At 59.8% G+C, this 56,259-nt stretch carries 57 protein-coding genes (2 of these 57 only partly in view); 48 read left to right on the top strand and 9 right to left on the bottom strand.

What is annotated here, in order from left to right:
- Positions 1-90, top strand: partial view of a cytochrome c oxidase subunit I gene (gene ctaD, locus GOQ25_RS00820; RefSeq protein ID WP_160348530.1) — the 3' end only. It extends 2,415 nt beyond the left edge of the window; 90 of the gene's 2,505 nt are visible here — the last part of the coding sequence; the start codon falls outside the window, past its left edge; it ends in the stop codon at positions 88-90.
- Complete coding sequence (locus GOQ25_RS00815) at positions 87-485, top strand: hypothetical protein (protein ID WP_160348529.1); 399 nt, start codon at positions 87-89, stop codon at positions 483-485. The genes ctaD and GOQ25_RS00815 overlap by 4 nt, the downstream gene beginning before the upstream one ends.
- Before the next feature lie 144 nt (positions 486-629).
- On the opposite strand, the gene GOQ25_RS00810 is transcribed toward GOQ25_RS00815, so the two are convergent.
- Complete coding sequence (locus GOQ25_RS00810) at positions 630-899, bottom strand: DUF1127 domain-containing protein (RefSeq protein WP_160348528.1); 270 nt, start codon at positions 897-899, stop codon at positions 630-632.
- 89 nt (positions 900-988) lie between these two features.
- On the opposite strand from GOQ25_RS00810, the gene GOQ25_RS00805 reads away from it, so the two are divergent.
- From GOQ25_RS00805 to GOQ25_RS00785, 5 genes are all read left to right on the top strand, one after another.
- Positions 989-1,969, top strand: coding sequence for a LysR substrate-binding domain-containing protein (locus GOQ25_RS00805; protein WP_160348527.1), 981 nt, complete (start codon positions 989-991; stop codon positions 1,967-1,969).
- 179 nt (positions 1,970-2,148) lie between these two features.
- A complete protein-coding gene (locus GOQ25_RS00800; protein WP_160348526.1) occupies positions 2,149-2,910 on the top strand; it encodes an ankyrin repeat domain-containing protein in 762 nt (253 codons plus the stop codon).
- Positions 2,911-3,241: 331 nt separating this feature from the next.
- On the top strand, positions 3,242-3,559 hold the full coding sequence (locus GOQ25_RS00795) for a DUF4148 domain-containing protein (protein WP_160348525.1): 318 nt from the start codon (positions 3,242-3,244) through the stop codon (positions 3,557-3,559).
- 59 nt (positions 3,560-3,618) lie between these two features.
- Positions 3,619-3,957: a DUF4148 domain-containing protein gene (locus GOQ25_RS00790; protein ID WP_160348524.1), complete on the top strand. Its 339-nt coding sequence runs from the start codon at positions 3,619-3,621 to the stop codon at positions 3,955-3,957.
- 23 nt (positions 3,958-3,980) lie between these two features.
- Positions 3,981-4,538, top strand: coding sequence for a TetR/AcrR family transcriptional regulator (locus GOQ25_RS00785; RefSeq protein WP_160348523.1), 558 nt, complete (start codon positions 3,981-3,983; stop codon positions 4,536-4,538).
- Here the strand turns inward: GOQ25_RS00785 and GOQ25_RS00780 are convergent.
- Positions 4,515-5,135 (bottom strand): TetR/AcrR family transcriptional regulator, encoded by a 621-nt coding sequence (locus tag GOQ25_RS00780; protein WP_160348522.1) that lies wholly within the window; start codon positions 5,133-5,135, stop codon positions 4,515-4,517. The two genes, GOQ25_RS00785 and GOQ25_RS00780, sit on opposite strands and share 24 nt — an antisense overlap.
- Positions 5,136-5,338: 203 nt before the next feature.
- On the opposite strand from GOQ25_RS00780, the gene GOQ25_RS00775 reads away from it, so the two are divergent.
- The 5 genes from GOQ25_RS00775 (at position 5,339) to GOQ25_RS00755 (ending at position 12,667) form a co-directional block, all read left to right on the top strand.
- On the top strand, positions 5,339-6,109 hold the full coding sequence (locus GOQ25_RS00775) for an IclR family transcriptional regulator (RefSeq protein WP_160348521.1): 771 nt from the start codon (positions 5,339-5,341) through the stop codon (positions 6,107-6,109).
- 101 nt (positions 6,110-6,210) lie between these two features.
- Positions 6,211-8,316, top strand: coding sequence for a hydantoinase/oxoprolinase family protein (locus tag GOQ25_RS00770; RefSeq protein WP_236844432.1), 2,106 nt, complete (start codon positions 6,211-6,213; stop codon positions 8,314-8,316).
- A gap of 26 nt (positions 8,317-8,342) precedes the next feature.
- Positions 8,343-10,046, top strand: coding sequence for a hydantoinase B/oxoprolinase family protein (locus tag GOQ25_RS00765; RefSeq protein ID WP_160348520.1), 1,704 nt, complete (start codon positions 8,343-8,345; stop codon positions 10,044-10,046).
- 32 nt (positions 10,047-10,078) lie between these two features.
- Positions 10,079-11,083, top strand: a complete 1,005-nt coding sequence (locus GOQ25_RS00760; RefSeq protein ID WP_160348519.1) for a tripartite tricarboxylate transporter substrate binding protein — start codon at positions 10,079-10,081, stop codon at positions 11,081-11,083.
- Between the two features lie 45 nt (positions 11,084-11,128).
- Positions 11,129-12,667, top strand: coding sequence for an acetolactate synthase large subunit (locus tag GOQ25_RS00755; RefSeq protein WP_160348518.1), 1,539 nt, complete (start codon positions 11,129-11,131; stop codon positions 12,665-12,667).
- 45 nt (positions 12,668-12,712) lie between these two features.
- On the opposite strand, the gene GOQ25_RS19735 is transcribed toward GOQ25_RS00755, so the two are convergent.
- Positions 12,713-12,925, bottom strand: a complete 213-nt coding sequence (locus tag GOQ25_RS19735; protein ID WP_336603740.1) for a hypothetical protein — start codon at positions 12,923-12,925, stop codon at positions 12,713-12,715.
- Here GOQ25_RS19735 and GOQ25_RS00750 point away from each other — a divergent pair.
- The 7 genes from GOQ25_RS00750 to GOQ25_RS00720 all read left to right on the top strand — a co-directional run bounded on the left by GOQ25_RS00750 (position 12,839) and on the right by GOQ25_RS00720 (position 19,357).
- The gene (locus GOQ25_RS00750) at positions 12,839-13,075 is read left to right on the top strand and encodes a 2Fe-2S iron-sulfur cluster-binding protein (RefSeq protein ID WP_336603739.1); all 237 of its coding nucleotides are present in this window, start codon (positions 12,839-12,841) and stop codon (positions 13,073-13,075) included. The two genes, GOQ25_RS19735 and GOQ25_RS00750, sit on opposite strands and share 87 nt — an antisense overlap.
- On the top strand, positions 13,072-14,508 hold the full coding sequence (locus GOQ25_RS00745) for an NAD(P)/FAD-dependent oxidoreductase (protein WP_160348517.1): 1,437 nt from the start codon (positions 13,072-13,074) through the stop codon (positions 14,506-14,508). The genes GOQ25_RS00750 and GOQ25_RS00745 overlap by 4 nt, the downstream gene beginning before the upstream one ends.
- Positions 14,501-15,607, top strand: coding sequence for an FAD-binding oxidoreductase (locus GOQ25_RS00740; RefSeq protein WP_160348516.1), 1,107 nt, complete (start codon positions 14,501-14,503; stop codon positions 15,605-15,607). Before GOQ25_RS00745 ends, GOQ25_RS00740 begins: the two co-directional genes overlap by 8 nt.
- Before the next feature lie 10 nt (positions 15,608-15,617).
- On the top strand, positions 15,618-16,937 hold the full coding sequence (locus GOQ25_RS00735) for an MmgE/PrpD family protein (protein ID WP_160348515.1): 1,320 nt from the start codon (positions 15,618-15,620) through the stop codon (positions 16,935-16,937).
- 178 nt (positions 16,938-17,115) lie between these two features.
- Positions 17,116-17,463 carry a CidA/LrgA family protein gene (locus tag GOQ25_RS00730; protein WP_160348514.1) on the top strand — a complete coding sequence of 116 codons (348 nt, stop codon included), beginning with the start codon at positions 17,116-17,118 and terminating at the stop codon, positions 17,461-17,463.
- Positions 17,456-18,184, top strand: coding sequence for an LrgB family protein (locus GOQ25_RS00725; protein ID WP_160348513.1), 729 nt, complete (start codon positions 17,456-17,458; stop codon positions 18,182-18,184). Before GOQ25_RS00730 ends, GOQ25_RS00725 begins: the two co-directional genes overlap by 8 nt.
- 162 nt (positions 18,185-18,346) lie before the next feature.
- Complete coding sequence (locus tag GOQ25_RS00720; RefSeq protein ID WP_236844232.1) at positions 18,347-19,357, top strand: tripartite tricarboxylate transporter substrate binding protein; 1,011 nt, start codon at positions 18,347-18,349, stop codon at positions 19,355-19,357.
- 33 nt (positions 19,358-19,390) lie between these two features.
- Here the strand turns inward: GOQ25_RS00720 and GOQ25_RS00715 are convergent, their stop codons facing one another.
- The gene (locus tag GOQ25_RS00715; RefSeq protein WP_236844431.1) at positions 19,391-20,380 is read right to left on the bottom strand and encodes a LysR family transcriptional regulator; all 990 of its coding nucleotides are present in this window, start codon (positions 20,378-20,380) and stop codon (positions 19,391-19,393) included.
- 81 nt (positions 20,381-20,461) lie between these two features.
- Here GOQ25_RS00715 and GOQ25_RS00710 point away from each other — a divergent pair, with 81 nt between their 5' ends.
- From GOQ25_RS00710 to GOQ25_RS00685, 6 genes are all read left to right on the top strand, one after another.
- A complete protein-coding gene (locus GOQ25_RS00710) occupies positions 20,462-21,250 on the top strand; it encodes a class II aldolase/adducin family protein (RefSeq protein WP_160348512.1) in 789 nt (262 codons plus the stop codon).
- Between the two features lie 14 nt (positions 21,251-21,264).
- Entirely contained in the window at positions 21,265-22,257 is a 993-nt protein-coding gene (locus GOQ25_RS00705) for a D-2-hydroxyacid dehydrogenase (RefSeq protein ID WP_160348511.1), read from the top strand.
- 27 nt (positions 22,258-22,284) lie between these two features.
- The gene (locus GOQ25_RS00700) at positions 22,285-23,487 is read left to right on the top strand and encodes an aminotransferase class I/II-fold pyridoxal phosphate-dependent enzyme (RefSeq protein WP_160348510.1); all 1,203 of its coding nucleotides are present in this window, start codon (positions 22,285-22,287) and stop codon (positions 23,485-23,487) included.
- A 255-nt stretch (positions 23,488-23,742) separates the two neighbouring features.
- Positions 23,743-25,704: a methyl-accepting chemotaxis protein gene (locus GOQ25_RS00695; RefSeq protein ID WP_160348509.1), complete on the top strand. Its 1,962-nt coding sequence runs from the start codon at positions 23,743-23,745 to the stop codon at positions 25,702-25,704.
- Positions 25,705-25,896: 192 nt separating this feature from the next.
- Positions 25,897-26,193, top strand: coding sequence for a DUF3303 domain-containing protein (locus GOQ25_RS00690; RefSeq protein WP_160348508.1), 297 nt, complete (start codon positions 25,897-25,899; stop codon positions 26,191-26,193).
- Positions 26,190-27,182 (top strand): Bug family tripartite tricarboxylate transporter substrate binding protein, encoded by a 993-nt coding sequence (locus GOQ25_RS00685; protein ID WP_370519847.1) that lies wholly within the window; start codon positions 26,190-26,192, stop codon positions 27,180-27,182. The genes GOQ25_RS00690 and GOQ25_RS00685 overlap by 4 nt, the downstream gene beginning before the upstream one ends.
- On the opposite strand, the gene gcvA is transcribed toward GOQ25_RS00685, so the two are convergent.
- Entirely contained in the window at positions 27,151-28,059 is a 909-nt protein-coding gene (gene gcvA / locus GOQ25_RS00680; RefSeq protein ID WP_160348507.1) for a transcriptional regulator GcvA, read from the bottom strand. The genes GOQ25_RS00685 and gcvA overlap by 32 nt on opposite strands.
- Before the next feature lie 48 nt (positions 28,060-28,107).
- Between gcvA and GOQ25_RS00675 the strand changes: the two genes are divergently transcribed.
- The 3 genes from GOQ25_RS00675 to GOQ25_RS00665 are packed head-to-tail and all read left to right on the top strand — an operon-like array spanning position 28,108 to position 30,797.
- Complete coding sequence (locus GOQ25_RS00675) at positions 28,108-28,902, top strand: class II aldolase/adducin family protein (RefSeq protein ID WP_370519846.1); 795 nt, start codon at positions 28,108-28,110, stop codon at positions 28,900-28,902.
- A 21-nt stretch (positions 28,903-28,923) separates the two neighbouring features.
- Complete coding sequence (locus GOQ25_RS00670) at positions 28,924-29,787, top strand: amidohydrolase family protein (protein WP_160348506.1); 864 nt, start codon at positions 28,924-28,926, stop codon at positions 29,785-29,787.
- Between the two features lie 35 nt (positions 29,788-29,822).
- A complete protein-coding gene (locus GOQ25_RS00665; RefSeq protein WP_160348505.1) occupies positions 29,823-30,797 on the top strand; it encodes a tripartite tricarboxylate transporter substrate binding protein in 975 nt (324 codons plus the stop codon).
- A 166-nt stretch (positions 30,798-30,963) separates the two neighbouring features.
- Here the strand turns inward: GOQ25_RS00665 and GOQ25_RS00660 are convergent, their stop codons facing one another.
- On the bottom strand, positions 30,964-32,454 hold the full coding sequence (locus tag GOQ25_RS00660; protein ID WP_160348504.1) for a PLP-dependent aminotransferase family protein: 1,491 nt from the start codon (positions 32,452-32,454) through the stop codon (positions 30,964-30,966).
- Between the two features lie 93 nt (positions 32,455-32,547).
- Between GOQ25_RS00660 and gabT the strand changes: the two genes are divergently transcribed.
- Entirely contained in the window at positions 32,548-33,858 is a 1,311-nt protein-coding gene (gene gabT / locus GOQ25_RS00655) for a 4-aminobutyrate--2-oxoglutarate transaminase (protein WP_370519845.1), read from the top strand.
- A 146-nt stretch (positions 33,859-34,004) separates the two neighbouring features.
- On the opposite strand, the gene GOQ25_RS00650 is transcribed toward gabT, so the two are convergent.
- Complete coding sequence (locus tag GOQ25_RS00650) at positions 34,005-34,454, bottom strand: hypothetical protein (RefSeq protein WP_160348503.1); 450 nt, start codon at positions 34,452-34,454, stop codon at positions 34,005-34,007.
- A gap of 424 nt (positions 34,455-34,878) precedes the next feature.
- On the opposite strand from GOQ25_RS00650, the gene flhD reads away from it, so the two are divergent.
- The 3 genes from flhD to GOQ25_RS00635 all read left to right on the top strand — a co-directional run bounded on the left by flhD (position 34,879) and on the right by GOQ25_RS00635 (position 37,641).
- Positions 34,879-35,223 (top strand): flagellar transcriptional regulator FlhD, encoded by a 345-nt coding sequence (gene flhD, locus GOQ25_RS00645; protein ID WP_160348502.1) that lies wholly within the window; start codon positions 34,879-34,881, stop codon positions 35,221-35,223.
- Positions 35,224-35,233: 10 nt separating this feature from the next.
- Positions 35,234-35,866, top strand: coding sequence for a flagellar transcriptional regulator FlhC (gene flhC / locus GOQ25_RS00640; RefSeq protein WP_160348501.1), 633 nt, complete (start codon positions 35,234-35,236; stop codon positions 35,864-35,866).
- A gap of 191 nt (positions 35,867-36,057) precedes the next feature.
- Positions 36,058-37,641 carry a PAS domain-containing methyl-accepting chemotaxis protein gene (locus GOQ25_RS00635; protein WP_160348500.1) on the top strand — a complete coding sequence of 528 codons (1,584 nt, stop codon included), beginning with the start codon at positions 36,058-36,060 and terminating at the stop codon, positions 37,639-37,641.
- Positions 37,642-37,780: 139 nt separating this feature from the next.
- Here GOQ25_RS00635 and GOQ25_RS00630 read toward each other — a convergent pair whose 3' ends face one another.
- On the bottom strand, positions 37,781-38,701 hold the full coding sequence (locus GOQ25_RS00630) for an ankyrin repeat domain-containing protein (RefSeq protein WP_160348499.1): 921 nt from the start codon (positions 38,699-38,701) through the stop codon (positions 37,781-37,783).
- A 318-nt stretch (positions 38,702-39,019) separates the two neighbouring features.
- Here GOQ25_RS00630 and motA point away from each other — a divergent pair, with 318 nt between their 5' ends.
- The 10 genes from motA (at position 39,020) to flhA (ending at position 49,811) form a co-directional block, all read left to right on the top strand.
- On the top strand, positions 39,020-39,889 hold the full coding sequence (gene motA / locus GOQ25_RS00625; protein ID WP_160348498.1) for a flagellar motor stator protein MotA: 870 nt from the start codon (positions 39,020-39,022) through the stop codon (positions 39,887-39,889).
- A gap of 5 nt (positions 39,890-39,894) precedes the next feature.
- Positions 39,895-40,884 (top strand): flagellar motor protein MotB, encoded by a 990-nt coding sequence (gene motB, locus GOQ25_RS00620; protein WP_236844430.1) that lies wholly within the window; start codon positions 39,895-39,897, stop codon positions 40,882-40,884.
- Complete coding sequence (locus tag GOQ25_RS00615; protein ID WP_236844429.1) at positions 40,881-42,893, top strand: chemotaxis protein CheW; 2,013 nt, start codon at positions 40,881-40,883, stop codon at positions 42,891-42,893. Before motB ends, GOQ25_RS00615 begins: the two co-directional genes overlap by 4 nt.
- A 12-nt stretch (positions 42,894-42,905) precedes the next feature.
- The gene (locus GOQ25_RS00610) at positions 42,906-43,376 is read left to right on the top strand and encodes a chemotaxis protein CheW (protein WP_160348497.1); all 471 of its coding nucleotides are present in this window, start codon (positions 42,906-42,908) and stop codon (positions 43,374-43,376) included.
- 5 nt (positions 43,377-43,381) lie between these two features.
- Positions 43,382-44,212: a CheR family methyltransferase gene (locus GOQ25_RS00605; protein ID WP_160348496.1), complete on the top strand. Its 831-nt coding sequence runs from the start codon at positions 43,382-43,384 to the stop codon at positions 44,210-44,212.
- Between the two features lie 4 nt (positions 44,213-44,216).
- Positions 44,217-45,302, top strand: a complete 1,086-nt coding sequence (locus tag GOQ25_RS00600; protein ID WP_160348495.1) for a chemotaxis response regulator protein-glutamate methylesterase — start codon at positions 44,217-44,219, stop codon at positions 45,300-45,302.
- Between the two features lie 30 nt (positions 45,303-45,332).
- A complete protein-coding gene (gene cheY / locus GOQ25_RS00595) occupies positions 45,333-45,719 on the top strand; it encodes a chemotaxis response regulator CheY (RefSeq protein ID WP_160348494.1) in 387 nt (128 codons plus the stop codon).
- 1 nt (position 45,720) lies between these two features.
- Positions 45,721-46,317: a protein phosphatase CheZ gene (locus GOQ25_RS00590; protein ID WP_160348493.1), complete on the top strand. Its 597-nt coding sequence runs from the start codon at positions 45,721-45,723 to the stop codon at positions 46,315-46,317.
- Positions 46,318-46,521: 204 nt separating this feature from the next.
- Entirely contained in the window at positions 46,522-47,685 is a 1,164-nt protein-coding gene (gene flhB / locus GOQ25_RS00585; RefSeq protein ID WP_160348492.1) for a flagellar biosynthesis protein FlhB, read from the top strand.
- 5 nt (positions 47,686-47,690) lie between these two features.
- Complete coding sequence (gene flhA / locus GOQ25_RS00580) at positions 47,691-49,811, top strand: flagellar biosynthesis protein FlhA (protein WP_160348491.1); 2,121 nt, start codon at positions 47,691-47,693, stop codon at positions 49,809-49,811.
- Positions 49,812-49,857: 46 nt separating this feature from the next.
- Here flhA and GOQ25_RS00575 read toward each other — a convergent pair whose 3' ends face one another.
- Positions 49,858-51,066, bottom strand: coding sequence for an NAD(P)/FAD-dependent oxidoreductase (locus GOQ25_RS00575; RefSeq protein ID WP_160348490.1), 1,209 nt, complete (start codon positions 51,064-51,066; stop codon positions 49,858-49,860).
- Positions 51,067-51,296: 230 nt separating this feature from the next.
- On the opposite strand from GOQ25_RS00575, the gene GOQ25_RS00570 reads away from it, so the two are divergent.
- The 6 genes in view from GOQ25_RS00570 to GOQ25_RS00545 are tightly spaced (at most 21 nt apart) and all read left to right on the top strand, a layout consistent with a single transcriptional unit that may run on beyond the window.
- Entirely contained in the window at positions 51,297-52,445 is a 1,149-nt protein-coding gene (locus tag GOQ25_RS00570) for an ABC transporter substrate-binding protein (RefSeq protein WP_160348489.1), read from the top strand.
- A gap of 21 nt (positions 52,446-52,466) precedes the next feature.
- Positions 52,467-53,339 (top strand): branched-chain amino acid ABC transporter permease, encoded by an 873-nt coding sequence (locus GOQ25_RS00565; RefSeq protein WP_160348488.1) that lies wholly within the window; start codon positions 52,467-52,469, stop codon positions 53,337-53,339.
- Positions 53,336-54,289 carry a branched-chain amino acid ABC transporter permease gene (locus tag GOQ25_RS00560; protein WP_160348487.1) on the top strand — a complete coding sequence of 318 codons (954 nt, stop codon included), beginning with the start codon at positions 53,336-53,338 and terminating at the stop codon, positions 54,287-54,289. The genes GOQ25_RS00565 and GOQ25_RS00560 overlap by 4 nt, the downstream gene beginning before the upstream one ends.
- The gene (locus GOQ25_RS00555; protein WP_160348486.1) at positions 54,286-55,077 is read left to right on the top strand and encodes an ABC transporter ATP-binding protein; all 792 of its coding nucleotides are present in this window, start codon (positions 54,286-54,288) and stop codon (positions 55,075-55,077) included. Before GOQ25_RS00560 ends, GOQ25_RS00555 begins: the two co-directional genes overlap by 4 nt.
- Positions 55,064-55,783: an ABC transporter ATP-binding protein gene (locus GOQ25_RS00550; RefSeq protein ID WP_160348485.1), complete on the top strand. Its 720-nt coding sequence runs from the start codon at positions 55,064-55,066 to the stop codon at positions 55,781-55,783. Before GOQ25_RS00555 ends, GOQ25_RS00550 begins: the two co-directional genes overlap by 14 nt.
- Positions 55,776-56,259: the 5' portion of an SDR family NAD(P)-dependent oxidoreductase gene (locus GOQ25_RS00545; RefSeq protein WP_160348484.1), read on the top strand. It continues 287 nt past the right edge of the window; the window shows 484 of its 771 coding nt (coding positions 1-484); the start codon lies at positions 55,776-55,778; its stop codon lies beyond the right edge, outside the window. Before GOQ25_RS00550 ends, GOQ25_RS00545 begins: the two co-directional genes overlap by 8 nt.

Genomic DNA, 56,259 nt, shown 5'->3' with positions numbered 1-56,259 from the left:
GTGGTGAGATTGTGGCAAATCTACACCGCCTTGGCGGCGGTGGTGGCCTCGGCCACGCTGTTTTTCATCCCGCTGGGACTGCCATCATGATGAGAACCCACAAGCGTGACATGGTCGGCACAACGAATCGGTCCGGACTCTGGCGAGCGGTGGCGGGGTGGGCGGTATGGGCGACCGGCTTTACGGCGTTATATGTCGCGCATTCCTTGGCCTGCCGCTACGTCGGCGGGGCGGGCATCGCGCCGTTGCCAGCCTCTGGAGTTGGAGCGTCGCTGCTCTGGCTTTGGGCCGCTTTCGTCGCTGCCAATGGAGTATTGGTCGCATTGAGTTATCGTCGCTGGCGCAAATCGCGTGCAGCGTCGTCAACCGAACCGGAAGCTGGACACTTCATCGCGAAGCTGGTCTTCGGTTTGGACTTCAGCGCCATGTGCGCGATGCTTGTGACCGGAATACCCGTATTCATACTGCCAGCATGTCTGCCGTAGACCCTGGAATCCATCGCGCTAAACAGCAATGCTCCTTATTTTTGCGCAGGCATAGCACCGTGTGACGTGACGTCGAGACTCGTCGCCCCAATGTTTCAGTTGGGTCGATCTAATGACGCACATCAGACCTACGCTCCTCCGTCCTCATACACTCAGCCAACGCGCGCGACGGCTATGCGCAATCTCTCGCACGACTTGGACATCGCGAAGTATGGCAGGTGATGCGCCGATATCGCGCAACAGATGGTCATCGTAGCGACTCAGTTGTTCGAGCGTGTGCTCATACGCACGGCGCGCAACGATGCCCTGCCACCAGGCAGCGCAAGCGCGCCCGATAAAGCCAGCTGCGTTGCGGACGACAGCGAAATCACTCCAGGTGCTGCGATATTCATAATTAAGCGTGTGCGAGTGCATGGCGTTCTCCAATCAAGGTTGCGTATTGGTTAGCCTAAAAGCACAGCGCGTTGCAGGGAAGCGCATTGTTCTACCCAGTTTGGTCGATTATGCTAACCAGCATGAGTCGACTTCCTTTGAACACCCTTCCGGCCTTCCGGGCGGTCGCCCAGCTACAGAATCTGCGCGCGGCGGCCGAGCGCTTGCACCTCACGCATAGCGCGATCAGTCAACAGATTCGCGGGCTCGAAGAACAATTGGGTTTTGACCTCTTCGATCGGCGTGGCAGGCGTCTCGTGTTGAACGGCGCTGGCGAAACGCTGCTGCGTCACGTGCAGTGCGCGCTGGCTCAGCTCGACGAAGGTGTGCAGGCCGCCGCCTTGGTCGCGCGCGGAGCGAGCCAGCCGTTGCGCGTATCCGTATTGCCCTCGTTCGCACAGCGCTGGCTGTTGCCACGCATGGGACGCTGGCGCCAACGGCATCCCGAGCTGGTATTGGAAATCGAAACGTCCCCTCAAGTCGCAGACCTGTATCGCGACGGTTTTCAAGCCGCATTACGAGCGGGAAGGGGGCCTTGGCCCGGCGTCGTGTCCGAGCCACTCTTTGACGCACCCATGCCGATGATTGTGCTGGCGTCGCCGGAGACGGCTCGTCAGCTGCCTGATCCGCGGCCGGAGACGCTGGCGCGCCAGCCTTTGCTAGGCGATAAAGAAATGTGGCGGCAGTGGTTCGCCGCGGCAGGACTATCCAGCAATGTGACCCCGGTTGCCAGCTTTAACGACGCGGGCCTGATGCTGCAGGCGGTGGAGCAGGGCTTGGGCTTGGGGTTGGGACGCGAATTGCTCGCGGCCGATTCGTTGTGTGATGGAAGGCTCGTAAAGCTTTCGCCCATCAGCATAGATTTTGAACCCACTGACACTTACCATCTCGTCTATCCCCCCGCCCTGCGTGACTGGCCGCCGCTGCAAGCGCTGCGTACCTGGATACGCGATGAATTGGAGCGCTCACGCGAAAACCTGACGGGTCCAGCCGCGGCTTCGGGCACTGGCGAGACGAACGCATCAATTGCAACCGTGGGCCGCAACGTTTAGGCGGTGATCCCGGATTCTCCGGAGGCGGACATCGGCTCAGTCCTATTTATTGTGGAAGACGTGTCGAGCGAAAAGAGTATGGATACGCTGGGTTCCGTCAGGTCGAAGGTTGCAACTTCGACCTGATCAAATCCGTTGCAGCACTCGCTTGCTTCCATCCTCAACTTAGGAGCTGACCCATGGGCTATTCTTCACACGCGATTTCGCTCGGACATGCCTCGCCGGCGTCCTGGTTTAATCATGCGCAGCCCCCGGAGACCCCGCAGCAGCTGCTAGATGCCTACGTCAAAGATGACAAGGTGACTGATCTCAGGGCGCTGCTCGACCATAAAAGCAATGTCGACGCCATCGTCGAGGATATGAAGGATCGGAGCTACTCGCCCGTGCATAGTGCTGCGAAGCACGGGTCATTGGAGGTCCTTTCGGTTCTTCTTGCGAAACTACCGGTCGCGGTTTGGCATATGCGTTGCAACGCGGATGGGTGTACCCCATTCATGCTTGTCGCAGAAAATGGAAAACAAGAATTTGTCGCCCAATTCGTCATGCACCTGAGCGACGTGGTGACGGCCTGCAAAGATTCGCAGGGCGAGCCAGCCCGTGCGCAGGCGAAAAAGGACTTAATGGCGGCCTTTGGTTGCGCCGAGGAAACGCCTGATGCGGAGATGCTCAACAGCGTCACGAACGCTCTGATGAATGCGCAAGACGATTGGAAAAACACCGCTGCCCATCTGGCATTCAAAAGTGGCCACTTTGATTACTGTTGGGCCCTGTGTTTTTGGGGAGCGAATCCCGACATCGAGAACAAACAGCACGAGACCTTAAGGTCTCTCGCGCGCGAGCTGCCCCACGACTCCGAACTGTACGTTCTTCTTCACGGCAAGACGGAGCAACCCAACGAGGTCGAGACCTATGCATCTAAAGGGTCCTGCACGATCTCATAGCAGCAAGATGGACGGCAAGTCGCTGATGTGTGCCATGTGCGAGCGTTCCGAAACCGACTCCGTGCCATTTTGGCTTACAGAAATAGATCAGCGAACCGTACCGGGGCGGCAATGATGGTGAACGCCGGATGGCCACCACTCTCGCTGATACACACGGTAACCATTCAGGCCTATGCAACCTACCTACAGATAGGTAAACTTTCTTCCATGGTTGCTGCTAGTTCTCTCTGGGGCCACCGCCGCGCTGGATCTCCGTCGCGGTTTTTATTTAACCATATATCTACCTTCCAGTAGATATATGCTACCCGTCCACTTCGTTACGAGAGTCATCATGAAAACCCTGCTTCCCTTCGCCTTAATTGCCGCCGCCCTTTCCTCTAACGCCGCGTTCGCGCAAGAACCCTCCGGTGAGTTGGACTATCCCCCCGCCGTCAGCACCGAAAGTCATGTCACCCGTGCTCAGGTAATTCAAGAACTGCAAGAAGCCCGTGCCGCCGGTTTGGTGACCTTCGGCGAACTTGAAGAACCGCAGGCCCAGGTCGCAGCGAGCACCAAGACGCGTGCTCAAGTCCAGGCAGAAGCCGCGCGCGCACGTACCGAGCGGTCTCAACAGTCCAGCCTCTACGGCTTTTCCTACACCGGCGCGTGATTTTTTATTTCCTCACGCCCCTACCTTCAAATAGATAGATTACTTTTCGGAGTTAAACCATGAAAACCGCTATTTCCGCCATTGCTTTGTCCTTCACCATGCTGGGAGCCGCCTACGCGACCGAACCGTCGGGTGAATTGGATTATCCGCCCGTTGTGCAGAGCCAAAGCACGGTGACGCGCGCTCAAGTGCAGGCCGAACTGCAAGCGGCCCGTGCAGCCGGGCAAGTCACCTTTGGTGAACTGGAAATGCCCGCAGCCGTGCACGGCGCAGCTTCGGTGCCTGACCGTGAGCAAGTGTCAGCCGAAGCGCATGACGCACAAGTTCAGGGGCAGTCCTCGTTCGGCGAGTTGGATTACCAGCATGCCGAATATGTGGGCGCACCCGTTCACCGTTGAGGCCACACAGCGAGGGCGTGGCGATGGATACCGAAAATACCCGCACGCACATCGTGCAGCTTGCCCAGCGCCTGATTCAGGAACGCGGTTATAACGGGTTCAGCTACCGGGACCTGGCCGCGTCGGTGGGTATCAAGACGGCGAGCATTCATTATTATTTTCCGCAAAAGGAAGATCTGCTGTTGGCCGTCATCAGCGACTATCAAACGCGTTGGCACGAGGCGATTCAGAATATCCCGTCCGGATTGAGGGCGGATGAAAAGCTGCGTGCTTATGTGGAGATCCATCGCCGCGCATGTGCTGGCAATCAACTTATCTGCATAGGCGGCATTTTGGCCGCTGAATTGGGGTCGTTGCCGGGCTGTGCCCGAAAGGCATTGCAGTCTTTCTATGCCTGTAATGAACAATGGCTCGTCGAGCTATTGGAGCAGGGCGCGCGCGAAGGCAGTCTGCGGGTGCCGGGTGATGTGCGAGTCAGCGCACGCGCGATTTACGCCGCGCTGCAAGGCGGTTTAGTCAGCGCACGCCTGTTTGACCATCAAGAACGCGCCACGGACCTATTGCCCTGTCTGCTGGCTTAGACGGCTGCCAGATGGCGAGGAATGGCAATCGGATCCTGCGCTGAGCTGACACTGTATGGCTCGAAAGACGTCACGCAAGCGTTGCGGATCCTGAAACAGCCGCGAAGTCACAATGGCGCCCTGGATCGCCGCGAACAGCCAGCGTCCATCGGCGGCAGCATCGCCCGACGAGCTCAAGGTGCCATCCTGTACGCCCGCAGTGATCACATCGGCCAGCCAGTTCTCATGGATGCGGAAAAACGCCTGCACAGACTGGCGAGCGCGTTCTGACAAGGACGCGACATCCGCGGCCAACATGCCGCACAAACAAATTTGATCCGGCGGCGCGCTTTCGAAGAGCTCTATATAACGATTCAACCGTGCTCTGGCCGTCATCGTCGAGTCTATGCCCGTTAAAACGCCGTGCACTTTCGCCGTGTACTGATCGATCACCGCGATCAATAAATCGTCTTTGGCGGGGAAGTAATAGTGAATACTGGCCGTTTTCACGCCGACGTGCTCGGCCAGATCCCGATAGCTAAAGCCGTTATAACCCCTGCGCCGAATAAGGCACTGAGCGTGGTCTAAAAGCTGATCGCGGGTGGTGGCGCTGTTCATATAGATATTGTTACCTACGGGTAGGTTGGGGTCAACAATCGTCACCGTTTTCGCGTCGCACTTGTAATTTCCACGCAGCCACTCCGTTATTCGATTGTTCATGTATGTGAACGATCTATCGAGTTTCAGATTAGCGATTTCCCTGAGTAGACGGGGGCATTACGCACATCTAAAATGGACACATACATATACGATGTTCACATATGAGAACAAACGAACGCGCCGGTGTTAAATCGGCAGAGCGGGTCCTCGATATTCTGGAACTCTTCAGTGCCACGGCTGGTGTGATGAAGCTGTCAGACATTGCCCGCAGACTTGGAATGCCTAAAAGCAGCACTTCGGCTTTGCTGGCGACCTTGGTCGACCGGGGTTACGTGGATAGTGGTGTAGACGGTTATCAGATGGCGGCTCGCTATCGGACGACCGGATGGGTGGGAGGGCGGTTCGCCCGGTTGATCCGCATTGCCCATCCCACGATGGCTGAGCTGTCCGAATCGGTCAAAGAATCCGTGTTCCTCGGTGTGTTGAACGAGCGTGAAATGGTGCAGTACCTGACGAAGGTAGTAAGCACCGAACCCCTGCGCTATGACGTTGATCTGGCCAAAGAGCGGCATGCCTATGCCACCACCATCGGGCAAGTGATTCTGGCCGACCGCACGCAGGAACAAATTGAACACTATCTGACGCGTCAACCGCTTACGCCCTTAACGCCCAAAACCGAAGTGGATGTGCCGCGCCTGATGGAGCAAATTTCGCGCGTGCGCGAACAAGGTTATGCGGAATTGAGCGATACCCATTTGCTTGGCGTATCGGGGATCAGCGTTCCAGTACGCGATGAGAATGGGCGCGTGGTCGCGGGACTATGTACGTTCGGACCGAGTCCGCGCATGGCAGAAAACTGGGAGGCCATACGCGCAGCGGTACTGCGCGCTGGAAAACGCATTACTGCGGATCTCGCCCTGACTGCCCAGTAAGAACAACCGTGCCGATCACTCCTGCACGTCGCCCTGAATAGCGCCGTCGGCGGATTCCCGTCGGGGCGCACAGGACTCTCGATCACCGTACCCCAGCATTCATGACTTCCGGACCACAAAGCAGCGAAATGGAAATGCATCACGATTCATCAGATTCCCGGCCAACGGTATCCGTGGCGGTCGACACGGGTGGTACCCATACCGACGTTGTTCTCATCGATGGCACGCAAACCATCACCATGAAAGTGCCGACCACGCCGTCGGATATCAGCACGGGCATTATTGATGGCGTAAAGAGGATCGCCGCGCGCGCTGGGATTCCTGTCTCGCGTATTGATCGTTTCTTTTATGGCAGCACGTTCGCGACCAACCTCATCGTGGAAGGAACCGAGGCGCATATCGGCCTGATTACCACCAAGGGATTCCGCGATGTATTGCAGATCGCGCGCGCTTCGCGCAAGCCTGATGTCTACGATATTCATTGGCGTCCGAATCCGCCGCTAGTGCCCCGTCATCTGCGTCTGGAGGTCTCCGAACGCACGCTGCATACCGGCGAAATCCTGTCTGAACTGAATGACGACGATGTACACGCCGCTTTTCGCTTTTTCAGGGAAGAGGGCATCAACGCCGTGGCGGTGTGCTTGCTGCACGCTTACGCCAATCCGGCGCATGAACAACGCATCAAGGCGATCGCGGCGGCTGACTATCCGGAAATGGAAGTTTCGATATCCAGCGATGTGGTGCGAGAGTTCCGCGAGTACGAGCGCACCAGCACGACCTGTGTATCGGCCTTTATTAAAAAGCCCATCGAAAAGCATCTGGAGCGCTTGACCGAGGCGCTCAAAGCCGAGGGAGCCAACTGCATTCGCTACATCATGCGGGCCAATGGCGGCGTGTCGACGTTCGAGCGTTCGGTGTCGCATCCGGCGGCGTTGACCCATTCTGGCGTGATGGGGGGGATTGTCGGTGCGACCGCGTTGGGGCGCCGCTGCGGGATCAAGAATCTGATCACCTTTGATATGGGTGGCACGAGCACAGATATCTCGTTGATCACCGATGGCGAACTGCCCTTGACCAGCCGTAGCACGGTGGGCGGGAATCCCGTGCTGATTCCGGCCTTGGATATGGTCACGATCGGTGCCGGTGGTGGATCGCTGGGATGGATTGAAGGTGGCACGGCCATGCGCGTCGGGCCGCGTAGCGCCGGATCGGTTCCGGGGCCGGCTTGCTACGGTCAAGGTGGCGAAAGTCCTACGGTGACAGACGCGAACTTGGTGTGCGGCCGACTGAACAGCGAATACTTCCTCGCCGGCGCGCGCGAGCTGCACCCGCAGCTCTCCGAGCAGGCATTGGACAAGATGGCGCAGCAGTTGAACATCACGCGCACGCAAGCGGCGTTAGGGATGTTGGCGATCGCGGAGGCCCATATGGCGGATGCGGTACGCCTGGTGTCCATCGAGCGCGGCGTGGACCCGCGCGACTATACGCTGGTGGCCTTTGGGGGCGCAGGCGGATTGCATGCCGCGAGCCTGGCCGAGGCGTTGAATATTCGCAGCATTCTCGTCCCGCCCGCACCGGGCAATTTGTCGGCGTCGGGTCTGCTGTGTGCCGACGTTCGGCACGATTTTGCGCAGTCCATGGTGTCCGCGCTCAATGCGGAGCTGGCCAATTCTATCGGCGCGGTCCTGGAGGATCTGCGTGCGCAAGCCTACGCAGCGCTCGAGGGCGATGGGATCGCTGCCGCCGATGCCATTATCAAGTTCTCGCTGGACCTGCGCTATGTGGGCCAGAACTATGAACTGAACCTGGACCTCGAGGCCCGTGATCTCGATGACGGTTTTGTGCAGATGGCAGAACGATTCCATGTCGCGCACGAGCGCGTCTATGGCTATCGCCTCAATGCCCGCGCAATCCAGTTGGTCAACGTGCGCATCACTGCCTTTGGGCCGATCGCGGTGGATCCCTGGACCACGGAATCTTTAGAGGCAGCCACGCCTGCGCAGCCAGTGGGTGAACGGCAAGTGGTGATCAATACCGGTGACACGATCCCGTTCAGCGTGTATCGCTTTACCGATATGAAGCCCGGTCAAACCATCGCCGCGCCCGCGATCATTGAGTACCCCGGCTCGACGGTGTTCATGCCTCCCGGCTGGAGCGGTCAACTCGACACGAATCTCTGCATCCGTATGCAGCATGCCGGTAACTAAGCCGTCGCCATCCAAGGACACAGAATATGACTACCCCTTTTGTGCTCGATAACGACCGGGCCGACCCCGTCACGATGGAGATCGTGCGCAATGGTTTGCGCGCGATTGCCCAGCGCATCACCCGCCGCATGATCCGCGCCGCTAATTCCTTCATCATTAAAGAAATGGAGGATTGTTCCGCCTCGATTTTGGATGCGGACGGATCGCTGCTGGCCGAAGAAGCTGGCCCGCCGATTCAATTGAACACGGTAGGCATTTGCCTGAAGACCATTCTGGAAAGCGTGCTGCCCAAATCGGAATGGAAGCCGGGCGATGTGGTTCTGACCAATGACCCATATGCGGGCGGCGGCTCGCTGGGATCGACCCACACCAACGACTATATCGCGTATGCGCCGATCTTCTACGGGGACACGCTGGTGGCGTTTTCGGGCTTGATGGTGCACCACATGGACGTGGGCGGCATGAATATGGCCACGCGCGGCTGGGGACGTGAGATCTACCAAGAAGGGATGCGCCTGCCGCCGCTGAAGATCGTCAAGCAAGGCGTGTTCGACGAAGACCTGCTGGGCGTGATTTTGAACAATACCCGTACGCCCGAAGTGTTGCTGAACGATCTGCATGCGCAGATCTCGAGCGTGCAGGTCGCGGCCGACGATTTGCTTGGCATGATAGACCGCTACGGGTTGGGGCAAATGCTGCTGTGCTTCCGCGATCTGATGGATTACTCGGAAAGACAGACGCGCGAGCAGCTGCGCATCGTCCCCGATGGCGAGTACTCGCACGAAGAGCCCGTCCTCGATGATGGCAATCATGGCGGCCCTTATTGGCTGCGCTTGAAGATCATCAAGAAGGGCGATGACATCGTCTTTGATTTCACCGGCACCGACCCGCAAATCAAGGGCCCGATCAACAGTCCGATGGCAACGACATTGGCCGCGGTCTATTACGTTTGTCGCACGATTACCGGCAGCGCGATTCCCAGCAATGAGGGCTGCAAGCGCGCCATCGAAGTCATCGCGCCATCGGGCACGCTGGTCAATGCCAAACACCCAGCCGCGGTGTACCAACGCATGGTGGTCTGCCATTCCATCGTCGACCTGGTGATGGGTGCGTTGAGTCAGGCGGTCCCCGAACGTGTAATGGCGGACTCTTGCGGCTGTCTCTATAACTTCGCCAATGCCGAGCACCCGCAAACGGGTCGCCGCGTGACCTTTGGTGAAGTCGTGCCCGGTGGGCTGGGCGCTACCGCGTATGCCGATGGTATCGACGTGATCGCCTGCCATGTGACCAACTGCCATATTCCACCGATCGAAAGCATGGAGATCGAATCGCCCGTGCGTTATCTGGCTCGTGAACTGCGTACCGATTCGGGCGGTCCGGGCAAGTATCGCGGCGGCGTGGGTCAGCGCCTGCAGTACCAGGTGCTTGGCAAGGATCCCAACCTGAACCATACCGCTCAGAAGTCCGTGTCCTTGCCGCAAGGCATTGCGGGCGGCCTGCCGGGCGACGGCGGACGCTGGGTGATTAATGAAGGCATGCCGTCGGAGCGCCGCCTGCCGTTCGCGATCAGCGACGTCGAGCCGCTGCAAGTCGGCGACACCGTTACGCACTACACGCCGGGTGGTGGTGGATTTGGCTCGCCGCTGCAGCGCGATCCGAAAGCCGTCGCGGCCGATTTACGTGCAGGGCTGATTACGTCCGAGCACGCTAGCCGTTACTACCGTATTTGAAGCGACACATACGCACCTGAAGGGGAAAGCAAATGCTGTTTAAATCCATGTCTCTCATCATGAAGCGCAAACTCGGTTGGATTGCGGCGGGTGCCGTGATGGCGATGTCCATTGTGCCAACTGGCGCCGTGCATGCCGCTCAGTTTCCGGAGAAGCCGGTCCGGATCGTCGTGCCGTTCACGGCTGGCGGCTTTACCGATATTCTCGCGCGGCGTCTCGCCGAGCAGATGTCGGGCACGCTGGGTCAGCCCGTGATTGTCGAAAACAAGGCGGGCGCCAGCGGCATTATTGGCGGTAATTATGTCGCCAAGTCGCCGGCCGATGGCTACACCATCCTGCTCGAAACTCCGGACACCGTGGTGACCGGCCCGATGTTGATGGAGGGTGTCCAATACAAGCCCAGCGATTTGCGTCAATTGTCCTTGTTGGTCCAGCAGCCCTTGGTGTTGGTCGTGTCCGGTAAGTCGCAATACAAGTCGCTGGATGATGTGATGAAGGCGGCCAAGGCCAATCCGGGCGCCTTGACTTATGCGAGCTGGGGTAACGGCAGTTCGGCCCAGATCGCGTCCTCTATCCTCACTAAGAGCGCGGGCGTGAATATGACGCACGTACCGTACAAGGGCGTGGCCAATGCCCTGACCGACCTGCTGGGTGAGCGGGTGGATATGCTCTACGTTGGCATGTTGTCGACCGTGGACTATCTCAACGACGGCCGTCTGCGTCCGATCGCGATCAACCGTAGCGAGCGCGCCCCGATGCTGCCGCAGGTGCCGACGCTGGCCGAGGCGGGCTTTGCGATTTACCCGATCGGCCTGTGGTACGCCATGGGCGTGCCCGCGGACACCCCGACGGAGGTGGTCAACAAACTGTCGGAAGCTGCCCGCAAAGCGGTCGAGGCGCCAGAAGTCAAGAAATGGTTGACCGACATGGGCATGGACGTACCCGCCCTTGATCCCGCCGCGACCGAGGCATTTATGAAGTCGGAAATCGAAAACTGGGGCCCGGCAATCCGCAGCTCCGGTGCGTCTGGCAACTAATCAAACCATGAATAACCACACTCTCTGCTTTAGGATGGTGAACCTGTGAACGGCGCCGAAAGTCTTGTCCATACTCTGCTGAAAAGCGGCATCGATACTTGCTTTGCCAATCCCGGCACCAGCGAGATGCACTTCGTCTCGGCGCTGGACCGTATCCCCGGCATGCGCTGCGTGCTGGCGCTGGCGGAGACCGTGGTGACGGGCGCGGCCGACGGTTATGCACGTATTGCTGACCGTCCGGCCGTGACCTTATTGCATTGCGGACCGGGTCTGGCCAATGGTCTGGCCAATTTGCACAATGCGCGTCGCGCGAATTCTTCGATCGTGAACATCGTCGGGGATCAGGCCACGCACCACCGGCCGTTGGATGCGCCGTTGACAGCGGATACGGAAGGATGGGCGCGCCCCGTATCGGCCTGGACGCGCACGGCGAACTCCGCGGCCACCATAGGCCGCGATGCGGCCGCGGCGGTGCAGGCGGCGCGCATGGCTCCCGGTCAGATCGCGACACTGATCGCACCGTCGGACACTTGCTGGAATCCGGGGGGTGTCGTGGCGGAGGCCTTGGAAGTCCCCACCGCCTCCACGGTAGACGAGGGCTCCCTGAGCGCCGTCGCGAACATATTGCGCCAAGGCGAACCCGCCGTGATTTTTATCGGCAACGATGCACTGCGGGAAGGGCCGTTGTCGGTGGCGGGTCGTATCGCACAGAAAACGGGCGCACGCCTGATGGCGCCGACGTCGAATCGACGGATCGAACGTGGCGCGGGCCGTACCCCGATAGAGCGTCTGCCCTATGCGGTAGAGCCCGCCTTAGCGGCGCTTAAGGGGGTGAAGCATCTGATTTTGGTGGGTGCCAAGGCGCCGGTGGCGTTTTTCGCCTATCCCAATAAACCGGCGGTGTTGTATCCCGACGATTGCCAAATTCATGTACTAAGCCGCCCCGAGCAGGACCAGGCGGATGCGCTCGCTCGCTTGGCCGACAGACTCGGGGCCCATGAGCCCGCGCCAGCGGCGCAACGGGTGATCATGGAGCCCGCGCGCGGGGCGGTCACACCGGATGCGGCTGCTCAGACCATTGCCGCACTGCTGCCCGAGAACGCTATCGTGGTCGAAGAAGGCCTGACTTTCGGGCGCGCCTTCTACCCGACTTGTACCAATGCCGCGCCCCATGACTGGTTGCAAATCACGGGCGGTGCAATCGGCAACGGTATCCCCTTGGCCACGGGTGCGGCAATTGCCGGAGCCGGACGGCGCGTCGTGTCGTTGCAGGCCGATGGCTCCGCTATGTATTCATTGCAGGCGCTCTGGACCCAAGCGCGCGAGCAACTGGACGTCACCACCGTGATCTTTGCTAATCAGAAGTACGCGATTTTGATTGGCGAACTCGCGGGCGTAGGCGCGCAGGCAGGCACCACCGCCATGAATATGCTGGACCTCACGCGCCCCGCACTCGATTGGGTCAGTCTGGCTCGCGGTATGGGAGTCGAAGCGGCCAAAGCGCACACCATGGAAGAGCTGGCGGATCTGTTCACAGCCGCCAACAAACGCAAAGGCCCGTTCCTCATTGAATTGATGATCTGAACTCGGCGCACGCAGCCCGCAGGCGTGGCCCGCCTGCCGGGCGCGTTAAGGCAGGCCGCACGCATCATCACAAGGCAATTCATTGTGCAGAATGTACGTAACCAGCATGACGCGCAGCTCGTGCGCGTTGCCGAGACAAGCCGGGAGATAGTCCGGTTTTATCTCGACGGGGTGGAATGTTTTGGTCTCGCGGGGGACTCCGTCCTCACTGCGATTCTGACCCGACAGTCCCGCGTTCGGAATACCGAGTTCAGCCATGAACCCAGAGCCGGCTTCTGCATGATCGGTGCTTGCCAGGACTGCTGGGTCTGGTACGAGGACGGTTCGAGGTTGCGGGCCTGCACGACGCGATTGCGTGCAGACGTGCGTCTATGCACCGCTGCGCCGCTGGCGGAGGGCGTCTTATGACTGCGGCCATGCGTGTCGTCGTCGTTGGTGCGGGCCCCGCGGGTATCCGCGCCGCCGAAGTGCTTGTCAACGCGGGCCTGCGTCCGCTCGTGCTGGATGAAGGCGCTCGCTGGGGTGGCCAGATCTACCGTCAGCCGCCACAAGAGGCAGGTTTCAATCGTTCGAAGCGCGCTTTATATGGCTTTGAAGCGGCCAAGGCCGATGCCGTGCATCAAGCCATGGCGCGCATCCTGCCGCGCGTAGATTACTGTCCGGACACGTTGGCCTGGGGCGGGGGGGATGGCTATTTGGATACCTTGCAGCAGGGCCGGCAAGTTCGCGTGCCCTACACGCATCTCGTGATCGCCAGCGGCGCGACGGATCGCGTGTTTCCCATTCCAGGATGGACCCTGCCAGGGTGTTATACGCTGGGTGGCTCTCAGGTGGCCTTAAAGGCACAGGGCTGTGCGATCGGACGTCGGGTCGTGTTCGCGGGTACTGGTCCTTTGCTGTATCTCGTTGCGTATCAGTATGTGAAGGCCGGTGCGAATGTCGAGGCCGTGTTGGATACCAGTGCCTGGGCTCAGCAGGTTAAGGCGACTCCGCGACTCTTGAGGCAGCCGGGCACGTTTGCCAAGGGGGTTTATTACCTTGCTTGGCTGCGCGCGCAGGGCGTGCGCGTTGAGCACAATGTGCGTCTGGTGGGTATCGACGGCGTGCAGTCGGTGAGCGGCATACGCTGGATGCGCCACCGCTCGGGATCTCAAGCCGACGCACGCCCGCATAGCCTCGCCTGTGATGCGGTCGGGCTGGGCTACGGATTGCGTCCCGAGGCGCAGCTTGCTGATATATCGGGGTGTGAATTCGAATACAGCAACTTGAATCGGGCTTGGATACCCAGGCAGGATGGCGCAGGCAGAAGCTCACAGCCAGGAATCTATCTTGCGGGTGATGGCGCGGGCATTGCTGGTGCGGACGCGGCGGAGCTTTCCGGCAGGCGGGCGGGTCTGGCGATACTCGCCGATCTCGGCATCACGCCAGAGCTTGGGTCGCCGGACCTAGCCGAGATCAATCGCAAACTAGCGAGAATCAATACCTTCCGCGTGGGCATTGAGCAGGCGTTCTCCGTGCCCGAGAAGATCAGTGCTGCTTGGCCGGACGATATGACCGTGTGCCGGTGCGAGGAAGTCAAAGCCGGCACGCTGCGCCAATGTCTTCGTAATGGCGAGGCCTCGGAAATCAATCGCCTGAAAGCGCTAACGCGGGTTGGCATGGGGCGTTGTCAGGGGCGGATGTGCGGGGACGCCGCCATCTCGCTTATGAGCGATGAGCTGGGCATCCCGTTAAAACAAGCGGGTCGTCTGCGCGCGCAGCCGCCGATCAAGCCATTACCCATGTTTTGCAGTGCGCCGCCAGCGCACACTGCTGCGGAAGACGAGGCACGCGATGACTGATCGTATGGATGTCGATGTCCTCATCGTGGGTGGGGGGCTCGTCGGCGCGGCCTCCGCGCTCTATCTCGCTAAACGCGGCGTCAAGGCGCTCGTCATCGAGCGCGGTTATTGCGGCGCGCAGGCGAGCGGCGTGAACTATGGTGGTGTACGGTGTCAGGGCAGAACCAAAGAGCAGATGCCCCTGGCGTTACGCGCGCGCCGCATCTGGAACGGGCTGCCTGAGTTGATCGGCATCGATGGCGAGTTCACCGTGTCGGGGCATTTGCGCTTGGGACGAAATGAGGCGGATCTGGACGCGCTGGCGGCGTGGGCCAAGATGGCCGAGAGCTTTGGCTTGTCGGCGTCGATCATTGATGGCGCGCCATTTCGCGCCCGCTATCCGTGGCTGAGTCGCGCCGTCATCGGGGGTTCGCTGTGCCCTTCAGACGGGCATGCGAATCCTCGGCTGGTGTCTCCCGCATTTGCTCGCGCAGCCGTGAGCGCGGGCGCAATGGTCCTCGAACAAACCGAGCTGACCGAAATTGCTTTCGATGGTAATCACTTCCATGCGCAAGCGGGCGTCCATCGTGTTCGCGCCAAATGGTGCATCAATGCCGCCGGCGCCTGGGCCAATCAACTGGCCGAGACCTTCGGCGAAAAAACGCCACTAGAGCCGATGTATCCGAACATGTGGGTGACCGAACCGCTGCCCCGGTTCATTCCTCACAATCTTGGCATCTATGGCGGCGGGTTTTATGCGCGCCAGGTCGACCGCGGTAACTGTGTGCTGGGCGGTGGCATGGCGCGTGGCGACGATCGCTTTGCTCAACCTTCAGATGACGTGACGCTCTCCGTCATGCGAGAGGCTCAAACCATTATCCCCGCGCTCAAGCAAGCCCTCGTGATTCGATCATGGAGCGGTCTGGACGGCAAAACACCGGATCGCAATCCCGTGATCGGGCCGAGTCGCACGACGCCGCGATTGCTGCACGCTTTCGGCTTTTCAGGTGGGGGGTTCATGCTCGCACCGGGCGTGGGCGAAATCCTCGCGGAACTGGTGTGTGATGGCGAAACCGAGACGCCTATCGATGCGTTTTCAATAGACCGGTTCGCCGCCTAAAGGACAAGGTATGCATGCAATAGAAGAACTCGCCCAATTCGTCGCCCATTTGCCTGCGGGCTCGCTTCAAGGACCGGCCCGTGATAGTTGCGCCTTACTCGTGTTCGACTTGATGAGCGCGACGGTCGCGGGTGTGGGATCCGATCTGGCCATCGCGGCCCGAGGCTGCGCGAAATCGCTATATGGCGAGGGCGTGGCAGATGTTTGGCTGAGCGGCGGCTCGCTCAGTGTCGCCGGCGCAGCCATGGCGAATTCGGCCGCGGCCAGCGCGCTAGACATTGATGATGGACATCGGGGCGCGGCGGGCCATCCCGGCGCGGGCGTGATCCCAGCCGTCATGGCGGTGGCGCAAGCGCTGGGGTCCTCAGACGAGGATATATTCGATGCCATCGCGGTGGGCTACGAGGTGGGCTTGCGAACCGCTACCGCGCGTCCGATCGCACGGATTGATACCTATGCGACGGGGCGTTGGGTCAATTATGGCGTCGCGGCGGCGACGGCGCGCTTGCTGCGGCTCGATGCAAAGCAGACTGCGCATGCCCTGGCGATCGCCGGGGCGGAAGGCCCTATCGGTTTTCCTTCGGGCAGTTCTAAATATCAGGGCAGCACCGTCAAAGAGCAGATTCCCGCGGCCGTCGTAGTCGGCCTGACAGCTGCGTATCGGGCCCGCGAGGGAGCCACGGGGCCGATAGACCTGCTCGACAATGAGGACAATTATCGTCGTGAGGTGCTGACGGGCGGATTAGGGGAACATTGGTGGTTGCAGGATAGTTACATCAAACCCTATGCCTGCTGCCGCTATATGCACGCTGCAATTGACGCGATTCTGGCGATGCGACGTCCGGGCGCGCCAATCAAGAGTTTACGTATCGAGACGTTCGCGCGGGGATTGAAGCTGGTCAACGAACGTGCTCCCACGACGCTGGAAGGCGCTCAGTACAGCTACTATTTCAGCTGCGCGCTGGCCGCTGTGCATGGGGCCGCGGCGTTGCAGCCGGTGGATCCGCGCGTGTTGACGGATGCCGAGGTCCTTGCACTAGCGGCGCGGGTCGAGTTGGCAGCCCACGATGATTTCGCGCAATCGTTCCCACAGCGCACGCCATGCCGGGTCGTGATGGACCAGGGTCACGGCCCTGAAACCATGACGGTCGAATTCCCGTTGGGCGATGTCGCGAATCCGATGAGCCAGGATCAGGTCGCCCAAAAGTTCATTAATCTTGCCCGAGGCAACCTCGCGACCGCACAGCGAGATCAAATGGTGGCTGCATTGCAGGGCTTGACCACACAGGGATTCATGCCACTGTTTGAATCGTGGCGGGCTGCCTGCTAACGATCGGTGGGCATAGGCCATAGCATCGCACTGACGGGTATGCGTGGGGGGCATTGATCGGAAAGGCGTGGCCGCAGGCAAAGCCCGGGCCCGGCCACATAGAGAGAAGTAGCTCTACAATAACGATATCTCCGATCATCCGCCGCGTCGCGATCCCCATCGTTATTCGACGCTTTCTATGCAAGCCCTTCTTGGATTTACTTGGTTGCTCGCGTTTCAGACGCTGGGCGAAGCGCTCTCGCGCCTGTTTCACTTACCGTTTCCCGGCCCTGTCATTGGCATGTTGTTGCTGGTGATGGGCCTGCGCTGGTGTGCCGTCAGAGCGTCTGTGCAGATCGCGGCGCAGTATCTCTTGTCGCATCTGTCTTTGCTGTTCGTGCCAGTGGGCGTCGGAGTCATGACGCATCTGGGACTGATTAGCCAGTATGGCTTGCGAATTCTGGCCGTGATTGTGTTGTCGACCTTGATCGGTATGGTGGTCACCCTATTGGCGCTCAAGCGTGGGCGGGGAGACCAAAATGCGTGACTTCGTCGATCTGTGGGTCTATCTCTCGTCTACGCCCCTGTTCGGGTTGACCGCCACGTTGACCGTGTATTTAGCCGCACAGGCGTTTTACCTGCGATTAGGCCAGGCGCCATTGGCCAATCCCGTGTTATGGAGTGTCGTCATCCTGGCTGGAGGTTTACAGGTTTTTGGCGTCCCTTATCAGACCTATTTTTCCGGGGCGCAATTCATTCATTTCCTCTTAGGACCGGCCGTGGTAGCGCTCGCCTGGCCGTTGTGGGTGCGGCGCGCTGAATTGCGCGCGCGGTGGGCGCGTCTGTTGTGGGCGGCCTTGCTAGGGGGTGGCGCCGCCGCCGCTAGCGCCGTCTTGCTGGCCTGGCTATTTGGCCTGCCGCATGAAGTGGTGTTATCGCTGGCGCCGAAGTCCGTCACCGCGCCAGTAGCCATGGGCATATCCGAGGCGATCGGGGGTATTCCATCGTTGTCGGCGGTATTCGCGGTACTCACCGGTCTGGTGGGTGCGTTGAGCGGCAAATATCTGTTTGATCTGCTGCGTATTCCGCGTGACGAGCCCGGATGGGCTGCGCGGGGCTATGCGCTTGGGACGGTCTCGCACGGCATCGGGTCGGCGCGTGCCATTCAGGTCAACGCCGATGCGGGCGCGTATGCGGGTCTGGCGCTGGGCGTGCAGGTGATCTTGTCTTCACTACTTATACCGCTTGTTTTCAAGCTCATCCCCTGACGCCGTTTGCGCAAAGCCCATAGGTACTAGCGCGCGCGGGCCTGAGGATATATCAACGGCATTGATAAATACCCAAATTTTTTTCGTTTGCGGTGGAGTATCCGCCTTCTTATCATCGTTCCTCTAAACACAAGTAGTAGCAATCCTGCATCAGGGGAAAACATGAGTATCTTGAAGAAGGCGGGTCGTTCTGGCGCCCGCGCAATGGTCCGTTCTGCCGCCATCTTGGCCGGCGCGCTTGCAATCAGCTTTGGCTCGGCCGCTCAGGCCAGCGATTATCCGAATGGCCCAGTCACGCTGGTGATCCCGTTCTCGGCCGGTGGTTCCACCGACGTGATCGGCCGCCTGATTGGCGACCGTCTTTCGACCGCCTTAAAGCAACCCGTCGTGGTCGAGAACCGTGGCGGCGCGGGCGGTAACATCGGCGCCGCGATGGTGGCCAAGTCCGCGCCGGATGGCCGCACGCTGCTGTTTGGCACCACCGGCATTTTGTCGATGAACCACGCGCTCTACGCCAAGCCCGGCTACACCGTGGGCGAAGACCTCATCCCGGTGGTCTACACCGCATCGATTGGCAACGTGCTGATCGTCAACAATGACCTGCCGGTCAACAGCGCCGAGGAACTGCTCAAGCTCGTCAAAGAAAATCCGGGCAAGTACACCTTCGCCTCGTCGGGTGCTGGCAGCTCCACGCACATGTCGGGCGAACTCTTCAAGAACATGGGCGGCGTGGACATCATGCACGTGCCTTATCGCGGCAGTGGCCAAGCCCTGGTGGATCTGATGGGCGGGCAGGTGCACATGATCTTCGACAACGCGCCGTCTTCCGTTCCGCTGGTCAAGACCGGCAAGGTGAAAGCCCTGGCCGTCACCAGCAAGGATCGTCTGGCCGCACTGCCCGACACGCCCACCATCGCTGAGACGGTCCTGCCCGGGTACGAGTCCTTGTCCTGGACTGGCGTGGCAGTGCCCGGCGGCACGCCTCAAGAAATCGTCGATCGCTTAAACAGCGAGATCAACAAGATCCTGCAGCAACCCGATGTTCAAGCCAAGTTGGCGGATCTCGGCGCCAAGGTGACCGGTGGCACGCAGCAAGATTTCAACAACCACATCGCGGCCGAACGCGAGAAGTGGTCGAAGATCATCGCTGGCGCGAATATTCCGAAGCAGTAATGTCCGACGGGGTTAGGCAGCGCGAGGCGCCGCTTAGCCCTTGGCCAGCACCCGGACGCCATCCGGTACCGGCGTTTGGCGCAACGTACGCAGCATGTAGTCCACGAACAGCTCCGATCCGGGCGATAACGCTCGCAGCTTGCGCGTCACCAGATGGACCTGGCGAATTAGCGTGGGGCTGCTCAAGGGTCGAAATACCAGGTGTGGACCCGTGATGCGCGAGGCGGCCAGCGCCGGCAGCACGGAATAGCCCTCGGTCCATTTCAGGATCGCGCCGAGGGACGAGGTGTTCGAGACCTCGTTGCCGCTGTGGGCGAACAGATCGCTACGGTCGGCATGTTGACGCAGGTAGGCGCCGATGCCCGTATCGGCGGTAAAGCCGATATAGTCTTCGGCAGATAGTTCCGACCAGCGCATGGCGCGGCGGCCCTTGGCATAACGGTGATCATGGCGGCAGACCAGGCCAAATCGGTCCTCGAATAATGGCGTGTAGATCAGCTCTTCGCGCTGCTTGTGAGGACTGGCGAAGGCGAAATCGACCTCGCCCTGTTCGACCATGCGTTCGACCTGTTCAGAGGCGGCATCGTGTAACGATACGGTGATCTCCGGATAGTCGGCGCGCAGTGTGGCGATGGCGTTGCCAAGAAAGTAATGCGTCACCGAGGCCGCGGCGGCGATCCGGACGTGACCGCGGCGCCCCTGCGCCAGCGACTCCAGATCGGCCACGGCGCTGTCAAACTGTCGCAGGATATGTTCGGCTTGTGGCAGGAAACGTTCCGCCTCGGGCGTCATGACGACGCGGCGAGTGCTCCGGTCAAACAGTTTGAAGCCGATGTTGTCTTCGAACTGCTGGATGGTGGCCGTCAACGCGGACTGCGTCAGGAACAGTTGTTTGGCAGCGATCGTGAAGGAACCCGTGGTGGCCACGGCAACGAAGGCACGAAAGTGCCGCAGCGACATAGTGCGGTTCATGTCGGTAAACGATTTATCGATAAACACGAACAGTAGACAAATAATAATCATTTGTCGAGATTAATGGGCGCCCCTAGAATCGTCAGGCGTGATGCCCATGCAGCATCCATTCATTTATCAAGGAGATACCCAATGACTCGCCCAGGCGTATTGACCATTCCCTCCATGAAAGACCGCTGTTCGCCCGAGGAGTGGCAAGCGCGCGTGGATCTGGCCGCATGCTATCGCCTAGTCGACCTGTATGGCATGTCCGACATGATGGCGAACCATATTTCGTCGCACGTCCCGGGCGAAGAGGGCGCCTTTCTGATCAACCCGTACGGCATGATGTACGAAGAGATCACCGCCTCCAGCCTCATCAAGGTGGATCTCGACGGCACGATCCTATCCAAGCCCGATTTCGGCGAGCTCAACTACGGTATCAACAAAGCCGGCTACGTTATCCATAGCGCCGTGCATGCCGCACGCCCCGAAGTGGGCTGCGTGATTCATACGCATAGCTGGGCATCGATGGCCGTGTCGGCGCTCGAGTGCGGCTTGCTGCCGATCACGCAGACCTCGATGCGTTTCTTGCGCATCGGCTACCACGACTTCGAAGGCGTGGTGTTGAAGTCTGACGAGAAGGAATCCATCGTACGGGACCTCGGCGACAAAGAGGCCTTGCTCTTGCGTAATCACGGTGCACTGGTAGTGGGCCGAACCGTGGGCGAGGCATTTAACTGGATGCACCGGCTCGAGCTTGCGTGCCGTACGCAGCTGGCCGCCATGGCCGCCAATACGCCGCTACGCGACGTGCCGCCCGAGGTGCTGCAGGAAACCTGGAACAATTATCAGCCGGGGACTCGTCGTCCGTATGGCGTCATGGAATGGCCGGCGTTGCTACGCAAGCTCGACCGTCTCGATCCGTCCTTCCGCGACTAAGCCGGAGTCTCACTATGACCGCAGCAAAACCTGCCCGGCTGCTGATCTCGAAAGTCGCTCGGGAACGCCTGGGCGACGCGCTGGACGAGGCCATGCAAGGCTGTCCTTTCGAGGTCGTGACCCCCACGACGGACCCCGATACCGCGCCGGGCGACATTCACGTTGGCTACTGGTCGCGCGATGTGACCGGGTTGTCGACCAAGCACGATATCAAGCTGCCGCTCGAAGCGTTCTACACCAGCCTGCGCAGATCGCCCGATCTGCGATGGGTGCATGTGCATTCCGCGGGGGCGGACCGACCGTTTTTCGCCGAACTGGCAGAGCGCAAGGTGCGCGCGACCACCTCGCCAGGCGTGAACGCCGACGTGGTGGCACAGACCGCGTTGACCGGGTTATTGATGCTGGCTCGCCATTTTCCTTTGTTGCTGGAGCAACAACGCGAGCGCCGCTGGTTGTCGCTGGTGGCCACTGGCTTGCCGACTGATCTGGTGGGGCAGACCGCGCTGATCGCCGGATGGGGCCCGATCGGGCAGCGCATTGCCGCTGTGCTGCGTGTGCTTGGCGTGAAGGTGATCGTGGCGCGCAGCTCCAATACCCCGGTGGACGACCAGACCGAGACCCTGGCCTATGAGGACATCGGCCAGTACGCCGGGCGCATCGATTGGTTGATCCTGGCTTGCCCTTTGACCGAACGCACCCGCCGTTGGATCGACGGCAAGGTGCTGGGCGCGCTCAAGCCGTCGGCGCGACTTATCAATGTCGCGCGCGGCGAAGTCGTGGATCAGGCCGCGCTCATCGAAGCATTGCAGCAACGCCGTTTGGCCGGCGCCTATCTCGATGTCTTCGAGCATGAGCCGCTGGACTCGGCCTCTCCGCTGTGGTCCATGGAAAACGTGATCGTCACCCCGCATGCAGCCGGTCATTCCGATGGAAACGAGCGGCGTGTGGACCAAATCTTTCTCAAACACTTGCGTGAGTGGGCGGCTCAGTGGCCTGCCAGCGCGTGATCCCTTACTAGATTAACTGGAAACGCCATGGAATTCCTTGCATCACGGGTCAACCGAATCAAGCCGTCGCCCAGCTCGATGGCGGGCCAACGCGCGCGTGAGTTGCGCGCAGCGGGGCGCGATATCATCAGTCTGACTGCCGGCGAACCCGATTTCGATACGCCCGCAAATGTGTGCGAAGCCGTTGTCCGCGCAATGGCGCAGTCGCGCACCAAGTACACCGACGTAGGCGGTACCCCCGAACTGAAGGCCGCCATCAAGGCGAAGTTCAAGCGCGAAAACGAGCTGGACTACGAGACCAGCGAAATCATCGTGGGCACCGGTGGCAAGCAGATCATCTTCAACGCGCTGATGTGCACGGTCGAACCCGGGGTGGAAGTCATCGTTCCCGCGCCATACTGGGTGTCGTATCCCGATATCGTGCTGCTGGCCGGTGGCACGCCGGTGACGGTGCAGTGTCCCGCCGACAAAGGCTTCAAGCTGCAGCCGGAAGACCTCGAACGCGCCATCACGCCGAATACCCGCTGGGTGATCCTGAACGCACCGAATAATCCCAGCGGAGCGGTCTATAGCCGCGAAGAGCTGCTGGGCCTGGCCGCCGTGCTGGATCGTCATCCGCATGTCTGGATTCTGACCGATGACATGTACGAGCATTTGCTCTATGACAATCGCCGTTATTACACGATCGCCCAGGTGGCGCCGCAACTGAAGTCGCGCACGCTCACCATGAACGGTGTGTCCAAAGCGTATGCCATGACCGGCTGGCGCATCGGTTATGGCGCGGCGCCCGTCGCGTTGATCAAGGCGATGACCAAGCTGCAATCGCAGTCCACGTCTAACCCTTCGTCCATCAGCCAGGCCGCCGCGGTCGAGGCGCTCAATGGGCCTCAGGATTTCATTGCCGAACGTTGCGCGATCTTCCAGGAGCGCCGCGACAAGGTCGTCGCCGCGTTGAACAGGATCCCAGGCATTCACTGCCATCTGCCGGAAGGCGCGTTCTACGTGTTTCCGTCGTGCGAGAAACTGCTGGGTAAAACCACGCCGGCCGGCAAGGTCCTGGAGACCGATGAGGATTTCATTCTTTATCTGCTCGACGAAGTGAACCTGGCCGTCCTGCAGGGCGCGGCGTATGGCGTGTCGCCTTACTTCCGCATTTCGTTTGCGACCGGGATGGATGTGTTGGAGCAGGGCGTCGCGCGTATCGCGCAAGCGGTGGAGCGGTTGCGGTAAGTCCAGGCGGGCTTCAAGGCGGGCTTCAAGGGCGAATCCGTCATTGTGCCGCTGAGCAGGACGAATAAGGGCGAGGGCGCGATGGCGTTCTCGCCCTTTCTTTCTTCCGAATTAAACATTCGAAAGAATGTGTCGCTAATACTAGGGTGCTCCGCCCGTGCGGGGGGCCGCGACGGCGACGCTGGGGCGGCTTGGGGGCTAAATCGAACAGGAAACGGCCCCGAGCAGACTGCTGGGAAGGGGCCAGCAGATACTATGAAACATTCATCTAGTACCAGAGAAGCAGGCTGGTGGTCCCGAAAAAGCCTGTCTTTCAAAATGGGGGTGGTGACGAGCGCCGTCACCGTCACCGTCATGGCCATTCTCGGTGGGGTAATGACGGTAAACAGTCACCGCGCCGCGGCGGAGTCAGTTCAACGCGAAATGGCGGCCACAATGACGCTCATCGAAGAAAGCCTTCAACTGATGTACAGAAGCGCCATGAGCCGCGCCGACACGTTGTTGCCCGCGTATATCGACGCGCTAGGCGGCGTGCCGATATTAGACGGCAGTCGTGTCGAGACGGGCCAGGCAGGCTTGGTTCCCCGGCTCATCGACCCAGACGGCAACACCCTCAATGACGATATCACCGTCCAAAATCAGCTGAACCGCCTCACTGGCGCCGATACGTCTATCATCGTGCGCGATGGCTCCTCCTGGGTTAGGGCAGCGACCTTGCTCATGGACGATCAGGGGCGCTCGGCAATCGGTAGCAAGTTGAACCCACAGGACCTCGCGGTAAAGGCGCTTGAGGCAGGTGAGAGGCAGGCTGGCCTGGTGCAGCGCTCCGGACGGTGGTACGCCATGACAATCATGCCCTTGAAGGACGCAAAGGGAGAGACCTATGGCGGACTGACGGTCCGTGTGGACGTGGACGACGATGTTCGCGGACTACTTTCCTTTTTGAGCAGCGCCAAGGTAGGCGAATACGGCTCCATCGGCGTGCTGGAGCGCAACACGAAGACCAGAAAATGGACTTATGTGGGGGGTATCCGGGCGGGTACTGAAGCGACCCCGGAAGTCACCGAGCTCCTGGATAAACTCGAGCGCAGCCGGTCTGGATTTATGGAAGTCGATCTGGGCAATGACCGGGGTAATAGCTATTTGTCCTGGTCGAACATTCCGCACTGGAACTGGATGCTGTATAGCTCGGGCCCGGTGGATGAATTTCTGGCCGCCAGTCGCCGTAGCACCCTGATCCAAGGGCTGTTGATGTTGATTGGCACCCTTGCCATCGTCGGCGTGGTGGGCTTGCTGTTGCGTCAGACTCTGCGACCCGTGCGCGGTGTCGTCAATGCCCTGGAGCGCCTCGGCGAGGGTGATCTGAGGGTTGATATCCCGCCGGCCCCCGCCAACTCCGACAATGAAGTTCACAAGCTGCTCTCGAGCGCTGTGCAAACACGCGACAATCTGGCCAAGGCGGTGACGACAGTCCATCACAGCGTGGATGAAATCAATGTGGGCGCCAGCGAGATCCTGTCTGGCAACACCGATTTGTCCAGCCGTACCGAAGAACAGGCAGCTTCGCTGGCGGAAACCGCCGCGAGCATGCAGGAGCTCGCCAGCACGGTGCGCCAGAACGCGGAAAACGCCCGTCAAGCCAACGACATGGCACATAACGCCTCGTCCAAGGCCGAGCAAGGTGGCAAGTTTGTCGGTGACGTGGTGGGAACCATGCAAGATATTTCGGCAAGCTCGGGTCGGATTGGCGAAATCGTTAACGTGATCGACAGCATCGCCTTCCAGACCAACATTCTCGCGCTTAATGCCGCGGTCGAAGCGGCACGCTCCGGCGAGCAAGGCCGAGGCTTTGCGGTGGTTGCGGCCGAAGTTCGCGCGCTCGCCCAGCGCAGTGCCGTGGCCGCCAAGGAAATCAAGGCGTTGATCGATGCTTCGTTGGTGAAGATATCGACGGGTGCGGAGCAAGTCGAAGTCACGCAAAAAACCATCCGCGAGGTGGTCCAAGCCGCGCATCAAGTGGCGATCATCATGGGCGAAATCTCCTCGGCGACCGAGCAGCAATCCGCGGGCATTGACCAGGTCAACATGGCGGTGTCTCAAATGGATCAGGTCACCCAGCAGAACGCGGCACTGGTCGAGGAATCCGCCGCCGCGGCGGCCTCGCTGGAAGAACAGGCCAAGGCGCTGGCCGAGGCGGTGTCGGTGTTTAAGCTGTAATAGGCGTTGTTGGTTCGGGCGCTGTCGGGTCTCCTGTACAACGTTTGAACGTTTCGCTTGCCAAGGCCTCGTCGGGTTGTCCCGCACGAGGCCTTTATGCATTACAAAAACTAATGCCTATGTGAAATATCGTCGCTGTATTGATGCGCGTGTTTTACCTACCATTTCGGGACACAAACGGTAGGAGACAACATGCTTTTTCTCGTCATCAGCACCCCGCGTCCCGAACGCCCCACCACGCTCATCGACGCGCGTAGCCGCTACTGGGATTGGATGCGGCCGCTGCTGGATTCCGGGCAATCCAAGTTCGTGTATGCCCGCGCCGGCCGCGGGGCTGTCGCTTTGTTCGACGTGGATTCCAACGCGACGCTGCATCGGTATATGAACGAGTGGGCCGACATCATTCCGGCGCATTTCGACGTTTTTCCCCTGCTCGATGAAGATTCGGCGAAGGCTTACCTCGCCGTTCAAGCGGAGGAGCTGCCGTGAACGCCGGGCGTCGCAACTGCTTGACCGTGGCGGCGCGCCTGGCGCTTGCCGTCATGGGGGCATCCTGCATGGCCCCCAGCTTTGGCGCAGCCGTTTTTCCCGATAAGCCCGTGCGTATGATCGTGGCCTTTCCCGCCGGTGGCGGGACCGATATTGTGGCGCGTCTCATGGCCGAAAAGCTGACGGCGCGCTGGGGTCAGCAGGTCATCGTGGACAACCGCGGTGGCGCCGGCGGTGTGATCGGCACGGAAGCGGCCGCGCGTGCCGCGCCCGATGGTTATACGATTTTCATGGCCACATTGGGCAATTTGTCGATCAATCCGCACCTCTACAAGATGGGGGTTGATCCTTCGGCAGACTTCGCTCCTATTTCCAACGTTGTGGATGTCCAGTTTGCATTGGTCGCCAACCCCAAACTTCCTGTCAAGAACGTTGAAGATCTGATCGAGCTGGCCAAGAAAAAGCCCGATGAGATTACTTTTTCTTCTTCGGGCGTCGGTGGGGCCCCGCATTTGGCCGGCGAGCTGTTCAATGAGATGGCGGGGGTCAAGCTGACCCATATCCCCTATAAAGGCAGCGGCCCAGGCTTTACCGACCTGATCGGCGGGCAAGTCAACGTCACGTTCGACAGTCTCGTGCAGTCCTTGCCGCATATCAAGGCCGGCAAACTGCGGCCCTTGGCGGTATTGGGGCGCCAGCGTTCACCGCTATTGCCCGATGTGCCGACCCTGTCAGAGGCTGGCGTGCCGGGCTACAACTTTACGAACTGGTTCGGTCTGGTCGCGCCGCGCGGCACACCGGCCGAGCGTATCGACGCGTTGAATGCAGCGGTCAACGGCGTATTGCAGGACCCCGAGGTCCGCCAGCGGTTGGCCGATATGGGGGCGACGCCGGCAGGAATGACGCCAGCGGCGTTCGAAACGCTCATTCAGGATGAGCGCGCCAAGTGGGGCAAGATCATCCAGGAGCAACAGATACAGGCACAGTAGCGCGTGCGAGAAGCCAGTTGCGAAAGCATACGATCTTGCCATCGTCCGCCCGCGCTTGTGGGCAGACGAGATGATACCCCCGAGTGCGTCGCAGGACCAACGGATGAGGCGCCACCAGCCGGCCTTGCTGGATGTCTTTTTCCAGATAGCGCAGTTGGCCCAACGCGACGCCCAACCCTTCCATCGCACATTGGTAAATCACGCTCAGGTCTTCGTAATACATGTCTCCGACCGCCAACCCCCGCGTCGCACCGGCCAGGGCAATCCAGTCCGCCCAATGCTGCGGCCGTCGATTCGAATGCAGGAGCGGCAATGCGAGAAGCGCCTCGGTTGTACAGGGGCGCGGCAGGCGCATGGCCAGCTCGGGCGCCATCACGGGTGTCAGCTCATCGCTGAACAGGAGATCGCTATGCACGTTTTCCCAAGGTCCGTCGCCATACACGATGCCGACGTCCGCGTCATCGCGATTGAAGTCCACGCCCTCGACGCTGGCTGTCAGGCGGACGTTGATATCGGGATGGTCGGACTGGAACGCGGGCAACAACGGAATCAGCCAGCGCACGAACAAGGTCGTATGGCCGCGCACGGTCAGCACCTGCTTGGCGCCCGTCGAGACGAGATCCTGGGTGGCGCGCACGATCTGGCTAAACGCAACAGTCAGCGAGGCCGCGTACATCTCGCCGCCGCGAGTGAGTTTCAACTGGCGCGCCTGGCGCTCGAACAGATCGAACCCCAGCCAGCGCTCCAACGCGCGAATCTGGTGGCTGACGGCGCCTTGGGTGATATGCAGTTCCTGGGCGGCACGCGTAAAGCTCAAATGTCGCGCGGCGCTTTCAAATACGCGCAGAGGGTTTAACGGGGGTAATTGAGGGTTCATGCGTATCAACGAGTTTAGTTATTCATTGTGCTTCAGTAGGAGTAAGTAGTGAACGCCAGATATAGCACCCAATTTCCATCGCTCGAAGGCGAAGTGGATCCGCAAGAATGGCAGGCGCGCAAAGACCTCGCCGCCTGCTATCGGCTCATGGACCGTTATGGCATGACCGATATGATCTACAACCACATTACGGCCCAAATTCCCGGTAAGCCCAATCGCCTGCTGATTAATCTGTATGGCCTGCTGTACAAGGAGATCACCGCCTCGAGTCTCGTCGAGATCGACTACGAGGGCAATATTTGCCGTAAACCCGACACGGATTACGGCATCAACAAGTCGGGCTATGTGATTCACGGATGTATCCATCGCGCCCGACCGGACGTGCACTGCGTGATCCATACCCATACGCGTGCCGGCATGGCCGTATCGGCGATGCGCGATGGCTTACTGCCTATCACGCAGACGGCGTCGCGTTTTCATGGGCACATCGGTTATCACGAGTTCGAAGGCCCCGCCATCGATCTAAGCGAACAGGAGCGCCTCGTGCGCGATCTTGGCCAGCATAACGCCATGATCCTGCGCAATCACGGCCTGCTGGTTTGCGGCGCTTCGGTGGCTCAAGCATTCAACCTGATGTACCAGCTGGAAATGGCTTGCCGTACCCAAGTTGATGCGATGAGCGGCGGGGGCGAGCAGGTCCTTATCCCCGACTCCGCCATCCTGGAACGCTCGGCGCACCTTTATCAGCCGGGAACGCGACGCCCGTATGGAGAGCTGGAATGGCATGCCATGCTGCGCTTACTGGACGCCGAGCCGGGTGGCTATCCCTCTTACGCGAGCTGATCAATACAGGACGAGATCGCCATGACCCTTACTGTCCCGCCCGGCGCATGCGATTGTCATGTGCATGTATTCGGGCCTGTTACGCGTTATCCCTATGACCCCGCGCGCACCTATACGCCACCGGACGCATCGTTAGCCGAGCTACAGGCGCTGCACGGTAGCATAGGCGTGAGCCGAACCGTCATTGTCCATCCTAGTCCTTATGGCACCGATAACCGGTCTTTGATCGACGCGCTACACGCGCTAGGCGAGAACGGACGCGGCGTGGCGGTGGTCGACGAAGCCGTCACGGACGAAGAACTACACCAGCTGCATACTGCGGGCGTGCGTGGCGTTCGAGTCAATCTCGAAACAGCGGGCGAGCACGATCCGGAGATAGCGCGCGGCAAACTGCACCGCGCAGCGCAAAGAGTCGCACCGTTGGGGTGGCATGTGCAGACCTATACCAATCTGGCGACTTTCTCGGCCCTGGCCGATAGTCTTGCCGATCTGCCTACGATGCTGGTTGTCGATCATTTCGGCCGTGCCCGGGCGTCGCTTGGGGTGGAGCAGCCCGGGCTCGCCGATCTGCTCAATGCAGTAGCAGACGGGCGCGTCTATGTGAAGTTGTCGGCGCCCTATCGGATATCGCAAGAGCCGGATTACCTGGATGCGGCGCCTATTGCGCGCGCGCTGATTGCGGCCAACCCTGAGCGCATGTTGTGGGGGACGGACTGGCCGCATCCCGGATCGGCTGCGGGGGTAGCGCTCAGCGTCGATCGACCGACGCCGTTTCGGCAAGAAGACGATGGGCGGGCGTTGCTACGCTGTCTGGAATGGGCCGGTAGCCCCGAAATCGCGCGGAAGATTCTCGTCGATAATCCCGCCCGCCTTTACGGGTTCTAGATCACAGCTAATAAGATTCATCCAGGAGACACACAATGATCCGCCGCCTGACTCTCGCTTCAATGGCCATATTGGGCTTAAGCTTCCTCACACCACTGACCTCCGCGCTCGCCGCCTATCCCGACAAACCGATACGCATTGTGGTTCCGCTTGCGCCCGGCGGCACGGTGGATATGGTGGCCCGTCTGATTTCCAAGGGCCTCGGGCAGGAGTTGGGCCAATCTGTCATTGTCGAGAACAAAGCCGGCGCGAGTGGCTTGATCGGTACGCGCGAAGTCGCACGGGCCGCGCCCGACGGATACACGCTGCTGGCGGTCGCCAATACCTTTGTGTCGGCGCCTGCTTTTGTTCCCGAGGCGGGCTATGACCCGTTGAAAGACTTCGCGCCCATTACGCAGACCTGTCAAATTCCGATGGTGCTGGTGGCACATCCGTCGCTGCCCCAGAATACAGTCACCGCGCTGATCGAGGATGCGCGCGCAAACCCTGGCAAGATCTCCTTCGGGTCATCGGGCGTTGGCTCTACGGGCTACATCGCGGCGGAGCTCTTTAGCAGGCAGGCTAACATCGAGATGTTGGGCGTCGCATATAAGGGCAATGCTCAGGCTTTAACCGACTTGGTCGGCGGCCAGGTGATGACCATGTTCGATCAGGTAAGCACGTCAGCGCCCTATATCAAGTCCAATAAACTCAAGCCGATCGCCGTGACGACGCAGACGCGCTCGGTGCTATTGCCCGATGTGCCGACCATCGCTGAATCGGGTTTGCCCGGTTACGAAGACGTGACGTTCAACGCCATCCTGGCGCCAGCGGGAACCCCCGCAGAGGTCGTGGACAAGCTCCACGGCGCGATCGCCAAGGTATTGGCCCAGCCCGCGCTTCGCGAACAGCTTGGGGCGCAGGGCATAGAGGTGAAAGTCAGCGCCACGCCTGCGGAGTTCGGCCAGTACCTGGCGGAGTCTCAGAAGAAGTATCGCGGGATTGCCGGCCCTGTGGCGTCGACCAATTAAGATATCGATGCGCGCGGGCCTATGCGCCTCATCCCGACAGACCGAGCCCGCGCGCGCTGATGCCGTGAATCAAGCAACTTTCACGACGGCTTTCCGTGAAGCGCGGTGGGACCGACAAGCCCATATTGCGCTACCTAAATCCAATCCTATATACGAGACCGTTAAATCATCGTTGCGATACCCCGATCCCACTAGCACGCAACACCGACAACAGCTCTCCAAACGCCGCAGTGATATGCGACTCAGGCACCCCCGCGTAGCCCAGCAGCAGCCCCCGTTGCGGCTTGGCTCGCACGTAGTAGCGCGACAAGGCGCGCACCAATATGCCGCGTTGTGCCAAGGTCTGCTGTAGCGCAACGTCATCCACATGATCCGGCAATCGCAACACCACATGCAGACCGGCGTTGCTATCCTGCGAGTGCAAGAATTCCGCGCCCAGATGCTTTTCGATTAAGCCCACCAAGAAAGAACGCCGTCGCGCATACAGCAGCCGCATGCGGCGAATATGGCTGGCATAGTGACCGTCGGCGATGAGCTGCGCCAGCGCAAGCTGCGTCAATGCATGCCCTTCGCGGTAGAGATCCGCCTGGGCGGTGTGAAACGCTTTCGCCAATCCGCGCGGCACCACCATGTACCCCATACGTAACCCCGGATAAAGGGTCTTGCTGAAAGTGCCTACGTAGATCACGGGCGTGGCCGCATCCATCCCCTGCATCGCCGGAATGGGATGCCCGCCGAAACGAAACTCGCTGTCGTAATCGTCCTCCACGATCCACGCCCCATTAGCCCGCGCGAACGCGATAAGCTCCTGACGGCGTGCCATGGACATGACAGATCCCAGCGGATACTGATGCGATGGCGTGACGAAAATCAGGCGAGGGCGTCCAGGACGATCCGGAATACATAGCCCCTGAGCGTCGACCGGCACGGCCACCACGCGTATGCCTTGCTCCATGCCCAACACGCTGCGAAAGCCCCAATAGCCGGGGTCCTCCACCCATACGCTTTGCCTAGGATCGACCAGCATCTTTACGGTCAAGTCGATGGCCTGATGCACGCCTTCCGTGATCAGGATCTGTTCGGGATCGCAACGAATGGAGCGCGCGATGCGCAGGTGCGCGGCGAGCGCTTGCCGTAGCTCCGGCCGACCGCCGCCCGAGGCATAGGTCAGCAGTTCGGGCGAGGGCGTGCGCCAAAGTTTGGCGAGTATGCGCGCATACTGCCGGTGAGGAAACGCCGTGACATCTGGCACCCCCGGCATGAAGGCGCCCCATTGCTTAGGCGCGGCCTGGGCGCGTTCGATCAGGCGAGTGGCACGGCGCGACAGCGGCGTGGTCGTCGTGTCCGCCGCAGCGCGATTATCCGCGCCGTCGATATTCAAAAAGCGGTCTGGCGCGGTCGCCGAGACAAACGTGCCGCTGCCGACCCGGGAATGCACATATCCCTCGGCCAATAACTGGTCATACGCATGAATCACGGTATTGCGCGAGACGCCCAGCTCCTGCGCAAGATCGCGCGACGAGGGCAGGCGCGACATGGGCGTGAGGCTGCCGTCCAGAATCGCGGCACGCAGGCAAGCGTAGAGCTGCCGATTGCGGGGTTGCGCGGCATCGAGGTCAAAGCGTTGCAGAAGCAGGTCAGCACAAATCGAACGCATCGTCTCGCTCCGTCCGTCCAAAAGACCGTAGTGTAATTGGACCCATCGAATTACCAAAAGTGGCTCTTACCGATGGTGCCAATGGGCGCGAGAATGCATTACCCCTTTCCCTCTATTGATAGTCGTCAATTCGAAATGTCCAAGAACCTCGACCTCAAACAGCGCCGCCTTGATGCCATGCCCCGTGGGTTGGGCGTGATGTGCGATTTTCATGCTGACCGCGCCGAAAACGCCACCCTCTGGGACGTTGAAGGCAAGGAATATATCGATTTCGCGGCCGGCATCGCCGTGTTGAACACCGGCCACCGCCATCCGAAAGTCGTGGCTGCCGTTGCCGAGCAGCTCGAGCGTTACACGCACACCGCGTTCCAGATTGTTCCTTACGAAGGCCCGGTTGTGCTGGCCGAACGTCTGAACGCCCTGGTGCCGATCAAAGAAGCCACCAAGACCGTTTTCTTCACCACCGGTGCCGAGGCCGTCGAGAACGCGATCAAGATCTCGCGCGCCCATACCGGTCGTTCTGCCGTAATCGCCTTTGGCGGCGCCTTCCACGGCCGTACGCTGATGGGCTTGGCCTTGACCGGCAAGGTCGTTCCTTACAAGGTCGGTTTCGGTCCGTTCCCGTCCGAAATCTTCCACGTGCCGTTCCCCACGCCCGTCAATGGCGTGACCGCTGAAGATTCCCTGGAAGCGCTGACGCAGCTGTTCAAAAACGACGTGGATCCCAAGCGTGTCGCGGCGATCATTGTCGAGCCCGTGCAAGGCGAGGGCGGCTTTAATCCGGCTTCCAAGGAACTGATGCAAGGCTTGCGCAAAGTCTGCGACGAGCACGGCATTGTGTTTATCGCCGATGAAATTCAGACCGGCTTCGCCCGCACGGGCCGCATGTTCGCCATGGAACACTTTGGCGTCGAGCCCGACCTGATGACGATGGCCAAGGGCCTGGGTGGCGGCACGCCGTTGTCCGCGGTATGTGGCCGTGCCTCGATCATGGATGCACCGGCCCCGGGCGGCCTGGGCGGCACCTACGCTGCGAACCCGCTGGCGGTTGCCGCCGCGAATGCGGTGTTGGACGTGATTGAAAGCGAAGGCCTGGTCGAACGGTCGGCCCAACTGGGCGAGCGCATGCGCGCGCATCTGGAGTCGTTAAAGGCCAAAGTGCCCGCGATGGCCGACGTGCGTGGTCTCGGTTCCATGCTGGCCATCGAGTTCCGCGATCCGGCTACCGGTCAGCCGGACGCTGCCAAGGTCACGGAAGTGCAAAAGCGTGCGCTGGAGCAGAACCTGCTGCTGATCTCTTGCGGCATGTACGGCAACGTGATCCGTCTGCTGTATCCGCTGACCACGCCGGACGCACAGTTCGACAAAGCGATGAAGATCATCGCTGACGCGCTGCAAGCTTAATCTCAAAGCGCTAGAACCAAGAAGCCTCACCGTGACCCTGTAACGGGGTCACGGTGAGGCTTTTGCGCTATGGATCCACATCACACGACGTGGTTGAGCGATGCACGCCGGTTAGCCCGATTTGAGCATGCTGAGGATATGCGTGGCTAGAGCGGCGTTGAGAAGAAATCCGGTGGAAACTCCAAAATCACCGGCACACCGTCGACCCGGGCGACGCGAAAGCAGAAATCCGGGTCAATCGGCATGTACACCGTTTCATCGTCGCGCGAAGCGCTTCCGTGAATGGTCGCCCATCGCATGGCGTCGACCTCGTCGTTAAATGGGCCATACAGGCGCAACGTGGCGTGTCGACCCGAAGCAGCCAGCAGTACCGTGCCATCCTGGCGCACGCGAAAGCCCTCTTCTCGCGGGGCGGTCACGGGTGTCAGATGATCGCAGCAATAGCCCCTTGCCTCGAGCGCGGTTCTCGCGTCCAGCGCGCATGCGGCGCGAACCACAAAGGTCAGCGCATCGCGAGCTTTCTGCGGGTGATGCCCTCTGATGAAGAAGGTCAGTTCGTCGGGCCATTCCTTGGAGGGCTCAGCAAAGTTACTCAAGTGCTTGCCTATGCGTTCTTAGTGTTGTGTGGTCAGGGATCGCACTCTGAGAACACTAGAGATGCGAAGACACCCTGTCGGACGCTCGTAACTGTCCCAATCGCAACGATAGCGGGTTTGATTAACCGCTATTTGATGTTTATCAATGTTACCCATGATTTCTGGGCATAGTATGCCAACGGATAGTTGCCGGGGGTTGCAATTGGTTTCGGTGCGCCCACGTCAATGCCGTTCCCGGCAGGTGAACGACGAGGCAAGGGCACTCGATAATATCCCACCGCCAATTAAAATATTTCGATATTCCCAAAAAACTGATGCTTTATCTCCAATAATGTGAGATAGTATTTAACATTGCGTTTCTGTATTTCACCCGACAGGGAAAGCTTGATCCTAAGTTGTAACTGTCAATAACATTTGTACGTAAATGGCACACCACTCCGGCTGCGACGACACGGCGCTAAGCGAAATCCGTGATGTCAATTTGAACTATCTGATATTGGCCCAACGCCTGCTGCGAGAAGACTTTGCCACCGGTTTGTTCCGCACCGGCTTGAGTGAAGAAACGGGTCGAATCGTCTTGCAACTGTCACTGCAGCAGGTGGTGGCGCTGGCATCCACGACCGCATTGTTGTGTGGCTTCAGGCTCAACGACGCCTCCTTGCTCTCCGCGTTGTCCAAGTCGGGCATGAACGGGGCCTTACAACAAGCCCGCATGACGATGGCGTTGACACAAGCTCCCACTATGCCTCTGCAGTCGGTCACGGTATAAGGCAACAGACATGGCAAAGCAGACGACGAAGTCCCAAAAGGACGGCAAGCCTTCGGCGCAGAAGAGCGTGCTGCAAGAGGGCGACGACATTGCGCTGGCGAGCACAATGATTGCGCTTGGGGCACGCTTGCAGGTGCTCGAACACGAGACGAGCCTGAGTTATGACCGACTCTCCCGCCTGTACCGGGAAATCCATGGCTGTTCGCCACCCAAGGGGATGCTGCCTTTTTCCGTGGACTGGTTTACTTCCTGGCGCAACAACGTCCATTCGTCGATTTTCTATAGCATCTACGAATATCTCGTCAGGCATACACCGGCCAATGGAATTATGGCCTTGATCAAGGCTTACAGACTTTATCTCGAGCACGAAGAAGCCGGGCACGGCGACGAGCCGGTACTGAGCTTTACACGGGCGTGGATGCTGTTGCGCTTTTTCAAGAGCGACATGCTGCAGATGACGCCTTGCATTCATTGCGCGACGGCGTTCGTGACGCATACTCATATCCTGGCGCAACAGTTTGTTTGTCCTGTGTGCAAACCGCCTGCCAGAATTGTTGGAATGTTGATCAAAAAAGAGGGGGCTGCGGATATGAAGGTTCCCCGTATCAACGTTTCGGACAAGTCAGTGAGCGTTGCCGCATAGCGCGACGCGTCCTTCGCAAAAGGGACAGCTTTACGCTGTCCCTTCTTCATGTGCGCACTCCAGCATAGCTTACGAGTGTCGTGCAGCCAAAACAATACGAAGAACAGGCACCAAAAGAGGCTGCTTTTCATCAATTTAGAAGACCCAGCGCTTCGATAGTATCGTGCGACCCTAGTTGAACCGGGACAGACATGCGTAAGAACTTACCAGTTACAAACGTTGAAACGCAGTTGAAGGAAGATCAGTATCTGATCTCAAAGACGGACCTGAAAGGGCGCATCACGTTCTGCAATCCTGAGTTCGTCAAAGTGAGTGGATTCGAGGCGCATGAGCTGCTGGGTAAACCCCACAATATCGTGAGGCATCCCGATATGCCCGAGCCGGTTTTCAAGGAGATGTGGGAAACCCTGCAAGCCTTCAAGCCCTGGGTCGGCGTGGTGAAGAACCGCCGCAAGGATGGCGGATTCTATTGGGTGTTGGCCACGGTGTTGCCCATCCTGGAACAGGACACTTGCGTGGGCTACGCCTCCGTGCGGGTGCGTGCCACAGCCGAGGCTATCCGCGGCGCGGAACAGTTTTACGATGGGATCAACCGGAACGACTGGGGCGGCTATACGGTCAAGCACGGGCAACGTGTCCCGGCGGGCTGGCGCAAACTGGTGAACCGGGCTGGGATGGTATTTAGCACAGGTATACGCGCCGCGCTTTTGCGTTCCAGCGCGTTTACGCTTGCGATGGCGGCCATTCCGACGTACCTGGCGAGCTCGCAATTCACGGAGACCGGACGAACCTGGCTGTGGGTGGGCTATGCCGCAACGGTCGCGCTGGTGTTGGCATCGAATCTGCGACTGTGCCAACGGATTACTCGGCCGCTGGGCGAGGCTGAGCGCCTGGCAGGCCAGATTACGGGCGGCAATCTGATCATCACCGTGCCGCAACAAGCCGAAGCAGAATTAAAGCAGCTCTTTTTCTATCTCGATACGATGCGCAAGAGCTTGAGCGGCATCACGTCGGAAGTGACCGAGCGCATCCAGTCCAACGCGGTGACCACGGAGCACCTGAAAGAGAGCAGTCAGGACTTGGCCAGTCGGACAGAGCAGCAGGCCGCTTCGTTGCAAGAGACGGCCGCCAGTCTTGAAGAGCTGACCATGACAGTCAAGCAGAACGCCGATAACGCGGCCAATGCCAACCGACTGTCCAGCGAAAGCATGGAGATTGCCAGTACCGGTGGGGCGGTTGTGGGTGAGGTGGTGCAGACGATGCGTAGCATCCAAAGCAGCTCACGCAAGATCTCGGAAATCGTGTCGTTGATCGACGGTATCGCGTTTCAGACCAATATTCTTGCGCTGAACGCAGCGGTCGAGGCCGCGCGCGCGGGCGAGAAGGGCAAAGGCTTTGCCGTCGTCGCCGGCGAGGTGCGCAGTCTGGCGCAGAAAACCTCCGAGGCCGCCAAGGAAATCAAGACCTTGATCGATACGTCGGTGGCCGGCGTGGAATTGGGCGCACAACAAGCCGAGCGTGCCGGCAAGACCATGAACGAAATCGTCGAAGCGGTCAGCCGTGTCGGCACGCTAATGAATGAAATCTCCACCGCATCGGCCGAGCAGACCAAGGGCCTGGAGCAAATCAATGTGGCCGTGAATCAGCTCGACAGCGTGACGCATCAGAATGCGGGCCTCGTGCAGGACCTGATTCGTAGCGCGGACGATATCAGCCGTGAGTCGCAGACGATGCGGGATGCGGTGGCGGTGTTTAATACTAAATCAGCCGCGTGAGTCCTTAAATTCGGGGATGGACGCAAGAAAGAGGGCAGTGCTCTGATGCGCACCGTACAGAGACACGGTGCGCCAGGCATGAGGTGGCTAGTTAAACGTTGCGCATTCGCGCGGGGGATGTGGCTGTATTCATCGATTGCTAATTTTTGCGGTATTGCTTGAATAGACGAGTTAGGTGTTTCCCATTTTCCGAATTAGCAAGTGTGAAGCACTCTGCGCTTTTACCAAAGTTGGCTTGAATCTCTGGCCTGCCACCCGCCTTCAATAGCATCTCGATGGCTTCGAACTGATAGGTCGCGCTCGCCGAGAACAGGGGTGTAATACCGCCGTCGTTGGGCGAATTCGGATCTGCTCCGTGCTGCAGGAGCCATTGAATGACAGTCGGGTCGGGTCGGTAGAAACACGCCGCGTGGAGTGCCGTGTCACCTTTATTATCTCGGGCGTTGATGTCCGCGCCGAAACGGCGCAGGATTGTTGCCGTCCTTTGGTCTTGATTCCGTGCCGCGAGCATGTAAGCGGTTCTGCCCAGAGAGTCCCGCTGATCGATATAGGGCACGGAGGATTCTGGCTGCGCGCTTACGCGCTCCTCGGTGATGCCCAGTTTCTGCAAGATCATCTCGACGACCTCCATTACGCCGGACCATACCGCCCAGAACAGGGCCGACCAACCCTGATGGTCGGTGGCGGTCACATCCGCACCGGCGTCTAATAGCGCTTCGACGTTATGTGGCAGGCCTTTGGACGCAGCAATATGTAGCGGTGTGGTTCCCGAAGCGTCAGCTTTTAGTGCTTCCGGGAAAACCTTCAGCAGCGCTGAGGTCATTTTCTTGGCTGAATCCGCACCAAGCTCGGTCTCGGCAAGGATGGGTAACAGTGGCGTGAGTTTCCCCAGCTCCTTTTGGACCTGTCGGTTGCATGAAGTGAGCGTTTTGACGAACGACTCTGCGTCCGCGTTCCGAATGGCCTCTACCAGTTCACCATGAGTCTCGTATGCCTGCGCCTTTGCCCCCTGTGGAGCTGCGGGCGGGATGGCGTAGTCTGTATTTAAAGAAAATTGCATTGCTAGTTCCTGTGCGAATATATACGGGGTCGATCCTGTCGAGCAGGATTGGCGGCCAGTCGCTTAGTAACGTAGCCGTGGCAGGCGTTCCGCAGGACTTGGATTTTGGCTATCGGAGGACGATTCCATTGTCATGGCTGAATCGCGCTCGATGCGCGAAGAACACGCCCTAAACCCCCGCCGGGTGGGCAGTTCACACCCACGGCTTCTGAAAGGAGGAATAACCGCCGTTTTAGGCGATAGTCCTGCGCTTTCTGACGCACCGGCCGGGCTCATCATATATGCCTCCACAACCTTATTCGTTCTAGGGGCTAGTCAGTGTTATTGGGTCTGGGATATTTGATTGCGATCGGATGCGTGTTCGGCGCATACGTTGGCATGGGGGGCCACCTGGGAGCACTGTACCAGCCGTTGGAATTGGTGTTGATCGGCGGCGCCGCGTTTGGGGCGTTTATCGCGGGTAATAACAAACGCTCGCTCACGCTGATGGCGCGCGATTTGCCCAAGGTATTTCGCCGTTTGCCGTACGACAAGGCCTTGTACATGGATGTGATGGCCTGTCTGTATACCTTATTGAACAAGGCCAAGCGCGAAGGGCTGATGAAGCTCGAGGGCGATATCGAGAATCCCGAGCAAAGCCCGATATTCCAAAAATACCCGCAGGTCCTTAGAGACCAGAAAGTCATGGACTTCGTGGTCGACTATTTGCGCCTGATGGTATCGGGCAATATGAGTGCCATCGAAATCGAAGCCCTGATGGACGAGGAATTGGAGACGTTCCGTCATGAAACGAATGTGCCAGTGAAAACCCTGCGCGCGGTGGGCGACGCGATGCCGGCGTTCGGTATCGTGGCGGCCGTGCTTGGAGTGATCAAGGCATTGGCGGCGGTCGATCAAGAGGCCTTCGTTCTCGCCGATTTGATTTCTAAAGCCATGGTGGGCACGTTTCTAGGCATTCTGTGCGCCTACGCTATCGTTTTTCCGTTGGCCGATACGATGGAGCGGCGCGCGAGCGAGGCGGTCAAGGCGCTGGAGTGCGTGAAGGTGACGCTGCTCGCCTATCTGAATGGCTACCCGCCGCAGGTCGCCGTCGAGTTTGGCCGCAAGGTGCTGTATTCGATCGTCCGTCCGTCATTTGTCGAACTCGAGACCCAGGTTCGGGCGACGAAGTCTGGCTCTAACGGATAATTCCCATGGCCGGGCAACAACATCGAATCGTGATCCGTCGCACCAGACGGCACCACGAAGAACACCATGGGGGCAGCTGGAAAATCGCCTACGCCGACTTCATGACGGCCATGATGGCGTTTTTCCTCGTGATGTGGCTGCTGTCGCTGGTGCCCAAATCGGAGCTGAGCGAGGTGGCGGAATATTTCCGCCAGCCGCTGATGTCGGCCATCAAGGGTGACCCGAACTCTGGGAGCAACCGCAACGTGATTCCGGGAGGGAGTCCCACGCCTATCCCGAATCGCGCAGCGGAACCCGAGCGTCCCACGCCCTTGCCGAGGGTCGTGCCGAATTCCGACGCGGAGCTGCGCGAGACCGCGCAGCTGGAGGATTTGCGTCAACGCCTGGAAACGCTGATCGCGACCAATCCAAGGCTAAAAGAATTCCGGCCGCAGCTGGTGTTGGATATGACGCCCGAAGGCCTGCGCATTCAGATCGTCGATGGACAAAACCGGCCGATGTTCGCCACCGGTAGCGCACAGATGAATCCCGATATGGACGTCATTTTGCGAGAACTGTCGCCGACGTTGAACATGATGCCTAACGGCTTGTCGATTGCCGGCCATACCGATGCGACGCAGTATGCCTCCGGCGAACGCGCGTATAGCAATTGGGAGTTGTCGGCCGACCGCGCCAACGCAGCGCGCAGGACGCTAGTTGCCGGCGGTATCGCGGAGAACAAGGTGCGGCGCGTCATGGGCCTGAGTGCCACGATGGGTGCCTCGGCCGATCCGTATGAGCCAGCCAATCGACGCATCAGTATCGTGGTGCTGAATAAACGCACGGAAGACGCGCTGAAAGCGACCTATGGCAGCCGGCACGTCACCCCCCCAACGCCGCCAGTTCCCACAGATACCGCGAAACCGGAGGCGGTCAGCGAGCCGGCCGCGCCGGCCGAGAGCGCACCCGCCCAGAAGGCGGCTGGCAGTGAAGATGTCAAGAAGGTGTCCCGATGAGCATGGATCTCGCTGATTTTTATGGAACGTTCTTTGATGAGGCGGAAGAGCTGCTTCAGGATATGGAGCGGGTGCTTCTCGATCTGGATCTCGCCGATCCGGACGTTGAGTCGCTCAATGCAATCTTCCGCGCCGCGCATTCGATAAAAGGCGGGGCGGCGACGTTTGGCACATTCGACCTGCTGGTGCAGACCACGCACCGGTTGGAGAACGTGCTCGACGAGGTCCGCAACCATCGGCTGCCGCTGACCCAGGAGGCGGTCGATGTCTTTCTGCGTGGCAAAGATATTCTTTTTGACCAGGTGGCCGCCTACCGAGGCGGCAGCACGCCCGAAGCCGATTCGGCCAATGCGCTGCTGGACGCGTTGGATCGCCTGCTAACTGGATCGAGCCTGGAGGCGCCGCGCGCGGACACGCCGGCAGCGCCGGTGGATATGGCCGTCGAACACGTTGACGATACGCCGCCGCCGTCATCTGGCAAACGCGTGCTCGTCCTGACCTTCTCTGGTGTGTCCGAGTCCGACCACCAGTTGCTTTTGGGCGAACTCGAAATGATGGGCGAACTGGCCGAGCGGCCGGGCGAGCCCGGCACCTTCGTTCATGCGCTGAGCACCGATCTGGACGCGGACACGATACGATCGATCTGCGCGTTCGTGATAAATGACGAGCAAGTTCAAATTCAGGAGCAGGCAGCGCAAGCTGAAGCGGCGCCGCAGCCTGCCGCGCCGGCGCCAAGCCCGGAGCCGGCGCCCGTAGCACCCAGCGAAAGCCAGGAAGCGCCTGTCAAAGTCGCCTCCGAGCCACCCGCACCCGCGCGAGCGAAGGCGGTGCCGCAAAAGGACAACAGTACGATACGCGTGGCCACGCAGCGGGTGGACCACCTGGTGAATTTGGTTGGTGAGGTCGTGATCGACCAGGCCATTCTGATACAAGGCTGCCAACAGCTCGATCCCATCAAGCACGCGTCGTTGCTGCAAGGCATTGAACATATGTCGAGCGCCCTGCGCACGCTGCAAGAGTCCATCATGGCGTTGCGTATGGTGCCGATGGAGTACGCGTTTGGCCGTTATCCGCGCGTGGTGCGCGAGACGTCGGCCAAGCTTGGCAAGCGCATCGAGTTGCACACCGCGGGTGGCGCGACCGAGCTGGATAAGGGGCTGATCGAAAAGCTCATCGATCCTCTGACCCACTTGATCCGCAACAGCCTGGACCACGGCGTCGAGACGCCCGAGGTGCGCGAAGCCAAAGGCAAGAATCCCGTGGGCCGGATTGATGTGCGCGCCTATCACGAAGGCGGACGCATCGTGGTCGAGGTGGCCGACGACGGCGCCGGCATGAACCGCGAAAAAATCCTGGCCAAGGCCGTCGAACGCGGCATGCCCGTTTCGAACTCGATGACCAACAACGAGGTCTTTCAGCTAGTCTTCGCGCCGGGCTTCTCGACGGCCGAGATCGTAACGGATGTATCTGGCCGTGGCGTCGGGATGGACGTCGTGCGACGCAATATCCAGGAAATCGGCGGGCAAATCGAGATTTCGTCGACGCCCGATGTGGGGACGACATTCCGCATTTCGCTACCCCTGACGTTGGCCATCATGGATGGCATGTCGATTCAGGTGGGCGAGGAACGCTTCGTGATGCCCTTGAATCACATCGTCGAATGCTTGCAGCCGCAACCCGAGCAAGTCCATTGCCTGGGTAAAGACGCCCATGTGCTGCACTTGCGCGGCGAGCATTTGCCGATTCTGAAACTGGCCACATTGTTTGACATCAAGGACGCGACTCCGGAGCTGGAGCAAAGCATCCTCATCGTGGTGCAGGTCGGCCAGCAGCGCTACGCCCTGGCCGTTGATCAATTGTTGGGACAACACCAGGTCGTGGTCAAGAGCCTGGAAACGCATTATGAGCGGGTGGCGGGCGCCTCGGGCGCAACCATCCTCGGGGATGGCAGCGTCGCGCTGATTCTCGACCCGGCAACGCTCATCGACTCATTTCAAGCGGGATGCTGATAAGAATCCGATATGGAAAAACTCATCAATAACGAATGGCTGATCTTTCGGTGCGGCAAACAAGAGTATGGCATCGATATCCTGAACGTGCAGGAACTGCGCGGCTACGAGCCGGAGATGGTCACGCGGGTCGCCAAATCGGCCGAGCATGTGCAGGGCCTGATTAACCTGCGCGGCCAGATTATCCCGGTTATCGATCTGCGTATCGTGTTGCAGATCAGCGAGATCGAGGTCAACGACAAGACCGTCATCGTGATTTTGAACCTGGAAGAGCGCATGGTCGGCGTGATTGTCGACAGCGTGTCCGATGTGCTGGTCATCGAGCAGGATGCAATCCAGCCCGCGCCGAAAACGCAGGATATGGGCCAGACGCGATCGCTGCTCGGGTTGGCGACTTCGGAAAATCGTTTGATCCAGTTGTTGGATATTGCAAGCGTGATTGGTGACTCAGCCGATGACATCGAAGGGCAGCTGGCGGGATAGATAATATGTCCCCAGCTACTCCCACCGTTGTCGCTTTTGGCGATGCCACTGCCGCGCAGTGCGACAAGGCGGCCCGGCTCTTGCAGTCGCGCACCGGTATCATCCTGGGCGACCATAAAGTCGGTGCCACGCAGCGCATACTGAGCACGCTGAGTTCGCGCTATGCGGACGGTGACGCTGGCAAGTTCTTGTACCTGCTCGAAGAGAACGGGGAGCATGCCGCGTGGACCGAGTTCATCAATGCGTTCACGGTCAATCACACGGCGTTTTTTCGCGAGCCGCATCATTTCGTGCGCCTGGAAGAATTTTTTCGCTCGCGGCCTACGGGTTGCTCGGTCTGGTGCGCGGCATCCTCCACGGGAGAAGAGCCCTACAGTATCGCGATGGTGGCCGAGGAGGTGTACGGCGCCACGCGCGCGCAGTGCTCCATACTCGCCACGGATATCGACACGCGGGTGTTGGAATTCGCGCAAAAAGGGATCTACCCGTCGACGCGCATCGGCGACGTGGGCGATGTCCGACTCAAGCGACATTTCTTGCGCGGCGTTGAAAGCCAACAAGGCAAGGTGCGCATTCGCCCGAATGTGCAGTCGCGTGTCACGTTCGCCCCATTTAACTTGAATGACCGGGTGTGGTCGGTGTCTGGGCCATTCGATGCGGTGTTCTGCCGCAACACGATGATCTACTTCGACCGCCCCACCCAGCAACGCTTATTGGAGAAATTCGCGCGTGTCATGCGGCCAGGTAGCCTGTTATTCGTGGGCCACTCTGAAAACATTAGCCAACTGACCAACGATTTTCATCTCCTTGGGCAGACCGTCTATCAGCGTAAGTAGCACTATGGCAGTTTCCCCTACGCTCAGCAGAAAGATACGCGTCATGGCGGTCGATGATTCGGCTCTCATGCGAGCGATCATGACGCACATTGTGAATCAGAACAGCGACATGGAGATGATCGGCACGGCGCCCGATCCGCTGATCGCGCGTCAGATGATCAAAGATCTGAATCCCGATGTCCTGACGCTCGATATCGAAATGCCAAAGATGGACGGGCTCGACTTTCTGTCGCGCCTGATGCGATTGCGGCCGATGCCGGTCGTGATGGTGTCTTCGCTCACGCATGCGCATTCCGAGATTTCCTTGCGCGCCCTGGAGCTGGGCGCGGCCGAAGTGGTGGGCAAGCCCTGCACCAGCGATCGCGCGAGCATGCAGATTTATGCCGAACAGCTCACTGACAAGATCCGCGCGGCAGCGGCGGCCCGACTCGGCTTGTTGCCGCATGGCCGTCCGGCGGAACCCGTGCGGACGACGGCGGTGCTGTCTGGCGGTCTAGGGGCGCGTTCGAACTGGTTGATCGCCATCGGCGCGTCCACGGGCGGTACCGAGGCCATCAGCACCGTCTTGCGGCGCTTCCCCGAACAATGCCCGCCAGTCGTCATGACCCAGCACATGCCGGCCGGCTTTACGGCTTCCTTCGTACAACGGCTGGACAAACTCTGCGCCATAACGGTGCATGAAGCGCAGGACGGTCAGCGCATCGAGCCCGGCAATGCGTATCTGGCGCCCGGCGGTATCGCGCACCTGGCCATCAAGCGTGTCAACGGCGAGCTGCGTGCTCAACTGATCGAGAGCGATCCGGTTAACCGTCATCGACCTTCGGTGGACGTGTTGTTTCAAAGCGTGGCGCAAGTGATGGGCAACCGGGCCAGTGCGGCCTTGCTGACCGGCATGGGCAAGGACGGCGCCAAGGGCTTGTTGGCGATGCGGGAGGCGGGAGCCGACACGATTGTCCAGGACGAAGCCTCGTGTGTCGTCTTTGGCATGCCAAAGGAAGCGTTGGCCATCGGTGCAAGCGACGAGGCCGTCCCGCTCGAGCAGATAGCGGCCAGACTCTATGGCGGAAAAAAAGCCGCCGCAATTCCATAAGCAAACCTCAAACTGTTAGGTCAGCACTACATGAACAAAGCATTGAAAGTCTTGATCGTCGATGATTTCCCGACCATGCGGCGCATCGTGAAGAACCTGCTGAAAGATCTCGGCATCGAGAACGTGGACGAGGCCGAAGACGGCGCGGTGGCGCTCGCCAAGCTGCAGGGCGGCAACTTCGACTTGGTGATTTCCGACTGGAACATGCCCAATAAAGACGGTCTGACCTTGCTGCAGGATATTCGCGCGGATGCCGCGTTGGCAAAATTGCCGGTGTTGATGGTCACGGCCGAGGCAAAGAAAGAAAACATCGTGGCGGCGGCGCAAGCGGGCGCGAACGGCTATGTCGTCAAGCCTTTCACCGCGGCGGTGCTCGAGGAAAAACTCAGCAAGATATTCTCCAAAATGGCGGCCTGATATGACGCAGCAACAGGAAGATCTCATTGTCCGCGTCGGAAATGTGACGCGCTTGCTGCTTCACAGCATGCGCGAGCTCGGGCTGGACAAGGCCGTGGCAGAAGCCGCTCAGGCCATTCCGGATACGCGTGACCGCCTGCGTTATGTGGCATACATGACAGAGCAGGCCGCGGTCAGCGTCTTGAATGCCACCGAGAAAGCACAGCCAATTCAGCAGTCGCTGAATGCCCGGGCCAGCGCGCTATTGGAACGCATGCAAGATCCGGCACAGGCACCATTGACCGGTTCGGATACCGAGCTGGCCGAGTTCATGCAGCAGGTCGTGCAGCAGACCGATCAGACCAACCAATTGTTGTTCGACATCATGATGGCGCAGGGGTTTCAGGACCTGACGGGCCAGGTCATTACCAAGATGATCGACATGATCGGCACGATCGAAAAAGAGCTGTTGCAGGTCCTCGTCGACTACTTGCCGCCCGGTCAGCCGCGTCCCGAGCCGCAAAGCTTGATCAATGGTCCCCAGGTCAACCCGGCCAAGCCGGATGTGGTCACCGGCCAGGATCAGGTGGACGATTTGTTGGCGAGCCTGGGTTTTTAAGGCTGTCGCTCCTTTCGCCTTGGCATTGCGAGGGCCGGATCTCGGGGCGAGTGACGGGCGCGCGATACGCGATCGCGCGAGCGAAACCCTATGCGATGGAAAGCGGGATAGCGGGGACTTTTTGGGCTAGCTCGGTCAATTAGGAAAGCGCCACGATTTCTACAATGGCTGCTTGCCCCTAGACTCTATGCCCGAATCGCCCGCATGTCCGCCGACAGCGACGTAGAAAAGACAGAACCCGCCTCAGAACAGCGCCTGACGAAAGCCCGCGAGGAAGGTCAGGTTGCACGGTCGCGCGAACTCAATACCTGCTTTTTGTTGTTGGCGGGCGCGGGTACGTTGTGGGTGACCGGCCTGTTTGTCTACGATCGGTTGGTCCACATCATGCGCTCGGGCATGCTGATCGAGTGGGGGCCCAAAACTGATCTGGGCGATTCGCGCGAGATGGCGCACGCTATCCTAAACGGGTTTAGCTCGGCGATGGTGGCGTTGTCGCCGCTATTCCTGGTCTTGGTCGTCGTCGCGATACTGTCGTCGGTGGCGTTAGGCGGTCTGGTGTTTTCCGCCAAGGCCTTGGAGCCGAAGTTCAGCCGCCTGAATCCGATTGCCGGCATAGGCCGCCTGTTTTCCGCCCAGACCTGGGTGGAGTTACTAAAGACGCTGAGTAAGGCCGCCGTGGTCGGTGGCGTCGGCGCCTTGGCGATCAAATCTTTCCTGCCGGACATGCTTGGGCTGAGCAATCTTTATCTGCCTGAAGGCTTGGCCCATGGAATGCAGATCATTGCCACCATTTGCATGGGCATCATGGGGTCTTTGCTCTTGATCGCGCTCATCGATGTGCCGTGGCAATTGTTTTCCCATGCCAAAAAGCTGCGCATGTCCAAGGACGAGCTCAAGCGCGAGCACAAGGAAAGCGAAGGCGACCCGCATGTCAAGGGCCGTATCCGTCAGCAGCAACGCGAGGCCGCGCGGCGGCGCATGATGTCGGACGTACCGCGCGCAGACGTGGTTGTGACGAACCCGACGCACTACGCCGTGGCCTTGCAGTATGACCAGGCCGCAGCGGGCGCGCCCGTGGTGCTGGCCAAGGGCAGGGGAGAAATCGCCGCCAAGATCAAGGCATTGGCCGCGGAGCATCACGTGCCTATGCTGGAAGCGCCGCCGTTGGCGCGCGCCCTATACGCGAACACGGAGATCGGCGAGCAGATTCCCGAGGCCCTTTATACGGCCGTCGCGCAAGTGCTGGCCTGGGTCTTTCAATTGCGCAGCCACCATGAAGGACGCGCGCGCATGCCCGAGCGTCCGAGTTCTCTACCCGTACCCGCCGAGCTCGATCCGCTGGGCGAGTCGGCCTCTATTGAATCGTAATCCCAATGACGCAATTGCTTAACGCACTCAAGCTAAACGGCGCAGGGGCCGGCTACGCTAAATTGATGGCGGGGCCGGTGTTGATCCTCATGGTGCTGTCCATGATGATCCTGCCCTTGCCGCCGCTGCTATTGGACATGTTCTTCACGTTCAATATTTCGTTGTCGATCATGATCCTGTTGGTGGCGATGTTCACCAAAAAGCCATTGGATTTCGCGGCGTTTCCCTCGGTGCTGCTGTTCGCTACGCTGTTGCGCCTGGCGCTGAACGTCGCATCGACGCGGGTCATTTTGCTGCATGGCCATCAGGGTCCGGATGCGGCCGGTCACGTCATCGAGGCATTCAGTCATTTTCTGGTGGGCGGCAATTTCGCGGTCGGCGTGGTGGTGTTCGCCATACTCGTACTGATTAACTTCGTCGTCATTACCAAGGGTGCTGGGCGTATCGCCGAAGTGGGTGCGCGATTCACCTTGGACGCCATGCCCGGTAAGCAAATGGCGATCGATGCGGATTTGAACGCGGGATTGATTGACGAAGCCGAAGCCCGCCGGCGCCGCGCGGAGGTCGGCCAAGAAGCGGAGTTCTATGGCTCCATGGATGGCGCGAGCAAGTTCGTGCGCGGCGATGCGATTGCCGGCTTGATCATTATGGCCGTGGGCATGGTGGGCGGTTTGATCGTCGGGATCGTGCAGCATGGCTTGCCCGCGTCGGAGGCGGCGACGGTATACACGCTGTTGACGATCGGTGACGGTCTGGTGGGTCAGATTCCTGCGCTGATTATCTCGACGGCCGCCGGTGTCGTGGTCTCTCGCGTGGCGAACGATCAAGACGTGGGCCAGCAGATGATGGGTCAGCTGTTCTCCAACCCCACGGTGCTGTACATCACGGCCGGCATCATCGGCCTGATGGGCATTATTCCGAACATGCCGCACTTCGCGTTTATAACCTTGGCCGCGGGCATGGGCTACCTGGGTTGGAAGATTCAGTCAAAGCAAAAGTCCAAGGCGTCAACGGATGTCGCCACGCCCTCGCATCAGCAGGCCGCCGCGCAGGAAGCCGCGGCCGAGGCGTCCTGGGAAGATGTCTCCCTGGTCGAACCCCTGTCGCTCGAAGTCGGTTACCGGTTGATTTCGCTGGTCGACAGTTCTGGCGCCGACCCGGAGTTGCTAAACCGGATCCGGGGCTTGCGCAAGAAGTTCGCGCAGGAAATGGGCTTTCTGCCGCCTGTCGTCCATGTTCGGGATAATCTGGAGCTCAACCCCAGCGATTATCGGGTGATGCTGTTTGGCGTCGAGGTCGGTCGAGGCAGCGCCATGCCGGGTAAGTGGCTGGCCATTGATCCGGGCGGCGTGACGATGAAGCTGCCGGGCGAGGCCACTGAGGACCCAACGTTTGGCTTACCAGCCACATGGATCGGCGTCGATTTGCGCGAGCAGGCCCAGATCGCGGGTTACACCGTGGTCGATGCGAGTACGGTGGTGGCTACGCATATCAATCACTTGATCCATCTGCACGCGGCCTCGCTATTGGGCCGTCAAGAAGTGCAGAAACTGCTGGAGCGCGTGGAGCAGGAGGTGCCCAAACTCACCGAGGACCTGGTGCCGAAGGCGATTTCGCTCGTGTCGTTGCAAGGCATATTGCGCGGCCTGCTAGAGGAAGATGTGCCAATCCGCGATATGCGCACGATTATCGAAGTCATTACGGAATGGGCGCCGCGTCTGTCCGCCATGGCCGCTCAACAGCCCGGCGCCTCGCTGGATGTGGGTGAGCTGATCGCGCGCGTGCGTCATGCCTTATCGCGTTCCATTGCTCAGCACTGGTTCGAAGACGCGAAAGAGTGCCGCGTGATTGGCTTGGATGCGAATCTGGAACGGGTGCTAACGCAAGTGCTCACCACCAATGGCGCGATGGAGCCGAATCTGGCCGAGAACCTGCTCAAGGAAACGGGCGTGGCCATTCAACGCCAGGAAATGGCCGGGAATCCGACGGTCATGGTGGTGCAGCCTATGCTGCGTCCGGCGCTGGCCCGGTATTTCCGAAATCCGTTCCCGCAGCTGGCGGTGTTGGCGAATTCGGAAATACCGGATGATCGCGTTATTCGCGTCAGTACCGTTGTGGGCGGGTGAGGGGCGGCGCCGATAGGCGCCGAGCCTCCCGCTCCGTGGCTACGCGTCACAGGTGAGTTTTGAGATGGATGGCAGGATCGACGAGCACCGCCTTTTCGGGATGGCAGTCTTTTAACAGCAGTTTGCGCGCCGCGATATGGTCCAGCGGCGCATTGATCGACTCCACGCACACCAGCCGGTCTTGGACGAAATGCAGGATCGAGAAGTTGCCGGGCTTGGGGCCCGGGCGGATCAGCCGTTCGGCCTGCGCGGGCATGAGTCCGGCGATCTGCAGCCGCAAGCTGCCTTGATCCGACCAGAACCAGGGCAGGGCCGCGTACGGTTGCGGGTCCTGGCCCAGCAGCACGGTCGCCAAGGTGCGGGCTTGGTCATTGGCGTTTTGCACCGACTCCAGACGCATGGGGCGATTCCATGCGGCATACGGAAAATGCGCACAGTCCCCGATGGCAAAAATCGCCGGATCTTCTGTGCGCATGTGCGAGTCCACGCGGATCCCGTTTTCGCAGGTCAGGCCAATCGCCTGGGCCAGCGAGACTTCGGGGACAGCGCCAATCCCGACGACCAATAGTTCCACCGGGTGCTGTTGTTTGACCGTATTCAGGGCGGTGACGCGCTGATCGGCCACGTCGAACGTGACCGGCCCGCAGTCCAAATTCAGCGCGACGCCGGCTTGCGTCAGGTTCTCTGCCACGGTTTCGGAGATCTCTGGTGAAACCGCGCGCGCTAGCAAGCGCTGCGCATTTTCAAACACCTCGACGCGTTTGCCAAGCTTGGCCGCGGTGGCCGCAATTTCCAGCCCGATGAATCCGCCACCCAGCACGGTCAGCGACGATGCCATGTTGAAGGCGTCGCGCAAGCGCTCCGCGTCCGCATGGGTACGCAGATAGTAGACATTGTCCAGCGTCTCGGGCAGATCCGGCAGCTTGCGCGCGCGTGTGCCGGTTGCCAGCACCAGCGCATCGTAGGGCAGACGTTCTCCGGTGCTGAGCGTCACTTGGCGTTGGGTGCGGTCGATGGCGGTGACGCGTGTATTCAACAGGATCTGCGCGTGACCATATGCGGAGGCTGGGCGCAGTAGCGGCGGGCCGCCTTTGTCCTCGGATAAATACGCCTTGGAAAGCGGAGGGCGGTGATAGGGCAGGCACGCCTCTTCACTGATCAGTGTCAGCGCACCGGTATAGCCGCCTTCCAGCAGGCTGCCGCAAAGTTGAGAGGCGGCATGTCCGCCGCCGACGATAAGAATATTTTTATGCATGATCACTAATGGGTCGTATTGTCGATCAATACGACTGTTTCGATATTCAAATGCTCACTTAAGTTTCTGAGTTTGTCAAAGAGGTTTAACCCTCCTGGGGTTTTCCACTAATTAGTTGAAATTAAGGGATTTTCCTAACTGTGATGGTGACGACTTAATACGATACTGGCCGCCACATAAATGTTGTCGTATTGCCAATAAATACGACTTTATTTTTTAAAGGGGTAGTGATGTCGAATTTTTCCCGTCGTCAGATTCTAGGAATGCTGGGTGCCAGTCTCGCTCTGCCCACGCTGGTCATGGCGCAAGATGCCGCGCCGATTCGCATAGGCGTCATGCTGCCCCTTTCGGGTAATGGTTCCATCGAGGGCAATCAGGTCTTCAAGGGCGTACAGCTCGCCGTGGCCGAAGCCAACGCCGCAGGCGGCGTGCTGGGACGCAAAATCGAACTCGCTGTCGAAGACGACGAAAGCAACACCGCCAAGGGCGCGACCGCGGTACGCAAATTGGTCGAGCGAGAGAAAGTGCCCTTTATCGTTGGCACCTATGCCTCGGCTGTCGTGGTTGCCGCGATGAAGGTCGCCAAGGAACTCAAGGTGCCCATGTTGTCGGGCGGCTCGACCAGCCACGTGGCGACCGATAACAACACGCCGGGCGATCCCTGGTTCTTCCGCGCCTTTGCCGACAGCAAGGGTCAGGGCTACGACACAGCCATGGCGATCGTCGAGAAGTTCAACGGTAAAAAAGTCGCGATCCTGCACGATACGACCAGCTATGGGCAGGACCTGGCCAAACAAACGATCACCGTGGTGGAAGGCGCTGGCGGCAAGATCGTGGCCAATGAGTCTTTCAACATCGGCGATCAGGACTTCTCCAGCATCCTGACCCGCATCCGTACCCTCAAACCTGATGTGGTCTATATCGCCGGCTGGGCCGCTGACGGCGCGACCATTGTGCGTCAGGCAGCATCGGTGGGCTTGCGTACGCAATTCGTGGGCTCGGGCTCCATGCTCAGTGATGACTTCATCAAGTTGGCAGGCCCGGCTTCCGAAGGCTTCGCCGTGGCGACCGCCTACGAAATCTCCACGCCCAACCAAGTGGGCCGTGAGTTTGGCGAGCGGTTCGTCAAGGCCTATGGCTACGAGCCGGGCATGCTCAATACGCTGGGTTATTTCCACACCGCGGTAGGTCTGGAAGCCCTGCGCCGTGTCGGGAAACCGGACGGCGAGGCCATTCAGAAGATGCTGATGAGCGGTATGAAGGACTTCAAGATCGGTCTGGGTCCTGAAGGCACGACGGCCGCATTCGATGAAAAAGGAAGTGTGGACTATCCCTACTTCATTGCCGTCATCAAGAACGGCAAGCGCGTTCTCAATTGATCTGACAAGGCGAAAGGGATCGTGGATCTGTTACTGCAATACCTGGCTAACGGGATCGTCAACGGCAGCAACTACGTGTTGGTGGCCGTTGGTTTGACCCTGATCTTCGGCATCTTGCATGTGGTGAACTTCGCGCATGGCGAGTTCTATATGCTGGGCGCCTATACCGGTTTGATTCTGGTGACTAACTTTGGCTGGCCTATCTGGGCTGCCCTGGGTGGCGTGCTAATGGTTGCCATCATCTTGGGTATAGGCGCGGAAGGCCTGCTGCACAAGATGCTCAAGGATCGCGACGCCACGAGTTCGATTATCGCGTCCTTTGGCTTGGCCGTGGTGTTGCAGAACTCTGCGCTTTTGGCCTTTGGGCCTACACCGATGATGCTGCAAACCGAGTTCTCGACCATCGGCGTGGAGATGGGCCCGGTGTACTTGCCGCTACAGCAGGTGCTGATCCCGATTGCCATGGTGTTGCTGATTGCCCTGCTGTATGCGGTGCTGCGTTATACCTGGACCGGCCGCAGCCTGCGCGCCATGGCGCAACACGCCACGGTGGCCAGTCTGTGTGGCGTCCAGGTGCGCCGGGTCGCAATCATCGCCTTTATCGTGGCGGCGTTGCTGGCCGGCGTGGCGGGTTTCCTCATGTCGTCGGTCTACATGGTCTATCCCATCATCGGCAACATGATTGTTCTCAAGGCCTTCACCGTTGTCATCTTGGGCGGTATGGGTAATGTGGCCGGTGCCGCAGCGGCCGGTCTGCTATTGGGCGTCATCGAATCGCTGACCTCGGCCTATCTGGGCAACGGGCTTCGCGACATCGTCGGCTTTGTGATTGTCATCGCTGTCTTGCTGGTGCGTCCGCAGGGTCTGTTCGGCAAAACGTTTCAACGCTCATGAAAAAGAACCTCTCTCTCGCGATTGTGGTCGCGTTGCTGGCGCTAGCGCCAGCCTTGACCTCCGGCAGCTACATCGTGGCGGTGCTGCTATTGATGCTGATCTACGTCATTCTGACGACGGGTCTGAACCTGGTGACGGGCTTTTGCGGGCAGTTCTCGTTCGCTCAAGGCGCGTTCTTCGGGATTGGCGCCTACACCGCCGGCATCATGGCCCGGGACCTGCACACGGGTTTTTGGGTGCATCTGCCCGCTGGCATCATTCTCACCGGCCTGTGCGGCTTGTTGCTGGGCATCCCGGCCTTGCGGCTTAAAGGGCACTTCCTGGCCATCGTGACCATTGCGTTTCAGACCATCGTGTATCTCGGTCTGGTGCAATGGACCTCGTTTACGGGCGGGCAAAACGGTCTGGCCGTGCCTCCGGTAGGAGATGTCGGCCTTTTCGGGCACACCTTCTTTACCGTCAGCGATCTCAGATCCAATTACTGGATGATCCTGGTCTTCACCGTGATTCTCGTTTTTATCGCCGCGCGCCTGGTGAATTCGCGGCTGGGACGCGAATGGGTCGCGGTGCGCGATGATGAAGTGCTGGCCAGCGCCATCGGCTTGAACACGACGCGCGCCAAGCTCACGGCGTTTGTGGCGTCGGCGTCTTTCGCCGGTGCGGCAGGCGTGATGATGGCCCATTACATGGGCAACATCACCCCTGATGACTACACGATCTGGATCTCTTGCACGGCAGTTGCCATGATGATCGTGGGCGGTCGCGGCTCTTTCTACGGCCCCATATTGGGGGCGGTGCTGCTGACCCTGCTACCAGAGATGTTGGGTGACTATGCCCGCTATCGTATGTTGTTCTTCGGGATCATCTTGGTGTTGGCCATTGCGCTTTTGCCCGAGGGTATTGCCGGCCGCGCGCGCAAGCTGCGTGAAATGAAGGAGGCCCAGGCATGAGCAGCAATGTCATTCTCCAGGCGAAAAACATCCATCGCCGTTTCGGTGGGGTAGTCGCGGTCAAGGACGCCAGCCTGACGGTTAACTCGGGAGAGATCGTCGGCCTGATCGGGCCGAATGGCTCGGGCAAATCCACCATGGTCAACCTGATCACGGGGGAATTGCAGGTCAATGGCGGTTCGTTCACCTTTTGTGGTCAGGACGTCACCGCGCTGCCGCCCTATCAGCGTGCCCGCCTTGGCATGTCGCGCAGCTTTCAGATGATCCGTCTGTTTGGCTCCCTGAGCGTCGAGGACAATCTGTTGTTGGCGCGTCATATTTCGATGAATTCCAGCACGCTGGATAGCATCGCGGGCAACCCGAAGGCCAAACAGGAAGAAGACCAGGTGCGCGCCAAGGCGCGTGAATTATTGGCTTGGTTCGAGCTGGAGAAATTCGCCCAGCGTCCGGCCACGGCGCTGTCCATTGGACAGCAACGCATGGTGGAGTTGGCGCGTGGGCTCATTAGCGAACCCAAGCTGTTTTTGTTGGACGAGCCAGCCGCTGGGTTGTCTCCTCCTAATGTGGATCGTCTCATTACCATCATCCGTCGCATGCGCGATGAGTTCGGCATGAGCATCTTGCTGGTCGAGCACGACATGCGCGTGGTGCGAGAGCTGTGCGACCGTGTTGCGGTCTTGGACAGTGGCGAAATGATCGCTCAAGGTGAACCGGAGGTTGTGGTCAACGATCCGGTCGTGGTTGAGGCTTATATCGGTTCGGGGTGGAAGCGACGTGCTAAGGCTTAACAATATCATCGCGGGCTACGGCCGCACGCGCATCCTTCATGGCGTGACGTTGGAAGTGCCCAAGGGCGGTTTGGTCGCGCTGCTGGGCGGCAACGGCACCGGCAAATCCACCACGCTAAAGAGCATCGTGGGGATTGTGTCTCCGCAAGAGGGCGAAATCGTTTTTGATGGTCGGCCCATCAACGATGTGCCTGTCGAACGCCGCTCGGCCATGGGCTTGTCGCTCGTGCCGCAGGGTAAAGAAGTATTCGGCGAAATGAGCGTGGAAGAAAACCTGCTCATGGGCGCCTACCACCGCCGCAAGGACCGGGTAGGTATCGCCGAGGATATCGAATCAGTCTATCAACGTTTCAAGCGTCTGCGCGAGCGGCGCAAAGTGCCTGCCGCCATGCTGTCGGGCGGTGAACGTCAGATGCTTGCGATTGGCCGCTCGTTGATGTCGCGCCCCACGATGCTGCTGTTGGACGAACCGTCCGCTGCGCTGGCTCCCAAAGTGGTCGAGGAAATCGCCGAAGCGATCCTGAATCTGCGCGAACTCGGCCTGACCCTGCTGCTAGTCGAGCAGAACGTGGGGATGGCGCTGGACATTGCCGACCACATCTACGTGATCCGTGGCGGCCGCATTGCTTATCAACGGGAAGTCGGCGAGGGCATCGCCATGGACGAGTTGCGGGAGTTCTACCTTGGAGGAAAAGAGCATGTCTGAGCAGAGATTCGCAGGGCGGGTGGCTTTTGTTACGGGTGCGGCATCGGGTCTGGGCAAGGCAACGGCATTAAAGCTGGCGCGCGAAGGCGCGCGCTTGATGCTGTTCGACCGGGACGCCAAGGGTTTGCAGGACGTGCAGGCACAGTGTCCCGGTTCCGTGTCGTATGTCGGCGATGCGTCCTCGTCGGCTGACGTCAACGCGGCCGCCGCGGCGTCACGCGAGGCGCTCGGCCCGGCCGAGTTCCTGGTGACCTCGGCCGGTATCAATGGCATTCCGAAGATGGCGGTTGACTACACGGAAGAAGAGTGGGACAAGCTTTTCGACGTGAACGTCAAGGGTTCCTGGCTGGCCGTTAAAGCCCTGGTGCCGCAGATGCGGGAATTGGGCAAGGGCTCCATCGTCTTGATGTCCTCGACCGCGGGTCTGGGCGGATCGAAGTTCCTGGCGGCTTATTCGGCCTCCAAGGGCGCGGTGA

The sequence above is a fragment of the Bordetella sp. 15P40C-2 genome (genome assembly GCF_009763235.1).
Taxonomy (GTDB): Bacteria; Pseudomonadota; Gammaproteobacteria; order Burkholderiales; family Burkholderiaceae_B; genus Bordetella_A.
The sequence above is the reverse complement of the archived record's forward strand: the minus strand, read 5'-3'. Positions and strand labels throughout refer to the sequence as shown.

Bases quoted from the DNA above. Each gene is read 5' to 3' on its own strand.
- flhB (WP_160348492.1), top strand. From the start codon at position 46,522: ATGTCCGCCGACAGCGACGTAGAAAAGACAGAACCCGCCTCAGAACAG.
- GOQ25_RS00590 (WP_160348493.1), top strand. From the start codon at position 45,721: ATGACGCAGCAACAGGAAGATCTCATTGTCCGCGTCGGAAATGTGACG.
- GOQ25_RS00710 (WP_160348512.1), top strand. From the start codon at position 20,462: ATGACTCGCCCAGGCGTATTGACCATTCCCTCCATGAAAGACCGCTGT.
- GOQ25_RS00730 (WP_160348514.1), top strand. From the start codon at position 17,116: ATGCAAGCCCTTCTTGGATTTACTTGGTTGCTCGCGTTTCAGACGCTG.
- GOQ25_RS00785 (WP_160348523.1), top strand. From the start codon at position 3,981: ATGGATACCGAAAATACCCGCACGCACATCGTGCAGCTTGCCCAGCGC.
- GOQ25_RS00615 (WP_236844429.1), top strand. From the start codon at position 40,881: ATGAGCATGGATCTCGCTGATTTTTATGGAACGTTCTTTGATGAGGCG.
- GOQ25_RS00810 (WP_160348528.1), bottom strand. From the start codon at position 899: ATGCACTCGCACACGCTTAATTATGAATATCGCAGCACCTGGAGTGAT.
- GOQ25_RS19735 (WP_336603740.1), bottom strand. From the start codon at position 12,925: ATGGCTGAACTCGGTATTCCGAACGCGGGACTGTCGGGTCAGAATCGC.
- motB (WP_236844430.1), top strand. From the start codon at position 39,895: ATGGCCGGGCAACAACATCGAATCGTGATCCGTCGCACCAGACGGCAC.
- GOQ25_RS00575 (WP_160348490.1), bottom strand. From the start codon at position 51,066: ATGCATAAAAATATTCTTATCGTCGGCGGCGGACATGCCGCCTCTCAA.
- GOQ25_RS00765 (WP_160348520.1), top strand. From the start codon at position 8,343: ATGACTACCCCTTTTGTGCTCGATAACGACCGGGCCGACCCCGTCACG.
- GOQ25_RS00725 (WP_160348513.1), top strand. From the start codon at position 17,456: ATGCGTGACTTCGTCGATCTGTGGGTCTATCTCTCGTCTACGCCCCTG.
- GOQ25_RS00555 (WP_160348486.1), top strand. From the start codon at position 54,286: ATGAGCAGCAATGTCATTCTCCAGGCGAAAAACATCCATCGCCGTTTC.
- GOQ25_RS00610 (WP_160348497.1), top strand. From the start codon at position 42,906: ATGGAAAAACTCATCAATAACGAATGGCTGATCTTTCGGTGCGGCAAA.
- GOQ25_RS00800 (WP_160348526.1), top strand. From the start codon at position 2,149: ATGGGCTATTCTTCACACGCGATTTCGCTCGGACATGCCTCGCCGGCG.
- GOQ25_RS00795 (WP_160348525.1), top strand. From the start codon at position 3,242: ATGAAAACCCTGCTTCCCTTCGCCTTAATTGCCGCCGCCCTTTCCTCT.
- GOQ25_RS00740 (WP_160348516.1), top strand. From the start codon at position 14,501: ATGACTGATCGTATGGATGTCGATGTCCTCATCGTGGGTGGGGGGCTC.
- GOQ25_RS00780 (WP_160348522.1), bottom strand. From the start codon at position 5,135: ATGAACAGCGCCACCACCCGCGATCAGCTTTTAGACCACGCTCAGTGC.
- GOQ25_RS00815 (WP_160348529.1), top strand. From the start codon at position 87: ATGATGAGAACCCACAAGCGTGACATGGTCGGCACAACGAATCGGTCC.
- GOQ25_RS00570 (WP_160348489.1), top strand. From the start codon at position 51,297: ATGTCGAATTTTTCCCGTCGTCAGATTCTAGGAATGCTGGGTGCCAGT.
- GOQ25_RS00720 (WP_236844232.1), top strand. From the start codon at position 18,347: ATGAGTATCTTGAAGAAGGCGGGTCGTTCTGGCGCCCGCGCAATGGTC.
- GOQ25_RS00745 (WP_160348517.1), top strand. From the start codon at position 13,072: ATGACTGCGGCCATGCGTGTCGTCGTCGTTGGTGCGGGCCCCGCGGGT.
- gcvA (WP_160348507.1), bottom strand. From the start codon at position 28,059: ATGAACCCTCAATTACCCCCGTTAAACCCTCTGCGCGTATTTGAAAGC.
- GOQ25_RS00775 (WP_160348521.1), top strand. From the start codon at position 5,339: ATGAGAACAAACGAACGCGCCGGTGTTAAATCGGCAGAGCGGGTCCTC.
- GOQ25_RS00700 (WP_160348510.1), top strand. From the start codon at position 22,285: ATGGAATTCCTTGCATCACGGGTCAACCGAATCAAGCCGTCGCCCAGC.
- GOQ25_RS00665 (WP_160348505.1), top strand. From the start codon at position 29,823: ATGATCCGCCGCCTGACTCTCGCTTCAATGGCCATATTGGGCTTAAGC.
- GOQ25_RS00760 (WP_160348519.1), top strand. From the start codon at position 10,079: ATGCTGTTTAAATCCATGTCTCTCATCATGAAGCGCAAACTCGGTTGG.
- GOQ25_RS00790 (WP_160348524.1), top strand. From the start codon at position 3,619: ATGAAAACCGCTATTTCCGCCATTGCTTTGTCCTTCACCATGCTGGGA.
- GOQ25_RS00735 (WP_160348515.1), top strand. From the start codon at position 15,618: ATGCATGCAATAGAAGAACTCGCCCAATTCGTCGCCCATTTGCCTGCG.
- GOQ25_RS00635 (WP_160348500.1), top strand. From the start codon at position 36,058: ATGCGTAAGAACTTACCAGTTACAAACGTTGAAACGCAGTTGAAGGAA.
- GOQ25_RS00670 (WP_160348506.1), top strand. From the start codon at position 28,924: ATGACCCTTACTGTCCCGCCCGGCGCATGCGATTGTCATGTGCATGTA.
- flhA (WP_160348491.1), top strand. From the start codon at position 47,691: ATGACGCAATTGCTTAACGCACTCAAGCTAAACGGCGCAGGGGCCGGC.
- flhD (WP_160348502.1), top strand. From the start codon at position 34,879: ATGGCACACCACTCCGGCTGCGACGACACGGCGCTAAGCGAAATCCGT.
- GOQ25_RS00695 (WP_160348509.1), top strand. From the start codon at position 23,743: ATGAAACATTCATCTAGTACCAGAGAAGCAGGCTGGTGGTCCCGAAAA.
- gabT (WP_370519845.1), top strand. From the start codon at position 32,548: ATGCATTACCCCTTTCCCTCTATTGATAGTCGTCAATTCGAAATGTCC.
- GOQ25_RS00630 (WP_160348499.1), bottom strand. From the start codon at position 38,701: ATGCAATTTTCTTTAAATACAGACTACGCCATCCCGCCCGCAGCTCCA.
- GOQ25_RS00705 (WP_160348511.1), top strand. From the start codon at position 21,265: ATGACCGCAGCAAAACCTGCCCGGCTGCTGATCTCGAAAGTCGCTCGG.
- flhC (WP_160348501.1), top strand. From the start codon at position 35,234: ATGGCAAAGCAGACGACGAAGTCCCAAAAGGACGGCAAGCCTTCGGCG.
- GOQ25_RS00660 (WP_160348504.1), bottom strand. From the start codon at position 32,454: ATGCGTTCGATTTGTGCTGACCTGCTTCTGCAACGCTTTGACCTCGAT.
- GOQ25_RS00690 (WP_160348508.1), top strand. From the start codon at position 25,897: ATGCTTTTTCTCGTCATCAGCACCCCGCGTCCCGAACGCCCCACCACG.
- GOQ25_RS00605 (WP_160348496.1), top strand. From the start codon at position 43,382: ATGTCCCCAGCTACTCCCACCGTTGTCGCTTTTGGCGATGCCACTGCC.
- GOQ25_RS00600 (WP_160348495.1), top strand. From the start codon at position 44,217: ATGGCAGTTTCCCCTACGCTCAGCAGAAAGATACGCGTCATGGCGGTC.
- GOQ25_RS00805 (WP_160348527.1), top strand. From the start codon at position 989: ATGCTAACCAGCATGAGTCGACTTCCTTTGAACACCCTTCCGGCCTTC.
- GOQ25_RS00560 (WP_160348487.1), top strand. From the start codon at position 53,336: ATGAAAAAGAACCTCTCTCTCGCGATTGTGGTCGCGTTGCTGGCGCTA.
- GOQ25_RS00715 (WP_236844431.1), bottom strand. From the start codon at position 20,380: ATGATTATTATTTGTCTACTGTTCGTGTTTATCGATAAATCGTTTACC.
- cheY (WP_160348494.1), top strand. From the start codon at position 45,333: ATGAACAAAGCATTGAAAGTCTTGATCGTCGATGATTTCCCGACCATG.
- GOQ25_RS00770 (WP_236844432.1), top strand. From the start codon at position 6,211: ATGACTTCCGGACCACAAAGCAGCGAAATGGAAATGCATCACGATTCA.